This window comes from Kribbella sp. NPDC049227, assembly GCF_043197265.1.
Lineage (GTDB): Bacteria > Actinomycetota > Actinomycetes > Propionibacteriales > Kribbellaceae > Kribbella.
This window is the reverse complement of record NZ_JBICST010000005.1, coordinates 420,863-475,835: the sequence shown is the minus strand read 5'-3', so window position 1 is coordinate 475,835 and position 54,973 is coordinate 420,863. Positions and strand designations below refer to the sequence as shown.

At 69.1% G+C, this 54,973-nt stretch carries 57 protein-coding genes and 1 pseudogene (1 of these 58 only partly in view); 29 read left to right on the top strand and 29 right to left on the bottom strand.

From position 1 onward, the window contains the following. Positions 1-811 carry the 3' portion of a hydroxyacid dehydrogenase gene (locus ACGFH6_RS24545; protein ID WP_393387935.1) on the top strand. The gene continues 194 nt to the left of window position 1, outside the view, so 811 of the gene's 1,005 nt are visible here — the last part of the coding sequence; its start codon lies off the left edge, out of view; it ends in the stop codon at positions 809-811. Here ACGFH6_RS24545 and ACGFH6_RS24540 read toward each other — a convergent pair. Together ACGFH6_RS24540 and aroQ are read right to left on the bottom strand one after the other, a co-directional pair. Continuing rightward, entirely contained in the window at positions 808-1,338 is a 531-nt protein-coding gene (locus ACGFH6_RS24540; protein ID WP_393387932.1) for an AAA family ATPase, read from the bottom strand. The genes ACGFH6_RS24545 and ACGFH6_RS24540 overlap by 4 nt on opposite strands. Then, positions 1,335-1,955, bottom strand: a complete 621-nt coding sequence (gene aroQ, locus ACGFH6_RS24535) for a gamma subclass chorismate mutase AroQ (RefSeq protein WP_393387929.1) — start codon at positions 1,953-1,955, stop codon at positions 1,335-1,337. The genes ACGFH6_RS24540 and aroQ overlap by 4 nt, the downstream gene beginning before the upstream one ends. Before the next feature lie 158 nt (positions 1,956-2,113). Between aroQ and ACGFH6_RS24530 the strand changes: the two genes are divergently transcribed. The 9 genes from ACGFH6_RS24530 (at position 2,114) to ACGFH6_RS24490 (ending at position 9,719) form a co-directional block, all read left to right on the top strand. After that, on the top strand, positions 2,114-3,709 hold the full coding sequence (locus ACGFH6_RS24530; RefSeq protein ID WP_393387926.1) for a molybdopterin-dependent oxidoreductase: 1,596 nt from the start codon (positions 2,114-2,116) through the stop codon (positions 3,707-3,709). Positions 3,710-3,782: 73 nt separating this feature from the next. Then, positions 3,783-4,433: a fasciclin domain-containing protein gene (locus ACGFH6_RS24525; RefSeq protein WP_393387923.1), complete on the top strand. Its 651-nt coding sequence runs from the start codon at positions 3,783-3,785 to the stop codon at positions 4,431-4,433. Between the two features lie 2 nt (positions 4,434-4,435). Next, positions 4,436-5,047: a sigma-70 family RNA polymerase sigma factor gene (locus tag ACGFH6_RS24520; protein WP_360452395.1), complete on the top strand. Its 612-nt coding sequence runs from the start codon at positions 4,436-4,438 to the stop codon at positions 5,045-5,047. Beyond that, positions 5,044-5,763: an anti-sigma factor domain-containing protein gene (locus ACGFH6_RS24515; protein ID WP_393387919.1), complete on the top strand. Its 720-nt coding sequence runs from the start codon at positions 5,044-5,046 to the stop codon at positions 5,761-5,763. The genes ACGFH6_RS24520 and ACGFH6_RS24515 overlap by 4 nt, the downstream gene beginning before the upstream one ends. Before the next feature lie 19 nt (positions 5,764-5,782). Continuing rightward, entirely contained in the window at positions 5,783-6,223 is a 441-nt protein-coding gene (locus ACGFH6_RS24510; protein WP_393387917.1) for a PaaI family thioesterase, read from the top strand. Positions 6,224-6,312: 89 nt separating this feature from the next. Then, complete coding sequence (locus ACGFH6_RS24505; RefSeq protein WP_393387915.1) at positions 6,313-7,707, top strand: DHA2 family efflux MFS transporter permease subunit; 1,395 nt, start codon at positions 6,313-6,315, stop codon at positions 7,705-7,707. Further along, on the top strand, positions 7,704-8,645 hold the full coding sequence (locus tag ACGFH6_RS24500) for a sigma-70 family RNA polymerase sigma factor (RefSeq protein WP_393387913.1): 942 nt from the start codon (positions 7,704-7,706) through the stop codon (positions 8,643-8,645). Before ACGFH6_RS24505 ends, ACGFH6_RS24500 begins: the two co-directional genes overlap by 4 nt. A gap of 13 nt (positions 8,646-8,658) precedes the next feature. Continuing rightward, positions 8,659-9,423, top strand: a complete 765-nt coding sequence (locus tag ACGFH6_RS24495) for an isocitrate lyase/phosphoenolpyruvate mutase family protein (protein WP_393387911.1) — start codon at positions 8,659-8,661, stop codon at positions 9,421-9,423. An 80-nt stretch (positions 9,424-9,503) separates the two neighbouring features. Then, complete coding sequence (locus tag ACGFH6_RS24490; protein ID WP_393387908.1) at positions 9,504-9,719, top strand: antitoxin; 216 nt, start codon at positions 9,504-9,506, stop codon at positions 9,717-9,719. Positions 9,720-9,807: 88 nt separating this feature from the next. Here the strand turns inward: ACGFH6_RS24490 and ACGFH6_RS24485 are convergent, their stop codons facing one another. The 7 genes from ACGFH6_RS24485 to ACGFH6_RS24455 all read right to left on the bottom strand — a co-directional run bounded on the left by ACGFH6_RS24485 (position 9,808) and on the right by ACGFH6_RS24455 (position 13,864). Next, positions 9,808-10,647 (bottom strand): class I SAM-dependent methyltransferase, encoded by an 840-nt coding sequence (locus ACGFH6_RS24485; protein ID WP_393387905.1) that lies wholly within the window; start codon positions 10,645-10,647, stop codon positions 9,808-9,810. A gap of 59 nt (positions 10,648-10,706) precedes the next feature. Continuing rightward, the gene (locus ACGFH6_RS24480; protein WP_393387902.1) at positions 10,707-11,588 is read right to left on the bottom strand and encodes a hypothetical protein; all 882 of its coding nucleotides are present in this window, start codon (positions 11,586-11,588) and stop codon (positions 10,707-10,709) included. A 65-nt stretch (positions 11,589-11,653) separates the two neighbouring features. Next, complete coding sequence (locus ACGFH6_RS24475; protein ID WP_393387899.1) at positions 11,654-12,328, bottom strand: hypothetical protein; 675 nt, start codon at positions 12,326-12,328, stop codon at positions 11,654-11,656. Further along, positions 12,325-12,567 carry a hypothetical protein gene (locus tag ACGFH6_RS24470; RefSeq protein WP_393387896.1) on the bottom strand — a complete coding sequence of 81 codons (243 nt, stop codon included), beginning with the start codon at positions 12,565-12,567 and terminating at the stop codon, positions 12,325-12,327. The genes ACGFH6_RS24475 and ACGFH6_RS24470 overlap by 4 nt, the downstream gene beginning before the upstream one ends. A gap of 5 nt (positions 12,568-12,572) precedes the next feature. Then, positions 12,573-13,232 carry a hypothetical protein gene (locus tag ACGFH6_RS24465; protein ID WP_393387894.1) on the bottom strand — a complete coding sequence of 220 codons (660 nt, stop codon included), beginning with the start codon at positions 13,230-13,232 and terminating at the stop codon, positions 12,573-12,575. 74 nt (positions 13,233-13,306) lie between these two features. After that, positions 13,307-13,504, bottom strand: a complete 198-nt coding sequence (locus ACGFH6_RS24460) for a hypothetical protein (protein WP_393387891.1) — start codon at positions 13,502-13,504, stop codon at positions 13,307-13,309. A 9-nt stretch (positions 13,505-13,513) separates the two neighbouring features. Further along, entirely contained in the window at positions 13,514-13,864 is a 351-nt protein-coding gene (locus tag ACGFH6_RS24455) for a hypothetical protein (protein WP_393387888.1), read from the bottom strand. A 241-nt stretch (positions 13,865-14,105) separates the two neighbouring features. On the opposite strand from ACGFH6_RS24455, the gene ACGFH6_RS24450 reads away from it, so the two are divergent. From ACGFH6_RS24450 to ACGFH6_RS24440, 3 genes are read left to right on the top strand one after another with little or no spacing between them, the layout of a single operon-like run. Beyond that, positions 14,106-15,281: a sensor histidine kinase gene (locus ACGFH6_RS24450; protein ID WP_393387885.1), complete on the top strand. Its 1,176-nt coding sequence runs from the start codon at positions 14,106-14,108 to the stop codon at positions 15,279-15,281. Then, positions 15,265-16,332, top strand: a complete 1,068-nt coding sequence (locus ACGFH6_RS24445; RefSeq protein ID WP_393387882.1) for a hypothetical protein — start codon at positions 15,265-15,267, stop codon at positions 16,330-16,332. The genes ACGFH6_RS24450 and ACGFH6_RS24445 overlap by 17 nt, the downstream gene beginning before the upstream one ends. Next, positions 16,317-16,967 carry a response regulator gene (locus ACGFH6_RS24440; RefSeq protein WP_393387879.1) on the top strand — a complete coding sequence of 217 codons (651 nt, stop codon included), beginning with the start codon at positions 16,317-16,319 and terminating at the stop codon, positions 16,965-16,967. Before ACGFH6_RS24445 ends, ACGFH6_RS24440 begins: the two co-directional genes overlap by 16 nt. Here ACGFH6_RS24440 and ACGFH6_RS24435 read toward each other — a convergent pair. Beyond that, a complete protein-coding gene (locus ACGFH6_RS24435; RefSeq protein ID WP_393387876.1) occupies positions 16,964-17,950 on the bottom strand; it encodes a phosphotransferase in 987 nt (328 codons plus the stop codon). The two genes, ACGFH6_RS24440 and ACGFH6_RS24435, sit on opposite strands and share 4 nt — an antisense overlap. A 197-nt stretch (positions 17,951-18,147) precedes the next feature. Here ACGFH6_RS24435 and ACGFH6_RS24430 point away from each other — a divergent pair, with 197 nt between their 5' ends. Further along, positions 18,148-18,882: an SDR family NAD(P)-dependent oxidoreductase gene (locus tag ACGFH6_RS24430; RefSeq protein WP_393387873.1), complete on the top strand. Its 735-nt coding sequence runs from the start codon at positions 18,148-18,150 to the stop codon at positions 18,880-18,882. On the opposite strand, the gene ACGFH6_RS24425 is transcribed toward ACGFH6_RS24430, so the two are convergent. Then, positions 18,841-20,361, bottom strand: coding sequence for an FGGY-family carbohydrate kinase (locus ACGFH6_RS24425; protein ID WP_393387870.1), 1,521 nt, complete (start codon positions 20,359-20,361; stop codon positions 18,841-18,843). The two genes, ACGFH6_RS24430 and ACGFH6_RS24425, sit on opposite strands and share 42 nt — an antisense overlap. Before the next feature lie 81 nt (positions 20,362-20,442). Here ACGFH6_RS24425 and ACGFH6_RS24420 point away from each other — a divergent pair, with 81 nt between their 5' ends. Next, a complete protein-coding gene (locus ACGFH6_RS24420) occupies positions 20,443-22,899 on the top strand; it encodes a beta-galactosidase (protein ID WP_393387868.1) in 2,457 nt (818 codons plus the stop codon). Positions 22,900-22,943: 44 nt separating this feature from the next. On the opposite strand, the gene ACGFH6_RS24415 is transcribed toward ACGFH6_RS24420, so the two are convergent. Continuing rightward, on the bottom strand, positions 22,944-24,785 hold the full coding sequence (locus tag ACGFH6_RS24415) for an ABC transporter ATP-binding protein (protein ID WP_393387865.1): 1,842 nt from the start codon (positions 24,783-24,785) through the stop codon (positions 22,944-22,946). Between the two features lie 152 nt (positions 24,786-24,937). On the opposite strand from ACGFH6_RS24415, the gene ACGFH6_RS24410 reads away from it, so the two are divergent. The 3 genes from ACGFH6_RS24410 to ACGFH6_RS24400 all read left to right on the top strand — a co-directional run bounded on the left by ACGFH6_RS24410 (position 24,938) and on the right by ACGFH6_RS24400 (position 26,987). Continuing rightward, entirely contained in the window at positions 24,938-25,363 is a 426-nt protein-coding gene (locus ACGFH6_RS24410) for a MarR family winged helix-turn-helix transcriptional regulator (protein WP_393387862.1), read from the top strand. Between the two features lie 77 nt (positions 25,364-25,440). Next, on the top strand, positions 25,441-25,974 hold the full coding sequence (locus ACGFH6_RS24405) for a hypothetical protein (RefSeq protein ID WP_393387859.1): 534 nt from the start codon (positions 25,441-25,443) through the stop codon (positions 25,972-25,974). Next, positions 25,971-26,987: an alpha/beta hydrolase fold domain-containing protein gene (locus ACGFH6_RS24400; RefSeq protein WP_393387857.1), complete on the top strand. Its 1,017-nt coding sequence runs from the start codon at positions 25,971-25,973 to the stop codon at positions 26,985-26,987. Before ACGFH6_RS24405 ends, ACGFH6_RS24400 begins: the two co-directional genes overlap by 4 nt. On the opposite strand, the gene ACGFH6_RS24395 is transcribed toward ACGFH6_RS24400, so the two are convergent. From ACGFH6_RS24395 to ACGFH6_RS24385, 3 genes are read right to left on the bottom strand one after another with little or no spacing between them, the layout of a single operon-like run. Beyond that, entirely contained in the window at positions 26,920-28,377 is a 1,458-nt protein-coding gene (locus ACGFH6_RS24395; RefSeq protein WP_393387854.1) for a peptide MFS transporter, read from the bottom strand. The two genes, ACGFH6_RS24400 and ACGFH6_RS24395, sit on opposite strands and share 68 nt — an antisense overlap. Before the next feature lie 36 nt (positions 28,378-28,413). Further along, a complete protein-coding gene (locus ACGFH6_RS24390; RefSeq protein WP_393387852.1) occupies positions 28,414-29,085 on the bottom strand; it encodes a hypothetical protein in 672 nt (223 codons plus the stop codon). Positions 29,086-29,101: 16 nt separating this feature from the next. Further along, positions 29,102-29,983 (bottom strand): LysR family transcriptional regulator, encoded by an 882-nt coding sequence (locus tag ACGFH6_RS24385; protein WP_393387850.1) that lies wholly within the window; start codon positions 29,981-29,983, stop codon positions 29,102-29,104. 93 nt (positions 29,984-30,076) lie between these two features. On the opposite strand from ACGFH6_RS24385, the gene ACGFH6_RS24380 reads away from it, so the two are divergent. Both ACGFH6_RS24380 and ACGFH6_RS24375 read left to right on the top strand, forming a co-directional pair. After that, the gene (locus ACGFH6_RS24380; protein WP_393387848.1) at positions 30,077-30,595 is read left to right on the top strand and encodes a dihydrofolate reductase family protein; all 519 of its coding nucleotides are present in this window, start codon (positions 30,077-30,079) and stop codon (positions 30,593-30,595) included. 48 nt (positions 30,596-30,643) lie between these two features. Continuing rightward, positions 30,644-31,357 (top strand): 2OG-Fe(II) oxygenase, encoded by a 714-nt coding sequence (locus tag ACGFH6_RS24375; RefSeq protein ID WP_393387845.1) that lies wholly within the window; start codon positions 30,644-30,646, stop codon positions 31,355-31,357. Here the strand turns inward: ACGFH6_RS24375 and ACGFH6_RS24370 are convergent. After that, positions 31,256-32,074 carry a helix-turn-helix domain-containing protein gene (locus ACGFH6_RS24370; protein WP_393387842.1) on the bottom strand — a complete coding sequence of 273 codons (819 nt, stop codon included), beginning with the start codon at positions 32,072-32,074 and terminating at the stop codon, positions 31,256-31,258. The two genes, ACGFH6_RS24375 and ACGFH6_RS24370, sit on opposite strands and share 102 nt — an antisense overlap. A gap of 226 nt (positions 32,075-32,300) precedes the next feature. Here ACGFH6_RS24370 and ACGFH6_RS24365 point away from each other — a divergent pair, with 226 nt between their 5' ends. Beyond that, positions 32,301-32,966: a DUF4097 family beta strand repeat-containing protein gene (locus ACGFH6_RS24365; RefSeq protein ID WP_393387839.1), complete on the top strand. Its 666-nt coding sequence runs from the start codon at positions 32,301-32,303 to the stop codon at positions 32,964-32,966. Between the two features lie 32 nt (positions 32,967-32,998). After that, a complete protein-coding gene (locus ACGFH6_RS24360; RefSeq protein WP_393387836.1) occupies positions 32,999-35,275 on the top strand; it encodes a DPP IV N-terminal domain-containing protein in 2,277 nt (758 codons plus the stop codon). A 336-nt stretch (positions 35,276-35,611) separates the two neighbouring features. Here ACGFH6_RS24360 and ACGFH6_RS24355 read toward each other — a convergent pair whose 3' ends face one another. From ACGFH6_RS24355 to ACGFH6_RS24345, 3 genes are read right to left on the bottom strand one after another with little or no spacing between them, the layout of a single operon-like run. After that, complete coding sequence (locus ACGFH6_RS24355) at positions 35,612-36,604, bottom strand: Gfo/Idh/MocA family protein (protein ID WP_393387834.1); 993 nt, start codon at positions 36,602-36,604, stop codon at positions 35,612-35,614. Beyond that, a complete protein-coding gene (locus tag ACGFH6_RS24350) occupies positions 36,601-37,611 on the bottom strand; it encodes an alcohol dehydrogenase catalytic domain-containing protein (protein WP_393387832.1) in 1,011 nt (336 codons plus the stop codon). Before ACGFH6_RS24350 ends, ACGFH6_RS24355 begins: the two co-directional genes overlap by 4 nt. Before the next feature lie 22 nt (positions 37,612-37,633). Then, entirely contained in the window at positions 37,634-38,266 is a 633-nt protein-coding gene (locus ACGFH6_RS24345) for a hypothetical protein (RefSeq protein WP_393387829.1), read from the bottom strand. 26 nt (positions 38,267-38,292) lie between these two features. Here ACGFH6_RS24345 and ACGFH6_RS24340 point away from each other — a divergent pair, with 26 nt between their 5' ends. The 3 genes from ACGFH6_RS24340 to ACGFH6_RS24330 are packed head-to-tail and all read left to right on the top strand — an operon-like array spanning position 38,293 to position 40,610. Beyond that, a complete protein-coding gene (locus tag ACGFH6_RS24340; protein WP_393387826.1) occupies positions 38,293-38,736 on the top strand; it encodes a GNAT family N-acetyltransferase in 444 nt (147 codons plus the stop codon). Then, entirely contained in the window at positions 38,729-39,616 is an 888-nt protein-coding gene (locus tag ACGFH6_RS24335) for an LLM class flavin-dependent oxidoreductase (protein WP_393387823.1), read from the top strand. The genes ACGFH6_RS24340 and ACGFH6_RS24335 overlap by 8 nt, the downstream gene beginning before the upstream one ends. Before the next feature lie 34 nt (positions 39,617-39,650). After that, positions 39,651-40,610, top strand: coding sequence for a formylglycine-generating enzyme family protein (locus tag ACGFH6_RS24330; protein WP_393387821.1), 960 nt, complete (start codon positions 39,651-39,653; stop codon positions 40,608-40,610). Here the strand turns inward: ACGFH6_RS24330 and ACGFH6_RS24325 are convergent. Genes ACGFH6_RS24325 through ACGFH6_RS24315 form a run of 3 tightly spaced genes read right to left on the bottom strand, consistent with a single transcriptional unit; the run spans position 40,607 to position 43,539 of the window. Further along, positions 40,607-41,836: an MFS transporter gene (locus tag ACGFH6_RS24325; RefSeq protein ID WP_393387818.1), complete on the bottom strand. Its 1,230-nt coding sequence runs from the start codon at positions 41,834-41,836 to the stop codon at positions 40,607-40,609. The two genes, ACGFH6_RS24330 and ACGFH6_RS24325, sit on opposite strands and share 4 nt — an antisense overlap. Beyond that, positions 41,836-42,333: a MarR family winged helix-turn-helix transcriptional regulator gene (locus ACGFH6_RS24320; RefSeq protein ID WP_393387815.1), complete on the bottom strand. Its 498-nt coding sequence runs from the start codon at positions 42,331-42,333 to the stop codon at positions 41,836-41,838. Before ACGFH6_RS24320 ends, ACGFH6_RS24325 begins: the two co-directional genes overlap by 1 nt. A 3-nt stretch (positions 42,334-42,336) precedes the next feature. Continuing rightward, complete coding sequence (locus ACGFH6_RS24315; protein WP_393387812.1) at positions 42,337-43,539, bottom strand: MFS transporter; 1,203 nt, start codon at positions 43,537-43,539, stop codon at positions 42,337-42,339. A 77-nt stretch (positions 43,540-43,616) separates the two neighbouring features. On the opposite strand from ACGFH6_RS24315, the gene ACGFH6_RS24310 reads away from it, so the two are divergent. The 3 genes from ACGFH6_RS24310 to ACGFH6_RS24300 all read left to right on the top strand — a co-directional run bounded on the left by ACGFH6_RS24310 (position 43,617) and on the right by ACGFH6_RS24300 (position 45,755). Beyond that, a complete protein-coding gene (locus ACGFH6_RS24310; protein WP_393387809.1) occupies positions 43,617-44,186 on the top strand; it encodes a TetR/AcrR family transcriptional regulator in 570 nt (189 codons plus the stop codon). Beyond that, positions 44,183-44,701: an SRPBCC family protein gene (locus ACGFH6_RS24305; protein ID WP_393387807.1), complete on the top strand. Its 519-nt coding sequence runs from the start codon at positions 44,183-44,185 to the stop codon at positions 44,699-44,701. Before ACGFH6_RS24310 ends, ACGFH6_RS24305 begins: the two co-directional genes overlap by 4 nt. A 76-nt stretch (positions 44,702-44,777) precedes the next feature. Then, positions 44,778-45,755, top strand: a complete 978-nt coding sequence (locus tag ACGFH6_RS24300) for an aldo/keto reductase (protein WP_393387804.1) — start codon at positions 44,778-44,780, stop codon at positions 45,753-45,755. A gap of 86 nt (positions 45,756-45,841) precedes the next feature. On the opposite strand, the gene ACGFH6_RS24295 is transcribed toward ACGFH6_RS24300, so the two are convergent. Continuing rightward, positions 45,842-46,867, bottom strand: coding sequence for a LacI family DNA-binding transcriptional regulator (locus ACGFH6_RS24295; protein WP_393387801.1), 1,026 nt, complete (start codon positions 46,865-46,867; stop codon positions 45,842-45,844). Between the two features lie 33 nt (positions 46,868-46,900). On the opposite strand from ACGFH6_RS24295, the gene ACGFH6_RS24290 reads away from it, so the two are divergent. Further along, a complete protein-coding gene (locus tag ACGFH6_RS24290) occupies positions 46,901-48,427 on the top strand; it encodes an alpha-N-arabinofuranosidase (RefSeq protein ID WP_393387798.1) in 1,527 nt (508 codons plus the stop codon). On the opposite strand, the gene ACGFH6_RS24285 is transcribed toward ACGFH6_RS24290, so the two are convergent. From ACGFH6_RS24285 to ACGFH6_RS24260, 6 genes and pseudogenes are all read right to left on the bottom strand, one after another. Further along, a complete protein-coding gene (locus tag ACGFH6_RS24285; protein ID WP_393387795.1) occupies positions 48,411-49,229 on the bottom strand; it encodes a MerR family transcriptional regulator in 819 nt (272 codons plus the stop codon). The genes ACGFH6_RS24290 and ACGFH6_RS24285 overlap by 17 nt on opposite strands. A gap of 65 nt (positions 49,230-49,294) precedes the next feature. Further along, a complete protein-coding gene (locus ACGFH6_RS24280) occupies positions 49,295-49,558 on the bottom strand; it encodes a hypothetical protein (RefSeq protein WP_393387793.1) in 264 nt (87 codons plus the stop codon). A gap of 201 nt (positions 49,559-49,759) precedes the next feature. Continuing rightward, positions 49,760-50,776 (bottom strand): zinc-dependent alcohol dehydrogenase family protein, encoded by a 1,017-nt coding sequence (locus ACGFH6_RS24275; protein ID WP_393387790.1) that lies wholly within the window; start codon positions 50,774-50,776, stop codon positions 49,760-49,762. Between the two features lie 23 nt (positions 50,777-50,799). Beyond that, positions 50,800-51,843 carry a DUF6177 family protein gene (locus ACGFH6_RS24270; RefSeq protein ID WP_393387788.1) on the bottom strand — a complete coding sequence of 348 codons (1,044 nt, stop codon included), beginning with the start codon at positions 51,841-51,843 and terminating at the stop codon, positions 50,800-50,802. Further along, positions 51,840-52,106: a hypothetical protein gene (locus ACGFH6_RS24265; protein ID WP_393387785.1), complete on the bottom strand. Its 267-nt coding sequence runs from the start codon at positions 52,104-52,106 to the stop codon at positions 51,840-51,842. Before ACGFH6_RS24265 ends, ACGFH6_RS24270 begins: the two co-directional genes overlap by 4 nt. Positions 52,107-52,134: 28 nt before the next feature. After that, a pseudogene (locus ACGFH6_RS24260) lies at positions 52,135-54,973 on the bottom strand (hypothetical protein); the annotation flags it as partial.

The window sequence follows — 54,973 nt, the reverse complement described above, 5'->3', positions numbered from 1 at the left end:
GACTGCCGAGGTGCTCGCGCACGCGCCGCGATTGCGGTTGATCGCGTACAGCGCGTCGTCGGTGAAGCACTTCGTCACGGACGAGGTGTTCCGGCGCGGCATCCGGCTCACGCAAGCCGGGCAGGCGATGGCGCGGCCGGTTGCCGAGGTCTCGCTGGCGTTCACCCTCACGATGCTGCACCGGATCCATCGGTTCGACCGCGCGATGCACGGTGGCGCGGCGTGGGTGGGCGCGATCGACACGCCTCCGCAGCACGGCATCACCGGCTCCCGGGTCGGGGTCGTCGGCGCCTCCCGGACCGGCGTCGAGTACATCTCGATGGTCGTTGCCCTCGGCGCCGATGTCGTTGTCTACGACCCGTATCTGACCGACGAGCGCGCGACAGAGCTCGGCGTACGGCGGATGGACCTGGACGAACTGCTGCGGACCAGCCGGGTGGTCGCTCTGCACGCGCCGACGCTGCCCGAGACGCGCCAGATGATCGGGACACGCGAACTGGCGCTGATGCCCGACGGCTCGGCGCTGGTCAACACCGCGCGCTCCTGGCTGGTCGACTCGGATGCTTTGCTCGCCGAGCTGCGGAGCGGCCGGATCGACGCGGCCCTGGACGTGTTCGACGAGGAACCGTTACCGCTGGACAGCCCGCTCAGAGGACTCCCGAACGTCGTACTCACCCCGCACCGGGCCGCGGGCACGGTCGAGTGTTACCTCGAGATGGGCACGATCGTGGCGTCCGAGATCGAGCGGTACGTCGCCGGATCCCCGCTGCGGTACGAACTCACCGAAGCTGCCCTCGCCCGGATGGCCTAGGTCGTGTGCTTGTCCCAGCGCGCGAGCACCTCGTCGGCCACCTCGTCGATCGTGCGCCCCGCTGTTCCGACCGAGTAGTCGCTGACGTCGTGAGCGGCGAGCTGGGCGGACAGCTCGACTGCACGGGCAACCAGCGTGGCGACGCCGTCGCCATCCTCTCGACCGCGGCCGAGAATCCGCCGCGCCAGTTCATCGTCCGGCGCCTCCAGCCGGCAGATGACCACCGCTCCGCCCGTGGCCACCTCCAACAGCTTCCGCTCGCCTTCGTCCTCCACGACCCCCGCGATGATCAGCCGGCGGCTGCCGGCGGCGCGGTAGTTCGACCACACCGCCGCCAGGTTCGTCGCCTTGAGCCGCGCTTGATGCGGGTCGTCCTCCGGAGCCGGCCAGGCCGCACCCATCAGATCGAGATCCACGAACGCCGGATCCTGGCCGAGGTCGGTGCACCGATCGAAGACCCGCCAGCCCACCATCGTCTTCCCGACCCCGGGCGGACCCGAGAGCACCAGAGCAGACACCAGGGTCATCCGCAGACCGTCGCGGTGCCGACCGCCAGAGCCTGGCGGTGGAGGTGGTCGAAGTGGTGCTCGATCGAGCCGGTCGTCGTTGCTACCAGCAAGGAGATGTCGCAGGCCAGGCCGGCGTGCCGGACGTGGTCGACGCGGACCAGCTCGGTCAGCAGCCCCGTGGTCAGCTCGTCGAGCTCCTGACGTACGGCGTCCAGATCCGGCCCGGACGTCGGAGCGGACGACGGATCGGCGGCCCACTTGGCGAGCAGTCCGCGCTGCACGACCTTGCTGGCCTCGATCTGCGCCTGGAAGAAGTCGGCGGTCGAGTCCGGGTCGATCCCCAGCTGTACGGCGGACTGCCGGACCGAATCGATGATCTGCTGCTCCCTGACCGGGTCTTCGACCGGCTTCCCACTGAAGTACTTCGACGCGGCCACCTCGTCGCCCACCTCGATCCGGCGGATGACCAACTCGGTCAGGCTGTCGAAGCGCACCGGCGTCTTGTGAAGCCCGGCCGTCTGCGTCGATCCCTGAGCGGGCACCGTGGCAGCCGGCGCCGCGAAGGCCGGCGCTCCGGCCTGCGTCACTCCGACCACCCCGGCCACGATCACACCGCTGATCACCCTGCGAAGCACGTCTCCACACCCTTTCCCCGAGCACGCCGACCCGATCGCCGGCGCGCCTCCTCGATGTCGGTCGCTGACGTTACCCGTGGTGCGGTCCAGGGCATCCCGATGGCCAGTTGTCGCCAACAACGGCCCATCCGAGCGGTGGGCGTCGCCGAACCACGGGCATGGATACCTCGCGAGGTCGGCAGGCAGCAGGCGCGGTTGGCGGAGTGGTCGCGGCCGGCGCCGCCTTGTCGTTCGGGTACCTGGTGGCCGCCGTCACCGGCGGTCCGTGGCCGGTCGACGCCGTCGGTGTGCAGATCATCGACTGGTCCCCCGGCCCGGTCAAAGACTTCGCCGTCCGGGAACTCGGCACCGCCGACCGCCCCCTCCTCCGAGCCAGCATCTGCGTAGTCCTCGCGTTGGTAGCCGCCGCGGCCGGTGCCATCGGCGCCGGCGGATGGGGTGGGGGCGCCCGGCGACTACCGCCTCCGGACCGCTCGGAGGGTCGGGACCGACGGCGACAGGCGGTGGCGGTCGGGATCGCCGCGGGGCTTGGGGTCGTCGGGGTCGTGTTCGCGGCATTCGGGCGTTCGGCTGCGGCCGGCGTCGTGGATCGGTTGCTGCCGGCAATTGTCACGTTGGTGGTGGCGGTGCTGGCCATGGCGCTGGTTGTTCGGGCGCCACGACCGAAGACCGAGGCGGAGCAGCCTGAGGGATTCGATCGACGGCGGTTCCTGGTGACCGTGGCTGGGTTGGCTGTGGCCGGGGCCGCGGCGTGGTCCACGACGAGGGTCGCGTCGTTCGGGCCTGGTGATGCGGTGCGCGCCAAGTTCCGCGTGCCGACGCCGGCCGATGCGGCGGGTCCACTCCCGGTCGGCGTCCAGGCCGACGTGCCAGGGGTATCGCGGTTCGTGACGCCGAACTCGAAGTTCTACCGGGTCGACACCCTGCTACAGGTCCCGCGGATCGACCCGGACGACTGGGAGCTGCGGATCCACGGCATGGTGAACAAGGAACTCCGGCTCTCGCTCGGCGACCTGGTGGAACGCCGGCTGATCGAGCGCGACATCACGCTGACCTGCGTGTCCAACGAGGTCGGCGGCCCGTACGTCAGCACCGCGCGCTGGATCGGCGTACCGATCGCCGACATCCTCGCCGAGGCCGGTGTCCGGAACGGCGCCGACGCGGTGAAGTCCACCAGCATCGACGGCTTGACGATCGGTACGCCGCTCAGCGCGCTCACCGACGGACGGGACGCGATCTTCGCGGTCGCGATGAACGGCGAACCGCTCCCGTTCGAGCACGGGTTCCCGGTGCGGATGGTGGTGCCGGGGCTGTACGGCTACGTGTCGGCGACCAAGTGGATCGTGGACTTCGAGGTCACCCGGTTCCAGGACTTCAGTGCCTACTGGACCGACCGCGGCTGGTCCGTGGAGGCACCGGTCAAGACCGCCTCGCGGATCGACGTACCCAAAGGGTTCGCCACGATCAAGGCGGGACCGGCGGTCGCGGCCGGCGTCGCGTGGGCGCAGCAGCGCGGCATCCGCAAGGTCGAGGTGCAGGTCGACAACGGCCCGTGGCAGGAGGCGACGCTCGCGGCCGAGGACACCATCGACACCTGGCGGCAGTGGACCTTCCGCTGGGACGCGACGCCCGGCAACCACAAGCTCACCGTCCGGGCGACCGACGGCGACGGCACCGTGCAGACAGCGCAGCGGGCCGCACCGCGTCCGAACGGTTCCAGCGGCCTGCACAACACGGTCGTGATGGTCGAGTAACTCCCACCCATCCGAGGCCGCGGCGGCACCGAAGTACCCGTGTCAGTGTCCACCTCGAGAAAGCGAACCCGTCATGCCCAAGTACCTCGTCCGCGCCGGTCTCGCCGCGTCCGCACTGGCTCTCGTCCTCGCGACGTCAGCGTGTGGCAGCGGCGACGACAACAGCAACAGTTCCGCCGCCTCCTCGGCCAGCACCCCGTCGGCCACCCAGTCGATGGACAGCAGCTCGGCCGGCCTGGTCGGCCCCGGCTGTGCCGACTACGCGAAGGCGAACCCGAGCGGTGCCGGCTCGATCGACGGCATGGCCGCCGCCCCGGTCGCGACCGCCGCGTCCGGGAACCCGCTGCTGACCACCCTGGTCTCGGCAGTGTCCGGGAAGCTCAACGCGAAGGTCGATCTGGTCTCGACGCTCAACGGCGGCGAGTTCACGGTGTTCGCGCCGGTCGACGACGCGTTCAAGAAGATCCCGGCGGCCACCATCACCACGCTGAAGACGAACGACGCGCTGCTCACCAAGATCCTCACCTACCACGTGGTGCCCGGGCAGCTCGACCCGTCCGCGGTGGTGGGCACGCACGCCACCGTCGAGAAGCAGGACGTCACCGTCACCGGCTCCGGTGACAGCCTCAAGGTCAACAACGCGTCCGTCATCTGTGGTGGGGTGAAGACGGCCAACGCTACGGTGTACCTGATCGACTCTGTCCTGATGCCACCGGCGAACTGACCGTGACCGAACCGACTGCACTGCCCTGGCCGGCCGGGCCGCACACGCGGCCCGGCGAGGTCAGTGACGGCGATCTCCTGGCCCGTGCCGCCGGCGGCGACACGGCAGCCTTCAGCGCGCTGTACGACCGGGTCACGCCCTGGGTGTTCGGCCTGGTACGGCGGATCCTTCGCAACCCGGCCCAGTCGGAGGAGGTCACCCAGGAAGTGATGATCGACGTCTGGCGGACGGCCACCCGGTTCGACCCGCACCGCGGCTCCGCGCACGCGTGGATCCTGACCATCGCGCACCGCCGGGCCGTCGACCGGGTCCGGTCCGAGCAGGCGGCCGCCGACCGCACCGAACTGATCGGCGCGCGGTCCGCCGAGGTCGACTTCGACCAGGTCGCCGACACCGTCACCACCCGGCTCGAGTCCGAGCAGGTACGGCGCTGCCTGGACACCTTGACCGACCTGCAACGCGAGTCGATCACCCTGGCCTACTACAACGGCTACACCTATCCCGAAGTCGCGCAGCGCCTCGATGCCAAGCTGCCGACCATCAAGGCGAGAATGCGCGACGGCCTGATCCGTCTCCGCGACTGCCTCGGAACCACAAAGGGGCGTACGTCATGACCGAATCCGACGTGCACACTCTGACCGGCCCGTACGTCCTCGACGCGCTGCCCGAGGACGAGCGGACCTTGTTCGAGGCGCATCTGGCCGGCTGCACCTTCTGCGCCACCGAGGTCGCCGAGCTCCGCGAGGCCGCGGTCAAGCTCGCCACCCAGGTCGCGGCCCCGCCGCCGCCCTCGCTCAAGCCGAACGTCCTGGCCGCGATCGACCATGTCCGCCAGGTACCTCCGCTGGTCACCGGACACCGCGCCGTACCCGCCCGTAAGCGGTTCACCCGTCGTTCCGTCCTCACACTCGCCGCGGCCGCGCTCGCCGTCGCCGGTGTCGGCGGAGTCGCAGTCGACCAGTACCGCGAGAAGACCGACGCGGTCCAGGCCAAGGACCAGATCGCCGCCGTACTCTCCCAGCCAGATGCGCGGACCGTTCGAGGGCCGGTCGCTGGTGGCGGTCACGCCACCATCGTCATGTCTCCCAGCGCGGACGAGGCGGTCGTCGTACTGAACGACCTGCCCAGGCTGCGCGCGGGCCGGACCTGGCAGCTGTGGATGATCGACCCGTCGAGGACGGCGCACTCGGTCGGCCTCGCCGCCGGCGACGTCACCCGGGTGCTGGACGGCTCGGTCACCGGCATGATCGCCTTCGGCCTCACCAACGAGCCCGCTGGCGGCTCCGCCACTCCGTCCCAGCCGGCCGCGGCGACGATCCCGATGACCTGACGGCGGGTACTGTCGCCGCATGGACGAGGCTTCGGCTGAGGTGCAGAGTCGGGTCAGGGACAGTTTCGAGCGGCAAGGGCTGATGCATCATCTCGGCGCGCGCCTCGCACTGATCGCTCCGGGGCGGGTGCACATCGTGCTGCCGAGCCGGCCCGAGGTCACGCAGCAGCACGGCTACTTCCACGCCGGCGCCACCAGTTCGATCGCGGACAGTGCCGGTGGGTACGCCGCCTTCACGCTGTTCCCGGAGGACAGCTCGGTGCTCACGGTCGAGTACAAGATCAATCTGCTCGCCCCGGCCGAAGGCGACCACCTCGAAGCCGTCGGCACCGTGCTGAAGTCCGGGCGTACGCTCACCGTCTGCCAACTCGAGGTGTTCTCGGTCCAGGACAGCCGGCGGACGCTGGTGGCCACCGGTCAGCAGACGCTCATCCAGGTCGCGGCCCGCCCCCAACGCTGAGCGACGCTCGGAAATTCCTTCTCATCGCACCGATGAGTCCGGCGGTCGCGCGCGGTCTACCCAGGTGACAGCAATTCCCTGGAGGACTTGTGCGGACGACGACTCAACAACGATGGGTGCTGGGGCTGGCCTCGATCGGCTCGGTCATGGTGGCCCTTGATGTCCTGGTGGTGGCGGCCGCGCTGACCACCATCCGGGCGGATCTCGGTGCCACGGCCGAGCAGCTCGAGTGGACGGTGAACGCGTACGGCCTGAGTTTCGCGATGCTTCTGATGACCGCCGCGGCGATCGGTGACCGCTGGGGCCGTCGGCGTACCTATGCCGGCGGCCTGGTGTTGTTCACGGTGGCATCGGTGGCCTGTGCGTTGGCCACCTCGCTGCCGTGGCTGATCGCGGCCCGCGCCGTCCAAGGCGTCGGCGCGGCCGTGGTGATGCCGCTGGCGATGGGGCTGCTCGGTGCGGCGTTCCCGCCCGAACGGCGCGGCTGGGCGACCGGCGTGTTCAGCGGAGTGACCGGCCTCGCGGTGCTCGGCGGCCCGATGATCGGCGGTGCGGTGACCGAGGGCCTGGCCTGGCAGTGGATCTTCTGGATCAACGTCCCGGTCGGCCTGATCGCGATCCCGCTGGTCCTGCGGAACATCCCGGAGAGCAAGGGCCCGATCCGGCGACTCGACCTGACCGGCGCCGTGCTGGTCAGCCTCGCGGTCCTCGGTCTGGTCTGGGGCGTGGTCCACGGTCAGGGCTCGGGCTGGTCGAGTGCCGAGGTGCTCGGGTCGTTCGCGGGCGGCGTCGTACTGCTCGCCGCCTTTGCCGTCCGGGAGAACCGGACGGAGCATCCGATGGTGCCGCTGACGTTCTTCCGCAACCGAACCTTCAGCGCGGCGAACTCGGCCGGATTCTTCCTCAGCGCCGCCCTGTTCAGCGCGGTGTTCTTCCTCTCGCAGTACATGCAGGTCGTGCTCGGCTCCGGGCCGTTCATGGCCGGGCTGAAGCTGCTGCCCTGGACCGCCACGCTCTTCATCGTCGGCCCGATCGCGGGTCGGCTGGTGGACCGCGTCGGTGAGCGGCCTCTGGTCGTCATCGGCCTTGGCCTGCAGGCCCTCGGAATGCTCTGGGTCAGCCAGATCAGCAAGGGTTCGGTGCAGTACCACGAACTGGTCGTACCGCTCGTGATCACCGGCTGCGGCGTCTCGCTGGCGATGCCGGCCACGCAGAACGCCAGCGTCGGATCGCTGCCGCGCGAGTCGGTCGGAATCGCGGCAGGCATCTACAGCATGACCCGCCAGCTCGGTGGCGCCGCGGGTGTCGCCGTCCTCGGATCCGTGTTCGCATCAGCCGGTGGGTACGCCGGTCACGGCTTCACCCGTGCCCTCGCGGGCTGCGGCGTACTGTCGTTGCTCGGAGCACTCTCGGGCCTCGGCATCACCGCCCGCCGGCGGACTGCCGGACCGGTCGTGCCCAAGGCCATGGAGGAGGTGGGATGAACCTGGAGGAGGAGTTCGCGCAGCACCGGGCCGAACTGGTCGCGCACTGCTACCGGATGCTCGGCTCGCTGCACGATGCCGAGGACGCGGTGCAGGAGACGTACCTGCGGGCCTGGCGCGGACACGCGGACTTCGAGGGCCGTTCGACGGTCCGGACCTGGCTCTACCGGATCGCGACCAACGTGTGCCTCAACCTCCTCCAGCACAGCAGCCGCCGGGTGGTGCCGTCCGCGCTCGGTGCCCCCGGCAACGACCCGGAGGAGCTGCATCCGTACGCGCTCGAGGTGACCTGGCTCGAGCCGTTCCCGGACCTGCTGCTCGGGGCCGACCCGGCCACCGTGGTCGGCAACCGGGAGAGCCTGCGGCTGGCGATGGTCGCCGCGATGCAGCACCTCCCGCCGCGGCAGCGCGCCGTACTGATCCTGCGCGAGGTGCTGACCTGGCCGGCGGCCGAGGTCGCGACACTCCTCGACACGACCACGGCCGCGGTGAACAGCTCGCTCCAGCGCGCCCGGGCCGAACTGGCGCGGCTCCGGCCGATCGAGGAAGACCTCAGCGAGCCGGACGAGCCGCTCCGGCGCGCGCTGCTCGATCAGTTCGCCGCGGCCATGGAGAACAAGGATCTGGTCGCGCTGGAGGCGCTCTTCACCGCGGACGCCCGGTGGGAGATGCCGCCGATCCCGACCTGGTTCAGCGGACGGAACGACGTACTGCGGCTGTTGGACTCGAAGCTGCGGCCCGGTCCGGAGCGCCGGATCCTGGTCGAGACGTCGGCGAACGGGCAGCCCGCGTTCGCGCTCTACATCCGCGGTCGCGACGGGCTCTATCACGCGCATTCGATCAAGGTCCTGACCCTCACCAAGGCCGGTATCGCGGCCGTTCTCGCCTTCCACCAGCCCGCGCTGTTCGGCGCGTTCGGGCTGTCCATCATCCGCTGACACGGAGATAACGATGACTTTGGCAACCACTCTCCGGGCGCTGCACGTGCCCGGCACACCCGTCGTCCTGCCCAACGCCTGGGACGCGGCCTCGGCCCGGATGGTCGAGGCCGCAGGGTTCCCGGCCGTCGCGACCAGCAGCTTCGCCACCGCGACGATCCTCGGGTACGACGACGGCGAACACGTCCCGGTCGAGGAGGTCCTGGCCGCGACGACCCGGATCGCGCGGTCGATCGCGGTGCCGTTGACGGTCGACTTCGAGCGCGGCTACCGGCTCGCCCCGGCCGAACTCGTCGAACGGTTCGCCGCGACCGGTGCCGTCGGCCTCAACCTCGAGGACTCCGATCCCGCCACCGGCGCGATGATCGATCCGGCCGAACAGGCGGACTTCCTGGCCGCGATCCGGGCCGAAGCCGGCACCGAACTGGTGATCAACGCCCGGATCGACGCGTTCGTGCGCCGCGCCGGTTCACCCGAGGAGCAGTTGCGCACCGCCCTCGACCGCGCCGCCCGCTACCTCACCGCCGGTGCCGACTGCGTCTACCCGATCGGGGTCGGCGACCTCGACCTGATCGCCACGCTGACCAAACAGATCCCCGGACCGGTGAACGTCGGCTACGGCCAGGGCGCCAACTCCCTGGCCGACTACACCGCGGCCGGTGTCGCCCGCATCAGTTTCGGCCCCATGCTCCAACGCCACCTGTACGGCAAGCTGTCCGACTCGATGCTCCCCGCGCTCGTCGCCGACCGGAATCCGTTTTCCGACGACACTCCGTGATCAGGTGTGTGGAATCCGGGCGATCGGGTACGGCGGAATTTAGGTAGTGCCAGCAACCATCGACAGAACGGGGAAAGACGATGGGCATGTTCGACAACCTGAAGGACAAGGCGACCGAGGCCGTCGACGAGCACGGCGACAAGGTGAGCGAGGGCCTGGACAAGGCCGGCGAGTTCGCCGACGAGAAGACCGGTGGCGAGTACGGCGAGAAGATCGACCAGGGCACCGACTTCGCCAAGGACCGGCTGGACGGGCTGGACGGTCAGAACGACGACATGCCGGACAACGAGTCCTGAGCTGAGACAACCGTCCTGAACTGAGCAGAAGCCGAGCGGCCGCGGACCCGACGTCCGCGGCCGCTCGCGGCTGCTCCGTGGCCTGTTGTCAGTGCCAGATGACGGCTTCGATCTCGCGGCGGCGTTCGGAGAAGAGATCGTGGTCGGCGGCCTCGCGGAGCAGGGCGCGGAGATCGGTCTCGAAAGCCGGCCGCTCGGCGCCGAACAGAGCAGGTGTCGATCCGGAGAGGGAGAACACGGCCGCGACGAGGTCGTCGACGGTGCGCTCCTCCACCTCGTCACCACCGACGATGATGCGGGTCGGACCGTCGTACCCGGCGCTGCGCATGATGTCCTCCTCGCCGCCGCGGGTGCCGGTCGGCAGCAGGCTCCGCCCGGCGCGGCGGACAGGACCCAGGTAGCGGGTGACCAGCGCGTCGATGCCGTCCCACGGCGGGCGCGGGTGCGGGAGTTCGTCGTCGCCTTCGACGCCGCGATGCGTGGTGGCCCCGACATGGACCCAGGCTCCACCGGGCTCCAGCACGTCGCGCATCCGCTCGGCGACGAGTGCCTGGTTCATCCAGTGGAACGACTGCGCGAACGTGACCACCCGGAAGCTGCCCAGCTCCGGCGAGATCTCCTCGGCCAGGAGCTTCCGCCACCAGATGTTGGTGATCCCGGCTCGCTCGGCGCGACCGGCCGCCACCGCGACCATGTCGCCGTCCGCGTCGACACCGACCGCCTCTTCGAACAGTGGCGCGAACAACAGGGTCAGCGGTCCCGGCCCGCACCCCACGTCGAGCAACCGGCCGCTGCCGTCGAGCCCGAGCTCGTCGCGCACCGCGTCCGCAAGCCCAACGGGGTAAGCCATCCGGCCGACCGCGTAGTGCTCGGCACTACCGGCGTACAGGCTCTCGTCCCAGGTCCAGTTCCACTCGCCGGTATCCACCGCCCGAGACTAATCGAGGAGTGGTGACCACGCGACTGTGATTCGGTGGAGCGATGGGCTCAGGTCGTGTGAATCGGTACCGGGCGAACGCCCAGGGAGCGGACCGAGTCGTCGAGCAGCTGGTTGCCTCGGGCATCGATGGTGCAGCGGGCCGGGTCCGGGTTTCCGGACGGCACGTCCTTGACGCCGACGACGAGGTCGTCGACGAGATTGGCCGGGAGCTGGTTCAGGTAGGTGGCCGCGGCCGCCACGCATTCGTCCGGTGTCGGCCGGCGGGTGCTTCCGGTGGCGACGTACTCTCGCGAATGCAGTTGTGAGCAGCTCACGGCAGTCTGGGTCCGGCGGTCGAAGCAGCGGCGCCAGCCGGCCGCTGTTCCCTGCTGCAGGACGTTGTGAGCCGATCCCATCTGGTCGTCAGCCGTCTGCACGGCGCAGACTCCACCCGGCGCCGTGGCAGCTCGCGCCGTGACGACGTCGATCGCCGGCGAACCACCGAGGAACCGTACGACGGTCGCCTGATCGCAGTTCGTTGCCCCCAGCAACTCCTCGAACCGATGCTTCTCCCGGCAGTCGACTGGTTGCTGCGAACCAGACCAACACCGAGGCCCAGCGGGAGCCGTCGGCACCGGACTCTTCGGCTGTTCAGTGGTCGTCACGGACGACGATGGAGCGACACTCGGCCCGGCCGCCGGCCCCGCTCCGGGCCCTGACGGGTGGACGTTGCCGAGGATCATCACGACCACCGATAAGAAGTAGCAGACGGCCGCAGCAGTCGCCGGGACCTTCCGCAACCGCGGATGAGTGGACCAGATCCAGTAGGCCAGCACGACGGCCGCCGCTCCCAGCAGGATCAAGGCGGCTGCTGTGATCTGGGCCCAGATCGCGTCGGTCGCGTCGATCACCGAAGGCACCGCGAACGCCAGCGGAACCCCCAGCGCCACGGGCAGGCCGGCTGACGCGACGAAGGGCCAGAGCTTCGTCGCGCCGCCGGAGGTGGACTGCGTGTTCAGGACAGCACCATGTTCATCAGCACGGCCTCCACCCGGCCGCTCTGGCAGCCGTCGGACTGCGCCAGCGACACGATGACCTTGAGCGCGTTGACGTTGCTGACCGACACGTCCAGGGTGGCGATCTTGTTCAGTGGCACCGTCTTCTGGTCGGCGTACTTCCCGTTGGTGTCGATCCGGACCTGCAGGACCTGGTCCGAGCTCTCCGAGGAGTTGCTCTGGCCGAACTCGAGCTTGAGCTTGTTGAAGTTGTTCGCCAGCCTCAACTCCAGTACCTGGGCCCAGTTGTCTCCGCACGAGTCGAGCTCGCCGCCGATGCCGGTCGCCTGCTTGCGGTCGGCAACGTCGTAGCGGCCGTCGCGCCAGCCGTCCGGGTACTTGAAGATGCTGCTCAGGGTCAGCGGCCGGTTCTTCGCATCGGGAGGCAGCACCGCCGGCGTCTCGCTATCCGTCGGTTCGGTCGGTGCGTCCGTCGGCGGATCGATGGACGGCGTGTCCGTCGGGATTGTTTCGGTTGGGGTGGTCTCGGTTGCCGTCGGACTCTCGGTTGGTGTCGGTGCGGTGGCTTGGGTTGAGGTCTGAGCTGCGACCGCGCCGGTGTTCGGGGAGTCGTCGCCGCAGCCGGTCGCGGCCAGTCCCAGGACCAGCACGGTGGCCAGGATGCGCAGCTTCATGGCCGCCTCCGGAACGCGTCGGATCCGGTGGATTCGGTCATCCTGGGCAGGACGCCGACCGCGTACGCGATCGCCAGCAGGATCCCGACCGGCAGGAACAGCAGACCGAAGACGAGACCGCTGACCCAGTAGGCGCGGTTCCGGTCGGCTTCGACCCAGGCGTACGACGGGCGTCGTACGGCATCGATCACCGCGGCGATGGTGATCAGGTAGCAGACAACGACGAGTGCTGTCAGCATCGGTGTCACACCGTCCGCGGGTAGGCGGTCGCGGGCTTGGCCTGCCAGGACGTCGGCATCGCGTAGACCGCGAACTTCTTCGGTTGCGGCCGGGCGAGCTCGGGTGACTCGGCGAGTTGCCGGAAGCCGGCGAGTTCGTCGTCGGTCAGCGTCTCGTGCGTCGTGCGGTACTGCACCGCACGCAGCATGATCGCCCGGGCGACGGCGCCCGAGTCGGTCTCCTTGGGCAGGTTCAGGTCGACCACGAGCAGCCGGGACGGATCCGCCGTACCGTCGCGAACGACCAGCCGTAGTACCTCCTCGTCGAGCCAGCCCTGCTTCGGACTGAACCCGACCGAGATCAGCCACGGGTAGCGGATGTGCCCGACGAGCGCGGTGCCGCGGCTGCGGCGCGCCGCTCTGAGCTTGCTGACCGCGTTGAGCATCAGCGCCGTACCGGGACTGCCGACCCAGCCGCCGCCCTTGTCGTACTTCGAACACAGCAGGATCACTCGTGCGTCGGTGATGAACACGTCGGCCCGGATCTCCCGCACCTCGACGACGGTCCGGGCCTTCCCACCACCCACGTCCCGCACCGCGATCGCCCGCGCCACCAACTGCTGCGCCGAATCCCCGTCCAGCAACTCCTGGTTGACCTTCCCACCCCCATCCAACCCAGGAAACATCGTCTCGTCCCCCGCCTCCCCCACACCCCGCACACAAAGCACATCAAACGTCATGCATCCCCCTCGTAAGTGGTTCACCAGAACCAGATGACGACGCGGCCGCCTCGGAACAGGTACGCCGAGTAGATCCCGCACCCGAGCGCGGCGAGCAGCGCGTGCCACCACCCCAGCGCCGGCATCGCGATCAGCGCCCCCACGCTCAGGACCGCGTAGTAGACCCACGCCTTCGACCGCCGTACGACCGGCCGCGGCGCACTGTTGTTCGTCTCCATCCGTCCCCCTCAGAAGTTGAGGCCGAGTGGGTGGCCGCAGGTGTCTGCGATGGCGATGGTCGCGTTGCGGAGCTCGTTCAGGGTCGTGGACTTGCTCTTCGAGATCTTCTTGATCCCGTCCGCCGACGCCTGCACCGCGGGCGATCCGTCGTACCGCGCCGCCGTGCCGGCCAACTCACCCGCTGCCCGGAACACGCCGTTGTCGCTGAGCACCCCCCGGTACAACTCGTTGCTTACGGCATCGAAGTCTGTGCAGAGGTCGTCCTTGGTCGCCGGGCCCTGGGCGGCACATCCGCTCAGGACCGACAGCACCGCCGTCGCCCCCACCATCCATCGACTGCTGATCTTGTGCCGATTCATCTCTCCCCCTCGCAGCTGTGACTCGGCTGCCGTTCCCCCGCTCTGACGGTACGAGCCGGCGGGTACGGCGAGGGACCTCCGAACGGAGGTCATTCCCGGTTGAGGTTCGGTCGCTCTGTGTTGTTGACGGTCGCGATTCCGGCGGGCAAGGTATTGCTGCGGCAGGGAACCGCATGGGGGGATGTTGATCGACACGAACAGGCTTCTCGCTGATGCGAGGGCCTCGGTTTCACGCGCGCCAGTGCCTGAGGATCTGGCCTTGGAGCGCGGCGCTCCTGATCGCGCACTGGACCGCTTCGCGGCCGTCTACGGCCTCGCGCTGCGACTCGGAACCGTCGGTCTCGGCGCCATCGCGGCTGTCCTGAGTCTCGCGCCACCGGTCGCACCGCGCTGGCTTGTGCCGGTCCTCGGTGGACTCGCCGTGTGGTGCTTACTCTTCCTGTCAGTCGTGGTCCAGCACGGACTGACTCACCGCCTGGTCATTGCCGACAGCCTCATCGTCTGCACGATCCTCCTACTACAAGGGCATCTGGTGTCATCCGCCGAGCTTCCGAACAGCTCGGCCTGGCTGCTGCCGATCGCCACCGCGGCGGTCCTGCTGGCTCAACTACGGCTCCGCCCGGCCGTCGGCGTGCCGATCGGCGTACTCATCAGCGCCGCCGACGCCCTGGGGCAAACACTTGCGACAGACTTCCAGCCGTCGATGCTCATCGGCGCCGGAATCCTCGTGATCCAGACCGGCCTGGCGGCCGCCACAGTCCAGCTCGTACGTCGTGCCGGACGCGCCGCTGAGCTCGAGTGTGAGCGCCAAGCCCTGCAGGATCGGGAGGCGCAAGTGGCGGCGGCCCGACGCGCCGACGAGCGCGAACACTTCCGCCAGCTGCACGACACCGCGCTCGCGACGTTGACGATGGTCGGCTCCGGCTCGGTCCGATCGGGCTCCGCGATCCTGCACGCCCGCGCCGCATCAGACGCCGCCGCACTGCGCGCACTGTCCACCGGGCCGTCCCGGACCGATCGGCAGGAGCGGCTCGACGACAGGCTGCGCTCCGTCATCGAGACCGAAGCCGCTGACTTGGACATTGCCGCCGCGCTGCCCGCGGTGTCGGTCCGCGCCGACGTCGCCGCCGCCATCTCGGCCTGCGTCGGCGAGGCGCTGCGGAACGTCGTACGGCATTCCGGAGTCGACGCCGCCAGCGTCGGAGTCTCGGTCGACCGAGCGGGACGGCTGCGTGTCGACATCCGCGATCGCGGCCGTGGCTTCGACGTACGGGCGATCGGCGCGCACAGCCGTGGTGTGCGGGAGTCGATCCTGGGGCGGATGGCAGACGTCGGCGGAGTGGCCGAGGTCTTGTCGATGCCGGCCGGCGGCACCCAGGTCGTCCTGCGGTGGGGTGACGGTGACCGGCGAGGGTGACCAAGCGGCGAGGATCCGGTCCGGCCTCGCCCGCGCCCTGGACATCAGCGTCGTGGTCATCGTCGGCGTCTGGCATGTCGTCTACGTCCTGCCGTCACTCGTCCTCAGCGCCGGGCTCTATCGCGCGACCGGCGCGGAGCTCGTCGCCTGGGCGCTGCTCGCGGCTCTGCTGGTGCACGGCTCGATCAGGCTGCTGACCGGCCGACCTGCCTTCGCTCACTGGTGGCGGTCGGCGGCGGCGGTGATCGCCGCGGGCGCGCTCGCGGTCTCGATGGTTCCCGGCGACCAGATCACCGGCGCAGCGAACTGGGCCTTCGGTGACGTCGTGCTGATCGGTGTGCTGCTGATGCTGCGCGAACGGCTGATCGCGTTCGGCGTGGTCTTCCTCGCGAACATCCTGCTGAACCTGTCGGTCCTGCTGCTCACCGACCACCACATCGATCTGACTGTCATCGCGCGCTTCCTGGTGATCGCCTGCGCGGGCGGCGTACTGGTCCCGTCGGCGGTGCTGCTCGCGGCGCGCGCGCTCGACGACGCGGCCGCGGTGGCGGGATTCGCGACGGCGCAGCGAGCCGAGTCGAGCGCCGACCGCGAGGTCGCCGACGCACTCCACGAGGCGCGCAGGAACCGCTACGAGTCGCTCCGCGGCCAGGTCGCGCCGCTGCTCGACGGCCTCGCGGACGGGTCGCTCGACCCGGACTCACCCGACGTACAGCGCCGCTGCGCGATCGAGGCCGCCAGGCTCCGGCGGCTGTTCGCCGAGTCCGACGACGTACCGGATCCGTTGCTGCACGAGGTGCGCGCCTGCGTGAACGTCGCCGAGCGCCGCGGCGTACTGGTCGAGCTCGCGACGGCCGGCCCGTTGCCGGAGCTCCCACTCGAGGCCCGCCGCATCCTCACCGAGCCGGCGATCGAAGCACTCGTCGCGTCGAGCACCTGGGCCCGCGTCACGGTGTACGGCGGCCGGGACGAAGTGATCGTGTCAGCGGTCGGCGACCAGGCCGGACGATCGGAACCCGTGTGGCTGGAGGCCAGATGGCAACATCAGTGACGGTGGCCGTGGTCGACGATCACCCGGTGGTGATCGAAGGCGTCCGGACCTGGATCGGCCAGGACGCGGCCGCTCGGGTCCGGATCGTGTCGGCCGGACCGGACCTCGACGCGGCGGTCCACGGCGCCGGTCGGCACGCGGACGTGATCCTGCTCGATCTCGAGCTCGAGGGACGGCTGATGATCGACGCGATCGCCGGACTCGCCGACGGCGGACGCCGCGTCATCGTGTTCTCCCAGCACTCCGGCGAGGAGATGGTGCGCGCCGCCCTCGACGCCGGAGCCATTGCCTACGTCACCAAGCAGGAGGGACCGCGCCACCTGGTCGACGCGATCGTTGCGACGGCTCACGATCGGCCCGCCGTACCTCCGGCAATGGCCGGTGTGATGGTCGCCGATCAGCGCCCCCGGCTCGCGCCGCAGGAACGGACGGCGTTGCTGCTCTGGTTCCAGAGCCGGTCGAAGGCCGCGGTGGCCGAGCGGATGGGAATCCGCGAGACGACGGTGAAGCAGTACATCGACCGAGCACGGATCAAGTACGGGCAGGTCGGCCGGCACGCAGCAGGCAAGGCGGCCCTGCTCGCCCGCGCCATCGAAGACGGCCTGGTCCGCCCGGACGAGATCGACGACCTCTAGCCCACAAGGCTCCGCAGGCCGGCGAGCTTGCCGGGGAACTCGGTGAGCAGCTTCGTGACAGCCTGCTCGGTGTCGGTCATCCAGCGGGCGGCCGGGATGTCGCCGAGGCAGACCAGGACATGCTCGAACAAGATGTGGAGGTCGTGGCGGGACTCGCTCAGGAAGAGGTCTTGACCGGGCCAGCTGACGTCGCCACCGGCGGCCGTGTACGCCGTCAGAATGCTGGTGATCCGCTCTTGCTCACCGGCCGCGAAGATGTAGGCGACGCGGGCGGCCTCCAGGGCAGCACTGTCGACGCGGACACTGTCCCAGTCGACCAGGATCGGACCATCCGGAGCGATCAAAAGGTTGTGGGTCTTGAAGTCGCCATGGGTCATGACACAGTCCGGCGCGAACTCGCAGACGTTCTGGATGCGGTCGGTCAGGTCGAGGATCAGAGGCAGCCGGTCCCACGCCAGATCTGCCCACCCCTTGCCGCGCTCCCGCGCCGCGGTGAACCACTTCTCCCAGTCGGCGCGCGGGCGGAGCGCCGTACGCCACCAGTCCGGTAGGCCGGACGCGCCGAGCGGTTGCAACTGGTGGACCTGGGCCATGGTGCGGCCGAGCCACTCGGTGATGTTGTCGTCCGGGGCCAGCGGGCGGCTCTCGATCCAGCGGTAGACGCGGAAGAGGCGCCCGCTGATGCGGGTGATCCAGCCGAGCAGGGGATCGACCGGGGCGATCGGCTCGGCCTGGTCGATCCCCGCGGCCAGCGCCCGGTTCTCGAACGCCATCGCCACTGCGAGCTGATCGGTCAGACCGCCGGGTGTGAACTGAGCGGTCGAGGACCAGTACCCCTTCACGAAGTAGCTGCCGGTCACCGTCTCGAGCCGCCACGTGTCGGTGTCGCCGCGTCGTACCAGGACCAGCTCGGCGAGTGCCTCACCGAGCGCGAAGGCTTCCGCAATCGCGGCGGCGGTCGGCGTGTACAGGTCCTCGTTCACGGTTGACCCATCGTTCCTGGTCGGGGGGCCGTCGGCAACCCCGATCGAACGACGGGTTGCTCGGGACAGAAAACCTGCTGAGAGGGCTACGATCCGGAGGCCTTCGCGTCGTAGGCTGCGTGGCAGCGCACCGTCCGGGCGCCGCAGGGGGGAACTGCTATGAGTGAGTTTTGCCTGCCTTCGGGCGTGGGAAAGCCATGAGTCCGCTGGGGCGGATGCTGGTGTGGATCTCCGGCGCGTCGGCCGGACTCGGGGCGGCGCTGGCGGCGACGATTCCGTTCGAGGCGGATCTGATCGACATCTCCCGGCGCGGCGGGACGCCGGGTGCGTTTCACGTGGCGGTGGATCTGGCCGATCCGGCGTCCTGGCCGGTGGTGGCCGACGACTTCGATCGGCGGCTGTCCAGGTTCGACGGGGACACGGTGGTGTTCATCCACAACGCCGGCACGCTGGCCCCGCTGGGGTCGGCCGGTCGGGTCGACACCGAGGAGTACACGCGCAACGTGCTGCTCAACTCGGCCTCGGCGCAGGTCCTCGGCCAGGCGTTCCTGCAGGCGGTCGCCGGGAAGCCGTACAACCAGCACCTGATCATGGTGTCCTCGGGCGCGGCCAAGCACCCGCACGAAGGCGAGTCGAGCTACTGCGCCGGCAAGGCCGCGATCGATCAATGGGTGCGAACGGTCGGGCTGGAGCAGGACCGCCGAAGTCCGGGCTGCCGGGTGATCTCGGTGTCACCCGGCGCCGTCGACACCGATATGCAGGCCGAGCTGCGAGCCAGCACCGAAGAGCAGGTGCCGGACGCCCAGCGCTTCCGCGAACTGGACGCACAGGGCCTGCTCGCGAAACCGGAGGACGTCGCCCGGTCGATCTGGTCGCTGCTCGACCGCGATCTACCCAACGGCACCGTGCTCCACATCAGCGACGTCACCTGACGACTGCACCGAGCGGGCCAGCCGGTGCACCTGGGGACGGGTCGCCGGGTACAGCTCGCCGTACGTCTGGAAGAGGGTGGCGTAGACGGACGTGGTCGATGGATCCGGCTGGATCGTGTGATCCAGCCGGGCCCAGTCCGTCTGCGGTGGCACGAGACCGACCCCGATCGCCGCGAGCAGTGCATCGCCGTACGACGCTCCGATCGTCTCCGCGGGCACTTGCTGGACCAGACCACTCACATCACTCACGATCTGCGTCCACAGTCCGCCCTGCGTGCCGCCACCGACCGCGACGATGCGGGTCGGCCGCCCAGCCGCCTCCTCGAAGGACTCCACGATCTGCCGCACACCACAAGCGATTCCCTCGTACGCCGCCCGCAGCAGATGGCCACGCCCGTGGCGCAGAGTCAGTCCGGCGATCACGCCACGCGCGAGCGGGTCGTAGATCGGCGTCCGCTCCCCGCTGAAGTACGGCAGCATCACCAGCCCCTCGCTCCCCGCGGGAACCGCGGCGGCCTCGGCGACCAGCGTCTCGAACGCGACGCCACCGGTCAGGTCCTGCAGCCAGGTGGTGATCGTGCCGGACGTCGCCATCCCCGCAGCCAGTGTGTGGGTTGACCGCTCGACCCCAGAGGTCGTCCAGAGCCCGCGCACACTCGTCGGCTCAGTCAACACCTGCACGAAGAACATGGTGGAGCCGTACATCAGCATCAGGTCGCCAGAACGTCGTACGCCGACGCTGAAGGCCTCTGCCCACGCGTCGACTGTGCCTGCGACGACCGGAGTCCCTTCAGCGAGTCCAGTCGCTGCAGCCGCGGCCGCATGGACCACTCCGACCTGCTCCGAGGGCCACACCAAGCGTGGCAGTGCCAGACCTGGCAGCACCTGCTCAACCCAGTCGGTCGCCCAGTCCTGCGTGTGGATGTCGTAGAAGGGGTCGCACTGACTGGCGGTGTGGTGGTCGAGCACCGACTCACCGGTCAGCCGCGCCACGACGTACGTGTGCGCGCTGAACCACCGGTCCTGTGGTCGCCACGCCTCGCCGGCCTCCCGGCGCAACCACGCCAGCTTCGGACCGATCGCCTGGCTGGACAGGTCCTTGCCACAGCGTTGCAGGATCGCGTCCGCGCCGAGCTGTGCGGTGATCTCGTCGATCTCCACCGTCGCGCGGGTGTCGACGCCGTACAGGATGGCCGGCCTTCGCGGGTGGAGTTGTTCATCGGTCTGGACGACGCATGGTCCGAGGCCGGAGATGCAGACGGCCTCGATCCGGTCGTCCGGATGCGTCGAGGTCAGCTCGCTCAGCACCTCCGCGACGTCACCCCACCAGTCGCGTTCGGCGTCCATCTCCGCCCAGCCCGGCCGCGGCAGACTCGGGGCGTGGTCTCGTCGCGCGACGGCTCGTACCGTCCCGTCGATGGTGGTCAGGACGGCCTTGGTACTGCCGGTGCCGATGTCGACTCCGATGACGAGGTTCACGCCTCCACCCTCCGTCGCGCCGGCGCCACGGTGCAAGACGGTACCTGGCGACCACCGACAGACTCTGATCTTGTTGGCTCCATGAGATCAGTGGAACTGGATGCCCGGGGCATCCGCATCGACGGCGAACCGCGGGTCGTGCTGTGCGCGTCCCTGTTCTACTTCCGGCTGCCCCGGGAGCAGTGGCGGGCGCGACTCGACCAGGTTCGCGCCTCGGGGTACACCTGCATCGACGTGTACCTGCCGTGGAACTTCCACGAGCTCGCGCCCGGCCGGTGGTCGTTCGAGGGCCGGCGCGATGTCGCCACCTTCCTGGATCTCGCCCACGAGGCCGGGCTGCACGTGATCGCCCGGCCCGGGCCGTACATCTGCTCGGAGTGGGACGGCGGCGCGCTCCCGGCCTGGCTCGGGCTTGACCCGTCGCTGCGGATCCGCGACAACCAGCCGGGCTTCCTGGCGGCCGTGACGGCCTGGTTCGACCAGGTGCTGCCGATCCTCGCCGCTCGCCAGCACGGCGCTGGTGGTTCCGTGATCATGGTTCAGCTGGAGAACGAGTTGGACTTCTTCGACTGCGAGGACCGGCCCGGGTACATCACCGCACTGCGGGACCAGGCGGTTGCCCACGGCATCACCGTGCCGCTGATCGCCTGCGCCGGCCAGGGTGATCTGTTCGGTGCCACCGGCAACGTCGCGGACGTCGTACCGGCGTGCAACTTCTACCCGAACGACGACTCACCGGACATCGAGGCCGAGGTACGCCGGTACGCGGACCTGCTCTCGGATCGCTCGCTGCCGTTGCTGATCACGGAGACGAACCGGCGGCATCGGACCCTGCGGCGGCTGCTGGCCAGTGGTGCGTCGCTGCTCGCGCCGTACCTGCAGGCGTCCGGCTGGGACTTCGGCTACACCCCGTCGAGCGGGAACTGGGGTAAGCCGGGCAACTTCATGAGCCATGGCTACGACTTCGGCGGGTACGTGTCGTCGACCGGGGTGGAGCGGCCTGAGTACGCCGAGGCGCAGTTGCTCGGGCGGGTGATCGATGCACTGGGATCGCGGCTGGCGCTGGCGACACCGGGACCGCCTGTTGAGGTGACGACCGACTTCGCGACCAGCTCGGCACCGGCGGCGTTGGACCTGGACGGCGGTGGACAGGTGGTCGCCGTACCGAATCTCGGCCGCACCGATGGGCGAGCGCTGGTCAACGGGGTGTCGGTGGCGGTCGCGGCAGACTCTTGTCCGTTGATGCTGATCGACGTCCCGCTGGGAGACAGGGTGTTGACCTTGGCGTCGGCGGATGTGGTGGAGCTGGCGGACGACGGCTTGGTGTTCTGCTCGGCGGTGCCGGTGACTGTTGTTCTTGGCAACAGCCCGGTGGAGATCGCGGTCGGGTCGACCGAGCTCGTCGACGGAGTCAGCGTCACCGTGCAGCCGCGAGCCGAGGTCGTGTCTCCTGAGAGTCCTTTGTCACAAGAGGTTTCCGAGGTACGACGACGGGCCACGGCAGCACCGGAGACACCAGCGGGCACGCACGAGCTGGCGCCGACGCTGGAGTCGCTCGGTGTCTATCGCGGGCGAGGGATCTACTCCACCACCGCGGAGCTGACCAACGAACTGCTGCTCGTGGGTGCGGCCGACATTGTCGACCTGTCGATCGGCGGCCGGCTCCACACGTTCGCAGGATTCGGCGCGACCCGGCGGATCGACGTTCGCGGGCTCAGGGGCGAGATCCGTGCCACCGTGGAGATCTGGGGTCACGCCAACTTCGACGACGCCCGGTTGCCGGCACTCCGGCTCGGCGCGCTGCGTGGTCCGGGCAGTCTCTGGACGGTCACCGGAACCGAGGACATCTCGGCGTTGTGGACGGTCGAGGGCCACTGGGCGGGTGACCCTGCGCCGACGCGAGTTCTCACTGGCTGGAGCAGCACTCGTGTGGGTACGCCGGTCACCTACACGCGACGCATCTCGGCCGAGACCACGACCGCTCTGCACCTGCACGGCGCCCACGTGCCGGTCGCCGTGTCGGTGGACGACGGTGAGCCGGTCACAGTCCACGCCGAGAATCCTTGGACGCTGCTGCCGGCCGGGACCAAGCAGATCTCGCTCACCGTGCCGCATGACCCGAGTGGTGGGCGTCTTCGCGCCGAGCTGCTCAGTCTGGAGCCGGTGACGGGCTGGACGTGTGCGGTGCAGGACGACGAGTTGCTGACTGCCTTTGCCGGTCGCGGTGGGCCGGGGCAGGACGTCGTACTGCCGCTGGCTGTGCGGCCGGGTGAGGAGGCGTGGCTCGACGTGGATCTGCCGGCTTCCGAGACCGGGTATCTGCTCCGGCCGGAAGGTGTGCAGGTGCGGGTGACCGCGTGGTCGTCCGGCGAGTGCATCGGGCGGGTGTGGACAGGCGAACGCCCGGCCTTCGCCGGCGGAGATCCTGACGTGTTGTGGATCCCGCCGGGTTGGGCCGGGCTCACGCTGCTCGTGACCGGACTGGGCGGTCCGGCTGATCCGGAACTGCGCCGGCTCAGGCTCGAATCGGCAACCTAGTCACCTGGACACCGCAAGCGCCAAGGGATCTCCGACGCAGGGCACTAGGCAGCCTTGGTGAATTGGGTGGTGTAGAGCTCGGAGTAGAGACCGCCCGCCGCCAGGAGTTGGTCGTGGGTGCCGCGTTCGCGGATCCGGCCCTCGTCCAGGACGAGGATGACGTCGGCGTTGCGGATCGTCGACAGCCGGTGCGCGATGACCAGCGACGTACGCCCGACCAGCGCGTTGGCGAGCGCGGCCTGGACCGCGGCTTCGGATTCGGAGTCGAGGTGGGCCGTCGCCTCGTCGAGGATGACGATCGACGGCGACTTGAGCAGCAGCCGGGCGATCGCGAGACGCTGGCGTTCACCACCGGACAACCGGTAGCCACGGTCGCCGACCACGGTGTCGAGGCCGTCGGGCAGGCTGTTCACCAGAGTCGCGATCTGCGCGGCCTCGAGTGCCGTCCGCAGCTCCGCCTCGGTGGCTTCCGGGCGGGCGAGCAAAAGGTTGGCGCGGATGGTGTCGTGGTACATGTGCGAGTCCTGGGTCACCACGCCGATGACGGATCGCAGTGAGCTCTGGGTCACCTCGCGGACGTCCCGCCCACCGACGAGGATGGCGCCGTCGGTCACGTCGTACATCCGGGACACCAAGGACGAGAGCGTGGTCTTGCCGGCGCCGGACGGACCGACGACGGCGACCAGCTGGCCGGGTTCGACCGTGAAGCTGACCTCCTTCAGGACCTCTTCGCCGGTCTCGGCGGACAGCGTCGCGACCGACTCCAGCGAGGCGAGCGAGACGTCCGCGGCTGACGGGTAGTGGAACGAGACGTGGTCGAACTCGATCGACGGCTCGACGGTCGCCGGCAGTTCTCCGGCATCTTTGCGGTCGGCAACCATCGGCGGCAGGTCCAGCACCTCGAGCACGCGCTCGAAGCTGACCAGCGTGGTCATCACGTCGACCTGGAGATTGGAGAGTGCGGTCAGCGGGCCGTACAGCCGGGTGAGGTAGGCGGTCAGGGCGACGACTGTGCCGATCCCAAGCGCCCCTTCGACCGCGAAGACCCCGCCGACGCCGTACACCAGGGCGACCGCGAGGGCCGCGACCAGGGTGAGCGAGACGCGGAAGATTCCGGCGTACATCGAGGTGGTGACGCCGATGTCGCGCACCCTCGCGGCCTTGCCGGCGAAGTCGCGGGACGAGTCCTGCGTCCGGCCGAACACCTTGGCCAGTACGGCGCCCGCGACGTTGAAGCGCTCGGTCATCGTCTGGGCCATGGTCGCGTTCAGCCGGTAGGTCTCGGCGGTCGCCTCGCGCAACCGGCCGGCGATCAGCCGTGCGGGCAGCACGAACAGCGGCAGCAGGATCAGGGCGAGCAGAGTGATCTGCCACGACATGACGAACATGGCGCCGAGCACGAGAACGACGCTCAGCACGTTGCTGACCACGTTCGACAGAGTTGAGGTGAACGCCTGCTGGGCGCCGAGGACGTCGCCGTTCAGGCGCTGGATCAGCGCACCGGTCTGGGTGCGGCTGAAGAAGGCGACCGGCATCTGCTGGACGTGATCGAACACGGCGGTGCGCAGGTCGTAGACGAGTCCTTCGCCGATCCGGGACGAGAACCAGCGCTCCGCCAGCGTGATCGCGCTGTTGGCGACGGCGAGCAGCGCAACCACGAGGGACAGCCACACCACCACCTGGGCGTGGCCCGGGACGATGCCGCGGTCGATGATCGCGCGGAAGAGCAAGGGGGTGACGGCGCCGGTGCCGGCGTCGAAGGCGACGAGGACGAGGAACACGGCCAGATAGCCGCGGTAGGGACGGGCGAACGTCATGATGCGGCGCAGGGTGCCCGCAGTGAGCTTGTGGTGGCGGACGGAGGAGTCCTTCAGCAGCGATCGCATGGCGCGACCGCCGCCGGCTCCCGCGCCCGGAAGTCCGGAGATCTGTGACATCGGAGCCTTTCGGTCGGGGACGACGACATATACTGAGGTTAACTCACTATGAGCTAAGCTCACAAGTCCCGCACCTCCCCGCTCACCACTAGGCTCAGTTCGTGCACGCACCGGAAGACACCGCTGAACAGATCGCGGCCCTGCTCGAGGGCATCGTTCGCCGTCAGCGCCGCGCGACCAAGGACGGCGTGGGCGCCAGCGTCACCCACGGCCAGTTCCGGCTGCTGCGCACCCTCGACCAGGCCGACCGTGCCCTCCGCCTGAGCGAGGTCGCCACCCAGCTCGGCATCGTCCCGCGCTCCGCGACCTCGGTCGTCGACGACCTCGAATCCGCCGGCCTGGTCGCCCGCCAGCCCGACCCGGGCGACCGCCGCGCCACCCTGGTCACCCTCACCCCCGCCGGCACTGAGGTCCTCACCACCATCCGCCGCACCCGCCGCGACGCCATGGTCACCCTCGTCGCCCGCCTCACCCCCGAAGAACAATCCACCCTCCACCAACTCCTCACCCGCCTTGCCCAGGACTGAGCAGTGGACCCTCGCGTGGATTGAGGACTTTGCTCAATCGACGCGAGGTACGGCGTACGTCCTGCTTGGCTGAGCGCATGCGTACACCGACAACATCGCCGGCTGAGGCCGCGCGGTTGATTCGTGCGGACCAGCGGTTGTTGCTGGATCGGATCGACGGACTGAGCGAGGCCGAACTGCGGGCGCCGTACCGGGTGACGGCCGGGCCGCTCGGGCACTTCTGCGACTCGCTGCACGACCTGACCGCGCACATTCTGATGTGGGACGAGATCAACCTCGCCGTGCTCTGCGACGCCAAGGCCGGGCGACTGCACTGGAGCCTCGACCCGCGCTGGGAGACGGCGGAGATCGGCAGCGCCCTCAACGTCGGCGGCGTCGAGGCGGGCCGGCACATCCCCTCCGACCTGCTCCTGCACCGCTTCCACAGCGTCGGCGCGGCGCTCCTCGCCGAGATCGAGCAGTACGACCAGACATCGTGGGCGGATCCTTCGACGGGCGGTGGGTTCGGCGGCGGTATCGGTGCTTTGGCCGAGTATGTCTGCACCACCCCGGACGGTTTCCTCTTCGCGCATGCGGCTCGTCACCTCACCCCCGCGGCGGTGCCGGCGTGAGCACCATTGCCGAGGGCATCGAAATCGTCGACCTGCCGGCGTTCCGCGCCGAGACCGACGCACTGCTCGAACGCTTCGCCGCCGAGCCGGCCGGTCCCGAGCTCGATCCGTACCAAGCACTCCTGCTCGACCGGCAGGAGTTCCCCGACCCAGAGCTGGCCGGCGAGCGAGACCAACGCACCAGTGCCGAGGACGTCACCATCGACCTTCCCGGGCGCACACTGCAAGCACGGATCTATCGGTTCGCAGCGGGGCCGAGGCCGGTGCTGTTGTGGCTGCACGGCGGCGGGTTCATCGGCGGCGACCTGCGCGACATCGAGTACGCGACCTCCGGGATCGCTGCCGCAGGCAACGTCATCGTTGTCTCGCTCAACTATCGCCTCGCGCCCGAAGACCCTTTCCCCGCAGGGCTCCACGACGTCCGCGACACCTTGCGCTGGTTGCGCGAGCACACCGCCGACCTCAACGGTGACGGCCGGATCGCGGTCGGCGGTCAGAGCGCGGGCGCCGCGCTTGCCGCTGGTGCTTGCCTGCTTGCACGGGACGAAGGTCAGCCACTCCCCAACCGGCAGATCCTGTGCTACCCCAGCCTCGACCACGACCAGGACACCGAGTCGGTGCGCCTCTTCGACGGCACGTTCCTCAGCATCGCCGCCGACCGGTGGTCCGCACAGCAGTACTTCCCGGACGGCGAGTTGCCGGCGACCGCCGTACCGCTCCGTGCCGAAACGCTTGCGGGCCTACCGCCCGCACTCCTGCTCGGGGCAGGTCGTGATCCGCTCCGGGACGACGCCCGCAACTATGCGAGTCGTCTCGCCCGGGACGGCGTACCCAACCGGTTGGTCGAGTACGCCGACACAATGCACGCGTTCCTGAACTTCCCTGCCGTACTGTCCGCCGGCAGGCACGCGGTGGAGCTCATCGGAGCCGACCTGCGTACGGCGTTCAGTGCACGCCGCTCATCAGCCGCCGGATCGGCTTCACCGCGATCATCAGGGCGACACCGAGCATGATCGCCACGGCGCCGATGACACCGAAGTACACCGACTCGTGGTCGGTGGTGTAGAACTTCGCCAGCACACCGGACAACGCCGTGCCGAGGGCCACGGACAGGAAGAACAACGCCACCATCTGGGTCCGGAACGCCTGCGGCGCGAGCTTGGTCGACAAGGACAGGCCGACCGGCGAGATCAGTAGCTCGGCGATGGTGAAGACCAGCAGGATGCCTACGAGTCCGATCAGCGGCGCGCTGTTCGGACCGCCGCCGGCCATCGTCAGGAACAGCAGGAACGCGATCCCCATCACCGCCAGACCGAGGCTGAACTTGACCGGCGTCGACGGCTGCCGCGAACCGAGCTTCGTCCACAGCGCCGCGAACGCGCCGGACAGCACGATGATCATCACCGGGTTGATGGACTGCACCCACGACACCGGCATCTCCCAGCCGAAGATGTCGCGGTCCAGCCGCTGGTCGGAGTAGATCGTGACGACGGTGAACTGCTGCTGGTACAGCGACCAGAACGCGGCGCTCGCCACGAACAAGGGGATGAAGGCAACAACCCGGCTCCGCTCGACATCGGTCACCTGCCCGCTGCTGAGGATGACGGCGAAGTAGATGACCGCCGCGACCGCACTGATGATCGCGACGGCGGTCGCGAACCGCGACGCCGGCAGGATTCCGGTCAGGAGGATCACCACGACGACCACCAGCACGATCCCGGCGCCGACGACGACGCGCCGCGCCACGTCGGGCGTCAACGGATTCGGCACCATTCGCGCGGCACCGCTCAGCCGTCCGCGGCCCGCGCCGTACTGGACGAGGCCGAGGAACATCCCGACGGCGGCCAGCCCGAAGCCGTAATGGAAGCCGGCGTTCTCCTGCAGGAGGCCGGTGAGCAGCGGCCCGGCGAGCGCACCGAGGTTGATGCCGAGGTAGAAGATCGAGAAGCCGGCGTCACGGCGCTCGTCGTCCGGGGCGTACAGCGTGCCGACCAGGGAGGTGGCGTTGGCCTTCACCCCGCCACTGCCGAGGGCGATCAGCACCAGGCCGACCGCGACGCCCACCAGGCCGGGGAGCAACGACAGGGCGATATGGCCGACCATCACCACGATCGCGGCGTAGAACAGGGTCCGTTCCGGACCGAAGATCCGGTCCGCGAGCCAGGCCCCGAGGATCGTGGACAGATAGACGAGACCGCCGTACGCGCCGACGATGCTGGTGGCGGTCGCCTCGCTGATGCCGAGTCCGCCCTGGTCGGCGGGGTAGTACAGGTAGATGAGCAGGATGCCCTGCATGCCGTAGAACGAGAACCGCTCCCACAGTTCGACCCCGAAGAGGTTCGCGAGCACTGGCGGCTGCCCGAAGAACGTGCGTGTACTCCGGCCCTCTTCGGTGCTGGCCACTCAGCTCTCCCGTCTGTTGCTCCCCCAGGTGTGCGGTCAGTGCTCGGCGCGATGCGTGAAGAACCTGGCCGGATCGCCGGCCGCGCGCGGACCGGAGGCGAGCCAGGCGGCGAACGCCTCGGGCTGCCGTCGCTCGAGCTCGTCCAGATACGCCCGGCGGACGTCGGCCACTCCGAGTCGCAGCTCGCGCCCGGTCGAACTCTGCAGTTGCTTGAAGCTCCGCCGCCATGCCAGGCAGAGCTCTTCGTCGGTCAGGTCGCGCAGCGTGGGCTGTACGGCCTCCAGCTGCACGATCGTTGTCTCGTCGATCGACTCTACTTCGGGATGCCGCCCCGTTTCCCGTTCCCGCGCCGGTTTCGGCATCGGCCAGATGCGTATGACGATCGGCGGCGACGTCGCGACCAGGAGTGCGAGCAGGACCAGCGTCTCGACTCCCACTGCCGCGGCATACCCGCAGATGGCCAGCACCAACAGCCCACCGAGCCCGGCCCAGCGGGGCGCCGCGCGGATCAGCTCCGCGGCCGGCAGCTCGCGCGCCAGCCCGAGGCTGACATAGACCGCGCCGACCGTGAGGGTCGAGATCAGGAAGGCAACCAGATTGGTCGCCGGTGACACGAAGACAAGTGACGCGATGACGCCGATGGCGGCCAACAGCCCTGCGGCTGTCCGCCAGATCTGGCTGTACCGCAGCCCGACACGCTCCAGCATGTGCTCCTAGTGCCCATCACGCCGTGCTTCCAACCGGCCCCGGCGGCGTGACGTTGCGCAGCGCTTCGATGAACGCCGTGGTGGCCGGCGGGTCCGGCGGATCGCCGTACGTCGCGAGGTAGATCCGGCGTACGACGGGCAGCTCGGTGGCGTGCACGCCCTCGGCCAGATGGGACCGCAACGCCATGCCCGGCATGGTCGTGACGCCGAGCCCGGCGGCGACGAACGCCTGCTCCACGACGATGTCGTCGCTGGTGTAGGCGATCCGTGGCGTGAACCCCGCGTCGGCGCAGTGGCCGAGAAGCTCCCGCCGGCAGTTCACGCAGCCCGCGATCCAGGCCGAGTCGCGGTGGTCGGTGAGCGTCTCCCCGCTCCGGTTGCTGAGCAGGTAGACCGGGTCGTCGAGGAGGTAGGTGTAGCGGATGCCGTCGTCCGGCGTGGCGTCGTCGTACCGGAAGACGATCGCGAGATCGATCACCCCCTCGCGCAGCTGCTGGTGCGCGACGACGGGATGGGCGTCGGCGAGCTCGAGCTCGATGTTCGGGTACCGACGGCCGATCTCGGCCGCGGCCGGTGGGACGAGCACGCTGAGCGCCGAACTGAACGAGCCCACCCGAACCCGGCCGGTCTGCAGTCCGATCCGTTCGGCCAGTTCGGCGTCGGCGGCGTCGACTCGGCCGATGATCTCCGCGGCGCGACGGGCGAGCAGCTCGCCTTCGGGAGTGAGGCGGATGCCCCGGCCGGCTTTCTGGACCAGCTTTGCGCCGGTCGCGGCCTCCAGCCGGGAGAGGTGATGGCTGACGGTGGGCTGGGTGTAGTGCAGTGCCTCGGCCGCCGCGGTGACCGAACCGTGCGCGGCGACCGCGGCCAGCACGCGCAGCCGGACGAGATCGAGCATAGATCGATCGTATCTATGATTCCGGGCTCGGATTGGCATTGGACGCATACTTCTCGACCCGGCAGGGTGGTGCGTAGTCGAAAGGAGATCACCATGACCGGCACAGTCGTCTGGCACATGACCATGTCCCTCGACGGTTTCATCGGAGACCGCGACGACAACCTCGACTGGAGCTTCGGCGAGACCGAGCCGTCCGAACTGGCAGCCGAGGTGATCGCCACGACCGGTGCGTTCCTGTGCGGCGGGCGCCTCATCGACCGCGTCGGCGAGAACCGGCCGTACGGCGGTGTGTGGAGCGGAGCGGTCCTGGTCTACACGCGCAAGGACCCGGCGACCAATCCGATCCCGGAGTTCACCTACGTGTCCGGCGACATCCGCGATGTGGTCGCCGACGGCCTGAAGGCGGCGAACGGCAAGAACCTGGTCGTCACCGGCGGAACCGTGCCCCGCTTGAGCCTGGACGCCGGCCTCGTCGACGAGATCGTCCTCCACATCGTCCCCGTCCTCCTCGGCGAAGGCGTGCGCTTCTACGACAGCCCCGGTGTCGAACCCACCAAGCTCGAGGTCATCACCGAGGAACACACGAACTTCCGCTTCAAGGTCCTCAAGTAGTGGCCTTGCTGTGGCTCACACGTCGGTGGGCTGATCCGTTCCATGCCTATGACCGACAAATATGCACAGCGAGTGGCCAAGGCGGACTGGGATGCGGTGACCGCCGGGGTGAACGATCTCGGGTGTGCGTTGCTGCCGCGGCTGCTGACGCCCGCGGAGGCGACCGGGATCGCGCGACTGTACGACGACGTACAGCGGTTCCGGGCCACGATCGACATGGCGCGGCATCGGTTCGGCGAAGGGCAGTACCGGTACTTCGACCGGCCGTTCCCAGAAGCAGTGGAGGCGCTGCGGCAGGCGCTGTATCCGCGGTTGTTGCCGATAGCAAGGGATTGGTACGGCAAGCTCGGCCGCGACGCGGAGTGGCCGGACACGTTGGACGAGTGGCTGGAGATGTGCCACCAGGCCGGGCAGACGCGGCCGACGCCGATCCTGCTGCGCTACGGCCCGGGCGACTGGAACGCTCTGCACCGCGACCTGTACGGCGACAAGGTGTTCCCACTGCAGGTCGTGATCAACCTCAACGACCCAGGTATCGACCACACCGGCGGCGAGTTCCTCCTGGTGGAGCAACGCCCGCGCGCCCAGTCCCGCGGTACGGCGACCCTCATCCCCCAAGGCCACGGCCTCGTCTTCACGACGCGAGACCGCCCGGTCGCCTCAGCTCGAGGCTGGTCCGCCTCCCCCGTCCGCCACGGCGTCTCCCCCATCCACACCGGCCACCGCCACACCCTCGGCCTCGTCTTCCACGACGCGACCTGAGCGCACTTCTGGGGCTGAGTAGAGGATCTCGCGAGCTTGTTCCGCGGCTCGGGCGATGCTTTCGCCGACAAAGTCGACGAAGCGGGCGATGTTCTCGAGGCGGCCGGCGGCGGGGGTGCCTGGGCCTAGGACGCTGACGCCCTGCCGTGCGGTCTCGGCGAGCCGGGCGTGAGAGCGGGCGCTGGCGATCATCGACTGGTACCAGACGTCGGCGTCGACGACGTACCGCTCGCGGCGGCGTTCGTCGCGTTCCCGGCGGATCAGGCCCTGGCTCTCGAGGAACGCACTCGCCTTGGAAACGGATGCCGGGCTGACCTGGAGACGCTGCGCGAGCTCGGACGCGGTGAGGCTGCCCTCGTCCGCGATGGTGAGGGCCGTGAGCACCCGCGACATCATCTTCGGCAGGCCGGATTGCATGACGAGAGTGGTGAACGCCTCCTCGTACTCACGCACGGCCTCGGCATCACGTCCGTGGCCCTGCGGAAGCGCCTGCTGCCCGCGTGGAGCGGCCTGCCTGCGCTGGTGGGCGCGGCGTTCGGTCGCGCGGTGGGCCAGATCGGCACGGTAGGCGGTCGGGCCGCCGTTCCGCATCACCTCACGCGTGATCGTCGAGGTCGGGCGGTCGAGACGCCTGGCGATCTCCGCGTAGGCGAGCCCGTCGGCCAGCCCCAGCGCGATCTGCTGGCGGTGTTGCTGGGTGAGCCTGCCTCCCGGCATCGCGATCTCCCTCCAGGTTTCGCTGACGCCGAAACAATAGCGTTCACTCTCCTTCCAATGCAACGATCTGGGCGCTTGGCGTTGCATTAAAACCAGAACTATTGCAACGATATTCGTGCCGTGACCTGCGCAAATGCCAGTTCTGCGCAACGTTTGCGTTGCCAGATTCTCAAACGCAACGTAGCGTTTCCGGTGTCAGAAACCACCGGTCCAGGAGGACAGTACGATGCAGAAGTTCGACACCCCCACCACGATCTCCGCCGTCCTCGACATCCCGGCAGGACGCGTCCAGTTCATCGCCGCCGACCGTTCCGACACCACGGTCGACGTCCGGCCGGCGAACGCCTCGAAGAGCCGCGACGTGAAGCTCGCGGAGCAGACCACGGTCGAGTACGCCGACGGCGTACTGCGGATCGAGGCCCCGACGACCACCCAGATCCTCGGCAGCTCCGGGTCCATCGAGGTGACCGTCCAGCTCCCCGCGGGCTCCGGCATCGAGGCCAAGGCGGCCAGCGCCGAGTTCCGCGGCGTCGGGCGCCTCGGCGACGTCGCCTACGACAGCTCGCACGGCGCGATCAAGATCGACGAGGCCGCGAGCCTCCGCCTGGCCACCCAAGCCGGTGACGTTTCCGTCGGCCGTCTCAACGGCTCCGCCGAGATCACCACCGCGAAGGGCGACATCACGATCGCCGAGGCAGTGCGCGGCGACGTCGTACTGCGCACCCAGGTCGGCAACGTGTCGGTCGGTACCGCCGCCGGAGTCTCCGCCTCTCTGGACGCCGGCACCACCGTCGGCCGGATCCAGAACTCGCTCAAGAACACCGGCGACGCGACCGACCTGACCATCCACGCCACCACCACCCAGGGCGACATCACCGCCCACAGCCTCTGAAGCGCACCGATCACCGAGAAGGAACCCAGAGAATGACCACCACGCAGGACTACCAAGCCGCCGAGCAGCTCCTCCGCCGGCCCGCCCGCCCCGGCGAGCTCGTCGTCGGCGACAAGGTCAGGCCGCAGTGGATCGACGGAGGCACCCGGTTCTGGTACGCCGTGAGCAACGGCGCCGGCAAGCGGTTCGTCCTGGTCGACCCGGCCGCGGGCACCCGCGAACCCGCCTTCGACCACGCCCGCCTCGCCGCCTCGCTGACCGCCGCCTCCGGGCAAGAGGTCGACCCTGAGTCCCTTCCGTTCATGGGCATCGCCCTCGCAGGAAACGCCGTCGAGTTCGACGCGTTCGGCGAGTACTGGCGCTGCAGCCTGGACACCTACACCTGCGAGCGGGCGGAGTTCACGCCGCCGGGCAACCCGCTGGAGGTGCCGTCGCCCGACAACAAGGTCGCGGTGTCCCGGCGGGGGCACGACCTGTGGGCGCGCTCTCTGTCCGACGGACGCGAGTGGGCGCTGACCACTGACGGCGAGCCCGACTACCAGTACGGCGCCGGTCCGGCCAGCACCGGCAACAGCACCCTGCTGCGCAAGATCGGTCTGCCGTACATGCCGCCAGCGGTCGCCTGGTCGCCGGACTCGACGAAGGTGCTGGCGCACCGGACCGATGAGCGCAACGTGCGGCAGACCCACCTCGTGGAGGCCAGGCCTGCCGACGGCAGCGCACCGGTCCTGCACACCCAGCGATACGCGTACCCCGGCGACGAGCACATGCCGCAGGCCGAGCTGGTCGTACTGAATGTTGCCGAGGGCACCGTGGTCCGCGCACAGACCGCGCCGCTCCTGATGCCGCAGGTGTCGCCGATCATGGCCAAGTGGGCGTGGTGGGCTCCGGACGGCTCAGCGGTGTACTACCTCGACCGGCCCCGCGACCTGCGCACGCTCACTCTGTACCGGCTGGACCCGACCACCGGCGAGGTCACCACTGTGCTCAGCGAGACCGGGGACACCAGGGTCGAACCCAACCAGTGGTCGTTCGAGCCGCCGATCGTGCAGGTGCTGGCCGACGAGGTGCTGTGGTACTCGCAGCGAGACGGCTGGGGCCATCTGTACCGCTACGACTTGCACACGGGCGAGCTGCTGGGGCAGGTCACCTCCGGGCACTGGGCGGTGCGGCAGATCCTGCGCGTCGACGAGGCCGAGCGAGTGGTGTACTTCGTTGCGTCCGGGCTGGTCGACGACGATCCGTACCGGCGTACGGTGTGCCGCGCCGGTCTGGACGGCACCGGCTTCGCCAAGGTCACCGACGACGAGCTGGACCACGTCGTCACGCCGGCGGCCAACCCGGCGTACTTCATCGACTCCGCGTCCACCGTCGACGTCGCACCAGTGTCGCGCGTCGTTGACTGGACCGGGCGGGTGGTGGTCGAACTGGAGCGCGCCGACATCACCAAGCTCACCGCCACCGGCTGGACGGCGCCCGAGCGGTTCCGCGTGAAGGCGGCCGACGGGGTGACGGACGTCTACGGTGTGCTGTACCGGCCGCGGGGCTTCGACCAGGCGCAGCGGTATCCGGTGGTTGACACCCTCTATCCAGGCCCGCAGGTCAACCGGGTCGCGCCGAGCTTCGACCCCGGTGGGATGGGCCTCGACGCGGAACCCCTCGCGGCACTCGGCTTCGTGGTGATCGCGCTGGACGGCCGTGGCACTCCTGGGCGGAGCAAGTCTTTCCACGATGCCTCGTACGGTCACCTAGCCGACGCGGGCTCGCTGGCCGACCATGTCGCGGCGCTGCAGCAGTTGGCCGAGACCCGGCCGTGGATGGATCTGGACCGGGTGGGCGCGTTCGGTCACTCTGGGGGCGGGTTCGCGGCTGCGCGGGCGATGCTGGACTTCCCCGAGGTGTACAAGGCCGGCGTCGCCATGTCCGGCTCGCACGACCTCCCCTACTTCAACCTGGGCTTCGCGGAGACGTACGACGGTGCCGACAACCCCGAGGCCTGGGCCGCTGCCTCGAACGTGGACCTCGCGGACCGGTTGGCGGGCAAGCTGCTGCTCATCCACGGCGAGCTGGACGACCAGGTCCACCCGCACCACACGCTCCGGCTGGCCGACCGACTCGTTGCCGCAGACAAGGACTTCGAACTGCTCGTCGTCCCCGGCGCCGAGCACACCCTGATCGACTGCCTCGCCTACGTCCGCAAGCACTCCTGGGACTTCCTGGTCCGCGAACTGACCGGCACCCAACCCCCCACCTACCGCCCCGCCCCCATCACCCTCAGCCCAGAACTACTAGCCGACCTCTTCGCCTGAGCGACGAACAACCAGAAAAGACACCGCCTTCGGCGGCGACTGTTCCGTCTGGCCGCCCCGGCGGCAGTCGCCGCCCGCCCGTGAGAAGCACCGCACTCGGCGAGCGACCCAATGGCGGGTGCGGGTCTGTCCGGTCGAATCGCGCCCGACCACGGCGGTATCCGATCGCCCGGCATCCGGGTGTTCCGCCGAGCACGGCAGCCCCCGATGCATCCGCGGCTCGCGCCGCAGGCGCCAACAGATCAGGCGCCGCCGAAGGCGGTGTCCGACGGGCGGTGTCCGGGGCACGGTGTTCAACGGACGGTGTCCGACGGGTGTTGTCTGCTGGGGTGGTGTTCAGGCCGGGGCGAATTCTTCGACGTCTGCTCGGGTTCCGCGTTCGTAGGAGGCTATGGCGGTTTGGGCCAGTTGGAGGGCTCGGCGGCCGGCGGTGGCGGGGACGGGGGGTGGGGCTCCGGTCTGGAGGGCGGTGATGATGTGGTCGACGTGACGGTCGAAGGTGGAGTGGAACGAGCGGGCCTCGTCGTTGAAGTAGCCCGCCTCCCACACACTGCTCGTCTCGTCCCCGGCCCGGGACAGCGTGAGACGCCGCACCGTGTCGTGGATCGTGACACGGCCCGCGGTGCCGTTGACCTCGATCAGCTGGCTGTCCGGATAGGCGTACGACGAGTCGTAGCTGCCGAGAATGGTGCCGACGGCATCATTCTCGAACCCGAGCGCCAACGCCATCGTGCTGTACGCCCCGTACGTCTTCCGAGTCATCTGCGCCGCGATCGACCGGATCGGCCCACCGAGATGTTCGAGCATGTCGAACCCGTGACACTGGGTCTCGATCAGGTTCGCGTGCGGCGACTCCCCGTAGTTCGCCTCGCCACCGAACCGCCAGGTGAGGAAGAGCAGTTCGCCGAGTACGCCGTCCTGGATCGCCTGCTGCGCGCGGACGACGGGCTCGGCGTACCGGTGGTTGAAGTTGATCCCGAAGAAGATGCCGCGGTCCTCGGCCCGGCGCAGGAGCTCGTCGGCCTCGGCCAGGTCGAACACCAGCGGTTTCTCGACCAGCAGGTTCGCGCCCGCGTCGATCAGCGCGAGCGTCGGCTCGAAATGCCCCTCGTTGGGCAGGCAGACCGTGACCAGGTCCGGCCGCGTCTCCTTGAGCATCGCGCCGAGATCCGTGTACGGCGCCGTCCGGTACTCCGCCGCCCGTTCGGCCGCACTCGCCGGGGTCCGCGCCGCGATCGCGACCAGCTCACAGTCGCTCCGGCCGGAGAAGATCCGGGCGTGCTGCCGTCCCCAGCCCCCGGCACCGACCACCGCGACGCGCACCGTCATGCGATCTCCTGGGTGATGACGACCTTGCCGGTCTGACCGGAGAAGAACAGCTCGAACGCGTTGCTCAACTCGCTCACCGGCAGACGATGGGTGATGATCTTGCCGATGTAGTCCGCGTGCGCCCGGAGGAGTTCGAGGTTCTCGGGCAGTTCGTCGTACCGGAAGTACTCGCTCCCCATGACCGCCCGCTCGGGCGCGATCAGATCGCGCGACACGTCGAGCAACAACCCCTCGCCGTGACCGACACAGATCAGTCCGCCCCGCCGGCTGCTCGCGGCGAGTGCGAGCTCGCGCGCCGCCTGCCGACCGGAGGAGTCGAAGCTCATGTCGGCGCCCGCGGCGATGATGCCGTCCCGGTCGTCCGCCGCGAAGCTGACCGCACCGAGGCTCTCGGCGAACGTGCGCCGCCAGTTGCTGACGTCGGAGACGAACACCGGGAAGTCGCTGCCGAACCGGACCTTCGCCATCACCAGCAGCCCGAGACCGATCGGGCCGGCTCCCGCGACGAAGATGCTCTCGATGTCGGGTCGGATCAGCTGTGCCCGGCCGAGCGCGTGCGAACTGGTCCCCATCACGTCCAGCAGCATCGTCGCGGTCGCCAGGTCGAGCTCGTCGCCGATCGGGAAGAAGTTGCTCTCGTGGACGACGGCGTACGGGCCGTAGCCGCCGTCGGTGTTCTGGCCGACGTCGCCGCGCTTGGCGAAGCACTGGTTGGTCGCGCCGATCCGGCAACTGCGGCACTCGCCGCAGAAGTCCATCAGGTAGACGACACCGCGGGTGCCCGGCGCGGTCGTCGTACCAGGGCCGGCGTCGGCGACGATGCCGGCGGCCTCGTGGCCGGGGACGATCGGGCTGCCGTCGTAGTACTCGTGCCGGTCGGTGCCGCAGATGGCGTTCGCGGCGATCCGCAGCCGCAACTCGCCGGCACCCGGTTCGCGGTACTCGTGGTCGGTCCACTCGATCTTCGCGTCACCCCGGAACCGGGGGACGACGGCGGGGAGGGGCATGCCGGACTCCATTCCTCAGTAGTCAGCCGGCAAGGGACTCGCAGATGTCCCAGGCGGATTGGCGAAGAAGCGCGGCGGTGTCCGCGTCGAGACCCTTCACCGGTACGTCGATGCCCACCGGGTCCTCGTTCAGCAGGGCGATGAGAAACACGCAGGCCGCGAGGTAGCTGCCGGCGAGCGCGGGGTGACTGTTGTCCGCGTCGTGCAGGGCGGGCTCGTCGTGGGTGCTGAGGAAGCGTTCCCACACCATGCCGACCGGGACGAGGGTCGCGCCGAGCTCCACCGCACTTCCGGCGTACGCCGAAGTCAGCGCCTCCTGCGCTTCGGGGGCGTTCCGCCGAGCCCACGTCAGGTAGAGCGCGGTCCGCGCACCGGCTTCCTTGATCGCCGCGTCGAAGTCCCGCACGCTGTCCCGCATCCGCGCCGGACTCTTGACCGGCAACGTGCTCTGCTCCTGCAGTACGACGGTGTCGAACGAACCACCGGCGATCGCCTCGAGCGCCTTCCCGGTGTTCAGATGCTGCCGTAACGACGCACCACCGGCGGAGATCAGTTTGTGCTGGACATCGATCCCTCGCGCCCCGGCCAGGCCCTTCAGCAGCCCGGGCAGGTTGTTCCGCGACGTGAAGCTGTTGCCCACGAACAAGATGCGCACGAGAGGGACGCTACTACGCTGGGGCGATGGCTGAGCTGCGGATCGTGTCGGTGACTGACGATGACACGCTGCTGGACTGGCAGCGGGTGCACAACGAGATCATCCCCACGGCGCCGCTGTCGGTCGACGACGTGCGGGACCGGGTGACACGGCACGTGCTCGAGGTCGCGTACGACGGCGATCTGCTGGTGGGCAACTCGACGGTGCGACCACCGTCGGAGGAGACGGCCGCGGCGACTGTGATCGCCCGAGTACTCCCGGAGTACCGGCGGCGTGGGTTCGGCGCGGCGATCTACCAGCGCTGTCTCGAGCGCGCCCGTGAGCTGAGTGGCGACGGCATCGAGACGCACATCCTGGCGAGTAACGAGGACGGGCTGCGGTTCGCCAAGGCGCACGGATTCGTCGAAGTGGAGACGTACCTCCTGCCCGGCGACACCATTCCGTTCGTCGAACTACGTCTCGATGAGTGAGGATGCGATAGTGCGCTTCTCGATCAACATTCCGAACTTCGGCGACTTCGCCGACGCCCACACGGTCGCGCGGGTGGCCGCCGCGGCCGAGGAGGCCGGCTGGGACGGGCTCTTCGTCTGGGACCACGTCGTCCACAGCAAGGAACGGCGGAAAGGCCAGCCCTTCGGGGACCCGTGGATGCTGCTGACCGCGGCCGCGCTGGCGACGTCGCGGATCAAGCTCGGTCCGCTGGTGACGCCGATCGCGCGGCGACGGCCCGAACAGCTGGCGCGGCAGGTCGCGACGCTCGACGGGATGAGCGGCGGCCGGGTGATCTTCGGCGCCGGCCTCGGCGGGCCGATCGAGGACGAGTTCGGCAGCTTCGGCGACGAGACCGATCCGAAGGTGCTGGCCGCGCGACTGGACGAGGGCCTCGACGTACTCGCCCGGTACTGGTCCGGCGAGGCCGTGAACCACCAGGGTGAGCACTACCGGGTCGACGACGTCACGTTGCTCCCGGCAACGGTTCAGACGCCGCGGCCGCCGGTCTGGCTCGCCGGGTACTGGCCGCGCAAGGCCCCGATGCGCCGAGCCGCCCGCTGGGACGGCGCCGTACCGCTGTTCCGCAGCGCCAACCACGGTGAGGCTCCCCCGGTCGAGGAGGTGCGCGAGCTCATGGCGTTTCTCCGCGACCAGGGCGCCGGCGCGACCACGCCGTACGACGTCGTCGTCGGCGGGATCAGCCCGGCGGACCCGGCGCGGTCCCGCGCGCTGATCGAGCCGCTGGCCGAGGCCGGTGCGACCTGGTGGGACGAGCGCCAGCTCCTCGGTGGCACCGACTTCTACCGCCTGGAGCCGGTCCTTCGCCGCATCGAGCAGGGCCCGCCCAGCCTCGGCTGACCGCGGAAAGCGCTGCAAACCTATCCTTGCTCGTATGAGTGAGGAGCACCCGTCGTGTTGCGCGCCGTCCCGCCCGGTGGTGGGGACCTCGGCGCCGCCTCCCGTACCGGCCGCCGAGCCCGGGCGGCATGAGGTCGAGCAGGTGGCGCTGGCGGGTGGCGAGTTCGCGATGGGTGACGGGACCGGCGACGGCAACACCGGTGATGGCGAGGTGCCTGTCCACCAGGTGCACCTCCAGCCGTTCAGTATCGATGCCACGAGCGTGACCAACCGTGACTTCGAGCGCTTCGTCGAGGCGACCGGGTACCGGACGGAAGCCGAGACGTTCGGCTTCTCAGCGGTGTTCCACCTGGCCTTGCAGGCCGAGCCGGCGGAGTTCATGGGTCCGGCCTCGGGTACGCCGTGGTGGGCTGGGGTGCGCGGTGCCGACTGGCGTCATCCGGGCGGGTCGTTGTCGGATCTGGACGGGCTCGACGACCACCCGGTGGTCCATGTGAGCTGGAACGACGCGGTCGCTTACTGCTCGTGGGCCGGGCGGCGGCTGCCCTCGGAGGCCGAGTGGGAGTACGCGTCCCGTGGCGGGCTCGAGGGCGCCCGGTACCCGTGGGGCGACGAGCTGATCGGGCCCGACGGAGAGTGGCGTTGCAACATCTGGCAGGGCGTGTTCCCGGAGCGCAACGACCTCGAGGACGGCTACCTGACCACCGCGCCGGTGCGCACCTTCACGCCGAACGGCTACGGCTTGTGGCAGACGGTCGGGAACGTGTGGGAGTGGTGCGCGGACTGGTTCGGCCCGCGGTACTACAAGTTCACCCCCGGCGAGGACCCGCGAGGCCCATCCCTCGGCGCTGCCCGGGTGATGCGCGGCGGCTCGTACCTGTGCCATGACTCGTACTGCAACCGCTACCGCAACTCGGCCCGCTCGTCGAACACCCCGGAGTCGTCGATGGGCAATGCCGGTTTCCGCACCGTCGCGCTCACCCCGCCGGCCTAGTCGGCCAGTTGCTCCTCGGGCGCCGGTTGCCGGAGGCCTGGAGTACTGACGGCCACCGCCGCGACCGCGACGAGACAGAGGATTGCGCCGGACGCGAGCGAGGCGACCGGCGAGGTCAGCTGGGCGACCACACCGCCACGGAGGTTGCCCAGGTCCGGCCCGGCCTGACCGACGATCTGTTCCGCGGCGGTGACGCGACCGAGCAGTTCGTTCGGCGTGTGTAACTGGATGATCGTGCTGCGCGAGACGACAGACACCGTGTCGGCTGCACCGGCCAAGGCGAGGAAGACCAATGCGAGCCAGGCCGTCGGCGCGAACGCGAACAGCAGAAGGGCGATGCCCCAGGCGGCGGATCCGGTCAGCATCACCACGCCGTGCCGTGGCAGCCGGGTGAACACACCGGACAGCACCGATGCCGCCACGCCGCCGACCGCGATCGCGGTCAGGAACAATCCGAGCGTCCGCGGATCGTTGCCGAACCGCTCCGCGTTGATCACCGGGAACAGGCTGACCGGCATCGCGAGAACCGTGGCCGCGAGGTCAGTGATCAACGCTCCACGGATCACCGGCGTCGACACCAGGAACGCCAGGCCGTCCCGCACACCTCGCAACCCGGCCCGAGCCACCGCCTCGACCCGCAGTCTCGGCAAACCGAGTACGCCGTACAACGCGGCGACGAAGCTCAGACAGTCGATCAGGTAGCAGACCCCGGTCCCCCAGGCACTCACCACGAGGCCGCCCACCGCGGGCCCGATCAGCATCGGCCCCTGGAAGGCGATCCGGTTCAGCGCGATGCCACTGGCGAGCAACTCGCGCGGCAGCAACTGTGGCAGCACGGTCCGCGCTACCGGCCCGCTCGCGGCCCCGAACGACGCCTGCGCGGCAACCAGCGCGAGCAGTACGCCGACCGGCACCGCACCGATGATCAACTGACTCGCCATCAGGCCCGCCGTGACCAGCTGCCCGGTCGTGGTGATCAGGTAGAACCGCCGCCGCTCGAACCGGTCTACCGCCGCGCCGGCGAACAGCCCGAGCAGGATCAACGGCAGGGCCTTCGACAACCCGACCGCACCGGTCCACGCCGCACTCGAGGTCTCGTCCCACACCTGGAACATCACCGCGACGAACGCCAACTGCCCGCCGAAAGTGGACAGCATCTGCCCGGCCCAGAGCCGCCGGAACGCCGGCGAGACCCGTAGCGGGCGCAGGTCGATGAACGCCCGCATCATTGCTTCGGCGCGGGATCGCCCCCGAAGCCCTGCAGCTTCTCAGCGATCCGGTCGTGGAAGCTCTTCCGCGCCAGCGCCTCCTCGACGTCACGGACCACCTGGGTCATCGGATACGGGATCTCCGCCTCCAGCTCGGTGATCGCCTCCTCCGTCGCCCGCCACTCGGCCGCGAGCAGCTCGACGATGGCCTTCGACTTGGCGGTCAGCGTGACCTTCTTGCTGCGAGCGTCGGTCCCCGGCACGGTGCGCACCAGACCCGCGGCGCGCATCGCGGACACCTTCTGGCTGAGGGCCGAATGCGTACGGCCGACCGACTCGGCCAGCTCGGTGATCGTCATCGGCCCCTTGGCCTGCAGCCGCAGCAGCTCCATCACGTACGTCGGCTTCAGGCCCTTGATCTGCCGCTCGGTGTAGATGCGCGCGATCTCGGCATCCATCCGGGCCTGCAACCGGTGCAGGCCACGCCACTGACTCTGTTCGGTCGGGTCGTCCATGCGCTACATCGTAACAGCACTTATATAAGTTCTGTCAGATTCGGCCCGGCGGCTCGCCCTGCGGATCCAGACGACGGCGAGCACCGCGGTGGCGAGGCTGATGCCCGCGAGCGCGGCGAAGCCGTAGTGCGTGCTGGTGCGGTCCGTGATCGCGGACGTGACCAGCATGACGACGACCGTCGTGGCCAGACCGTAGCCGTTGGCGACACCGAACGCGCGCCCGACCTGGGACTCGTCCACCGACGTCATCAGCAGCAGACGCGTCGCGATCCTGGCCTGGCCGAACACGAACGCGCCGACGAGCACGAGTCCCATCAGCGCACCGACACCGAACAGCGACTGCAGCACCAGCAACGCATTGCACCCGACGAACCCGATCAGCGCGACCCGCAGATCACCCAGCCGTACGGCGGAACGCCGGTAGGCCATCGCGGCCAGCAGGAACCCGGCACCCCCGAGGGCGTCCACGACACCGACCACAGCCGCACCGCGATGCCACTCACCGACAATCAGGACGGGCAGCAGCGCGTTGAACACCGTCACCACCACCAGCCCCTGGCCGTAGAGCAAGGCCAGCGCTCCGACCGGCAACCTGACCACCACTCGCTTGGTCACCGGCGGCGTCCCGACCACCGTCCCGGACTGCCGGCGACGGGCGCCGACGGCAACAACAAGCAGCGCCGAGGCAACGAACGTGATCCCGTTGAACAGGAACAGCGGCGTGGAACCGAAGTACTGCAAGGCGAATCCGCCGACCGATGCCGACAGCAACATCCCGCTCTGCAACGCGATCTCGTAGTGCCCGTTGAAGCGGCGCAACTCCGGCGCCGGCACTCGCTCCCGCACCAGCGCGGCGCTCACCGGCATGAACAGCGCGGCCACCACGGCCAGCGCGAAGTTGCTCGCGTAGACGACGGCCTGCTGCGGCGCGCCGACGGCCAGCCCGATCGGCAGACCCAAGGCCGCGACCGCGCTGACGACGTCGCAACCGATCCACAGCAACCGCCGGTCGAGCCGGTCGGCCAGGCGACCGAAGTACGGCGACAACACCGCCTGCGGCACGGCGACGGCGATGAACAGCCAGCCGACGTCGAGCATCGACCCCTGCGCCTGGACGAGCAGCAGCGCGGCGCCGATCAGTTGGATGTTGTTCCCCAGGGACGTGATGAAGGCTGCGGGCAGCAGCAGTCTGTGCGATCTGATCACCCGCCCGACGCTGCCACCAATCACTGACAATCGATGTCAGTCTTGTTTTTCGATACTGTAGTAGCGAAAATAGAGACATGGTGAGAGGACGACCGAGGGACGCCGGCGTTGAGGCACGCGTGCTCGAGGCCGCCATGGCCGAGATGCGAGCCCGCGGGTACGACGGCCTGTCGGTCGACCGGGTCGCGGACCGGGCCGGCGTGGCGAAGACGACGCTCTACCGCCGCTGGCCGTCCAAGGCCGAGCTCGTGATCGCGATGATCACCGGCCTACGCGCCGCCGTGCCGTTCGAGCCGAGCGGCGACCCGCGCCGCGACCTCACCGAGCTGGTGACGGGCGTCGCCACGACGCTGAGCGCCGTACCGACGACCCTGATCGCCGATCTGGCCGCGGCTGCGGCTCGGGAACCACGGGTCGGTGAGAGTGTCCGTGCTCTGTGGGGTGAGCGGCACGCGGCTGTCACCGCGGTCATCGGGCAGGCCCAGGCCGACGGTCTCGTCCCCGGGCACGCCTCTCCCGCCGTACTGGTCGACCAGTTGGTCGGGCCGCTGTACTACCGGCTCCTCGTCACCGGTGAGCCGATCGATTCCGCCTATGTGAGGGAGCTGGTGCACAGCACCCTCGGACCTGATCCGGAGAAGTCATGAAGAAGCGCCGCAAGATCCTGGTTGCCCTCGGCACCCTTGTCGTCCTGCTCGCCGGGTACACCGTCTACACGATCGTCCGGCCGTTCGTGCTGCACACCGAGCTCGACATCGCCGCGCCACCGGAGCAGGTCTGGAAGGTGCTCGCGGACCGGCAGGCGTACCCGGAGTGGAACCCGTTCATCGTGTCCTCGACCGGTGAGCTGACGGCCGGCGGGACCATCACCAACGTCCTGCGCGACACCGACGGCAAGGAGCTCACCTTCTCGCCCAAGCTGCTCGTGGTCGAGCCGGGCAAGGAACTGCGCTGGATCGGCAAGGTCGGTTTCGGCGGCATCTTCGACGGTGAGCACTCGTTCCGCCTCGAGGCGCTGCCCGACGGCCACACCCGGCTGATCCAGCAGGAGACGTTCCGCGGCGCGGCCGTCCCCTTCGCCCGCTCCATGCTCACCGGAACCATCGAGCCCCAGTTCGTCGCGATGAACCACGCGCTGGCCGCCCGCGCGACCGGCTACTGATCCATGCGCAATCCGTATCAACAGTGTGGAAAAGATTCATTGGACGGATGAAGCGATCCTTGGTTGGGTCGGTGTCATGGATATGCGCACGTTGGGACGAGTAGGGATCGAGGTCAGCCCGGTCGGGTTCGGGTGCTGGGCGATCGGCGGTCCGTTCAGCAATCCGGCCGGCGAACCGCTGGGCTGGGGCGAGGTGGACGACGAGGAGTCGGTGCGCGCGATCCGGCGGGCGATCGACCTCGGCGTGACGTTCTTCGACACCGCCGACGTGTACGGCGCGGGTCACAGCGAGCGGGTGCTCGGCAGGGCTCTCGAGGGTCGGCGCGGCGAGGTCGTGATCGCGACCAAGTGGGGCAACACCTTCGACGAGTCGACGCGAGTCATGCACCATCAGGACGGCTCGGTCGAGTACGTGCACAAGGCTGTCCGGGCGTCGCTCGACCGGCTCGGCACCGATCACATCGACCTGTACCAGTTGCACTTCGACACCACCGACGAGATCGCGCTGCCGTTGCGGGAGGCGTGCGAGGACCTGGTCCGCGAAGGACTGATCCGCAGCTACGCCTGGAGCACGGACACGCTGCACAGCGCGGAGCTCTTCGCCGAGGGCGAGCACTGCTCGGCGGTCCAGCACGAGGCGAGCGTCCTGCACGACGCGTCGGACTTCTTCGCGCTCTGCGAACGGGCCGATCTCGCCAGCATCAACCGGACGCCGTTGGGCATGGGCATCCTCGGCCGCCGTGCCGCGGACCGGCCGGCCACCGGCGCGGACATCCGCACGTTGCCGCCGTCGTGGCTGCGCTTCTTCGACAAGGGCGGCGTACCGGCTCCGGAGTGGTGGGACAAGGTGTCGGCGATCCGGGACGTACTGGAGAGCGACGGCCGGACGCTGGCGCAGGGTGCGCTCGCGTGGCTGTGGGCGCGGAGCCCGCGGACCGTCCCGATCCCCGGCTTCCGCACCGTCGCGCAGGCCGAGGAGAACGCGGCCGCGATGTCGTTCGGTCCGCTCCGCGACGAGCAACTGGCGGAGATCCAGAAGTTGCTGACGGAGTGAGCTGATCCGCTGGGCAGGACGACAAGTCTTGCCCAGCGCGCCGTTTATCGATATACCTCCTGTAGCGACAGGAGGTCCACGTGCTGCTAGTCGACGGGTTTGGTGGTGCCGCGCCGGATCAGGTGCGCCGGCACGATCAGTTCCTGCGGGTCGCGGGTCGGGCCGCCGTTGAGCTGGGCGAGCAGCAGCGCGGTAATCGCGTCGGCCATCTCCTCGTGCCCCGGGTTGACGGTGGACAACGACGGGACCAGGTACGGCGCCTCGTCGATGTCGTCGAAGCCGACCACCTGGACATCGTCCGGCACCCGCAGTCCGGCGTCGGCCAGCGCGCGCAAGGCGCCGATCGCGACGAGATCGGTGAGTGCGAACACGGCATCGAAGCCGATCCCCCGCTCGAGCAGTCGCCGGACCTCGTCGTACCCGTCCTGGAGGCGGAATCTGCACCGAACGGCCAGGTCCGGATCCATCGGTACGCCGGCCTGGGTGTGCGCGAGCGCGTAGCCCTCGGCACGCAGGGACGGCATGTTCGCCGAACCGGCCGGATCACCACCGAGCATCGCGACGCGGCGGGCACCGGTGGCGAGCAGGTGCGCGGTCGCCTGCCGGGCACCGTCGACGTTGTCCATCATCACGTGGTCGAACCCCGACGGCAGCGCCCGCTCACCGATCATCACCACGGGCGCGTCGGTGCGGATCTGGGCCAGTTCGGCCGGGTCGATGTCGACCACACTGAGGATCAGGCCGTCGTACATCCGGAGCCGGGAGAAAGCGACCGCGTCCATCTCGCCCTCGCGGCTGGCGCCGGTCCGCTCCATCACGATCCGCAGGCCCTGCGCCTCGAAGCGGTCCGCGAGCCGGCCCGCCAGTTGACCGAAGTACGGGCGCTCGAGTTCCGGAACCGCGAGGCCGACCACGCCGGTGCGGCCGGCGCGCAGGTGCCGGGCGGCCAGATTGACCTGGTAGCCGAGCTCGTTGATCGAGGCCAGGACCCGCTCCCGGGTCGCGGCACCGACCCGCGGCCGGCCGTTGATCACGTTCGAGACCGTCATCGTGGACACCCCCGCGGACCGCGCCACGTCGGCCATCGTCACCACGGTGGATGCCTTCTTCATGGCGACAACTGTAAGAGACCAAGGAGCTGAGTCATGTCGACTGCATCAGCGGCGCGCGTCGTGATCGACCTCGACGTACCCGGTCCGGCCATCAGCCGGCATCTGTACGGGCACTTCGCGGAGCATCTCGGCCGCTGCATCTACGGTGGTTTCTACGTCGGCGAGGACTCGGACCTGCCGAACGAGGGCGGCATCCGGCTGGACGTGGTCGAGGCGCTGCGAGCGCTGGACATCCCCAATCTGCGCTGGCCGGGCGGCTGTTTCGCGGACGAGTACCACTGGAAGGACGGCATCGGGCCGAAGGCCGACCGCCCGTCGATGATCAACACCCACTGGGGAAATGTTGAGGAGAGCAACCACTTCGGCACCCACGAGTTCATGGCGCTGTGCGAGCTGCTCGGTGCCGACGCGTACGTGAACGGCAACGTCGGGAGCGGGACCGTCCAGGAGATGAGTGAGTGGGTCGAGTACCTCACCCGCGACGGTGACAGCCCGATGGTCAGGCAGCGCAAGGCCAACGGCCGCGACGAGCCGTGGAAGGTTCCGTTCTGGGGTATCGGCAACGAGGCCTGGGGATGCGGCGGCAACCAGCGCGCCGAGGCGTACGCCGATCTCGCCCGCCGCTACGCCACGTTCTGCCGCGACCATGGCGACAACAAGCTCTACCGGATCGCGGCGGGTGCCTCCAACGACGACCTGGCCTGGACCGAGGCGTTGATGAAGGCGGTGAGCTGCCTCGGCTGTGGTCGCACGCCGCGCAACATCTTCCAGGCCGTCTCGATCCACTACTACACGGTGGCCGGGACCTGGGACAGCAAGGGCAGCGCGACGGACTTCGATACCGAGGACTACTACCGCACGATCATCAAGGCCCAGGACATCGAGCGGGTCATCCGCGGCCACAAGGCGGTGATGGACGCCTACGACCCGGACCGGGCGATCGGCCTGGTGTTGGACGAGTGGGGCACCTGGTGGGACGTCGAGCCGGGCACGAATCCCGGATTCCTGTACCAGCAGAACGCGATGCGCGACGCGCTGGTCGCGAGCCTGCACTTCGACGTGTTCCACCGGCACGCCGATCGGTTGACGATGGCAAACATCGCGCAGACCGTGAACGTGTTGCAGGCGATGCTGCTCACGGACGACGACGGTGCTCTGGTCCGCACCCCGACGTACCACGTGTTCGAGATGAACAAGGGTCACCAGGATGCGTTGTCCGTCCCGGTCCATGTGGTCGAGCGGCCGGCGCCGTACGAGCTGGACGGCAAGACGATGGAGCTGTTGTCGGTGTCGGCGAGTGTCAAGGACGGGCAAGCACTGATCTCGGTCAGCAACCTGGATCCCGTTGCGCCGCTGGACGTCGTACTGGATCTGCGGGGTGGCGAGCTCCGGAACCCGGCGGGACGGTTGCTCACGGCATCGAAACCGCAGGACCACAACACGCCGAGTGACCCGCAGGCGGTCACGCCGGTCACGTTGACCGGCTTGGAGCCCGACCCCCGCGGCCTGCGGGTCACCCTGCCGCCGCACTCGTTCGCGACGGTCAGTTCTGCTTTGTGACCGGGATCTGGAACTCGTGCACCCAGTTCGCCGGGTTGCCGGGATCGAACTCCAGCGTCACCTCGCGGGCGTAGCCCAGGCTCCGGTAGCCGTTGTCCTCGATCCAGCGGGCCAGCGTCTGCATGCTCCGGTCCGCCTCCATCATGTCGCCCTTGTGCACGATGGTGGCGGCCTGCGGCAGCTCGGGCAGTTCGAGGAACTCGACATCGGTGCTGGTGCCGGTCTCGACGGGTACGGCGGCGTGGGCCCGGATCCGCTCCTCCTCGGCGTCTTCGTAGTACGCGACGGCTGAACCGCTCGGCGTCACACCGGCGGCACAGAGGCGTTCGAAGAGCTGGACGAACAGCGGCTGGAGGACCGGGCCGATGTCCTCACCGTCGTAGCTCGCGCAGATCGCGGACAACTCCGCGACCCTGGTGGGGGCGATGCGTTTCAGGACAACGTCGTCGGTAGGCATGTGACCTTCCTTCTCGATCAGGCGGAGCCTCGCCTCGACTCTGACGAGTTGCGACGTACCGCGCGCCAGTTCGGCCTCCAGTTGCGCCTGGCGCAGCCGCAGCATGCCGCGGAGTTCCTCGGCGCTCAGCTTGGCGTCGACGATCTCCTGGACCTGCTGCAGGCTGAACCCGAGATCCTTCAGCGCGATGATCCGGTTCAGCCGGCTGAACTGGTCGGCCGAGTAGTAGCGATACCCGCTGACCGCGTCGACCACGGCCGGCCGGAGCAGCCCGATCGCGTCGTAGTGCCGAAGCATCCGGGGCGATACCTGCCCGAATGCCGCGAAGTCTCCGATGGTGAACATGCCCCCACCTTCCGGCTTGACACAGTGTCAAGGTCAACCCTGCCCTGCGACCTCGCCGAAAGGGGTCAGGAGATGACGCGGGCGCGGCGGTCGCGGACGGCGGCGACCGCGAAGCCGGCCAGCAGGACGGCGATGCCGCCGGAGCCGAGGCCGATGACCAGGTCGCTGCGGGACTTGAGCCGCGCGTCGCACTGCATCGGCGTGACGCCACTGCCTGGCTGGAAGACCGAACCGCAGTTGAAGTCGTCCACGTGGACCGGACGGACGGCGAACACGACCCCGGCGATCAGCAGGACCACACCTACCGCGCCGAGTACCTTGCTCAGCACTGCCCGTCTCGCGGTGTGCAGGGAACAGCCGTACGGTCCGACCACGCCTGCCTGGTCAGATCCCGCATACGGCGCTCACACTCCCTGGACGTTCGGTAAGATTTGATCAAATCTAACGCAGCTAGCCGTCCACCCTGAAGTCCGGACCCCGCCCCCGGATCAATCTTCACTTAGTTCTAACGCTCAACTGGCCGGTCCGGTTCAACCAGGCAGGACTGTCACCAGCGACCCCACGGCGCGGCCGTGCGCGACGTCGGACAGCGCCCGGTCGACCGCGTCGAAGGGGACCTCGGTGGTGTGTGCACGGACCGGCAGCCGCGAGACCAGACGGAACAGTTCCTCACCATCGCGACGGGTGTTGGACGTGACGCTGCGTAGATCGCGCTCGTGGAAGAGATGCCGCTCGTAGTTGAGGACGGGTACGTCGCTCAGATGGATCCCCGCGACCGCGACAGTGCCTCCTGGTTTGAGCGCTTCGAGGGCGTACGGCACCACGTCACCGGCCGGGGCGAAGACAATGACCGAGTCCAGCGGGACAGGCGGTCGGTCAGTGGTGTCGCCGGCGAACACGGCACCCAGCGACCGGGCGAGCTCCTTGTTCTGCGATCCACGAGTCATCACGTACAGCTCTGCTCCCTGCGCGATCGCGAGCTGCGCGGTGAGGTGGGCGCTGGACCCGAACCCGAAGATCCCGAGGCGGCCACCGGGTGGCAGGTTCGCCCGCAGCAACGAGCGGTAGCCGATGATCCCCGCGCAGAGGAACGGCGCCAGCTCAACCGCCGGGCGATCCGCCGGTAGCGCGTAGGCGTAGTCCTGCGGTACGACGGCGTACTCGGCGAATCCGCCGTCCGCGTCCCAGCCCGTGTACGACGACCGTGGGCACAGGTTCTCCGAACCCGACCGGCAGAACTCGCACGATCCGCACGTACGCCGCAGCCAGGCGATCCCGGCACGGTCGCCGACGGCGAACCGGTCGGCTCCGGTGCCGCGATCGACCACGGCGCCGACGACCTGGTGGCCCGGCACGACTCCCGGTCTGCGCGGCTCGAGGTCGCCTTCACACAGATGCAGGTCGGTCCGGCAGATGCCGCACACCTCGACCCGGATCAGTACTTCTCCCGGTCCAGGTCCGGGGACGGTACGACGTACTCGCTGCAACGGACCCTGGTCGATCGGCCCAGGCCGGTCGACTGCCCACACGTCCATGAGATCGCCCATACTCCGACGATCTCAGACGCCCTTCAGTTGGGCATCGTGAACTCGACCTTCTGCGTGGACGGCTCGCCGGAGTGGTGCGCGGTCGCGATCGTGATCCGGCGCATGATCGTGGAGAACGTCTCCCAGTCGGGCGCACAGTAACCGGTGCCGATCGGGAACCACAGCGCCGTGTCGTGACCGATCGACGTCGCCACCCCGGCCTCGACGGCCTTCGCCGCCTCCGGACCCATCGCGGCCCGGCCGTCCTGACCGATCACCAGCGCGACCGGATCGGCGACACCGGTGAATCGTGGCAGCAGGCAAGCATCTGCGGAACCCCCGACCCCCAGCATGAACATCGAGACCACCTCGAACTGCTCCGCCAGCTCGCGAACCGCCGGCAAGAGGGCCTCCGGCAACGGCGCCTCCATGCCCTGATAGCCGATCGCGATCGTTGCCGTCTCCTCCAATCCGGCCGGACGGACGTCGATGTCGATCACTCCGCTGGCCGGCCCTTCACCCGCCACCGTCAACAGCGTGCTGCGCGGCGCCCAGCGGCGGCAGAAGCGGGTGACCTCCCGGGTGTCCCAGGGCTGACTGACCGGTTCCTCGGTCCCCCAACCCGCCGGTGGTCCGCCGGCCAGTTCCCGGAACAGGAACTCTGTGGCGCCACCAACGATCGCCGACTCGACCGCGGCATGCCGTACTCGCGCGACGATCTGCAGGTTCGCATGGATCTGGTCCGGCGGAGCCAGCCAGTGCTGACTCGGCCGGGGCTTGCCCACCTCTCCGGTCGGCACGAACAGTTCGCCGTCCCAGGTCAGCGGTACGCCGGTCAGGCCGTCGTACGGACTGTCCGCCTGAACCACCCATCGCGAGCCGCTGACCAGGAGTTGGGTCCGGACCGCGTGCGTCACACGCGAGGTGGGAGGGGTGACGAACTGCAGTTCGCGGTTGCCCTTCTCGGCTGCCAACGCAGCGTCGAGGAGCCAGGTCGACAGGCCGACGACCGCCCGGTCCTGCATGAGCACGACGGCTTTCTCGGTGACCAGGTCGGCGCCGGCGATGTAGTCGAGGAATCCGCTCATCGGTCGTCCTCCCGTCGGTCGCCGCGGGCCGCGACAACCGCGTTGGCCAGCGAGAGCTCGCTCGGAGCGAACGAGAACACGTTGCTGTTGGCAACCAGGAAGAGGCGGTTCACGTACCCGGGTGGCGTGAACACGATCCACTCCTCGGCGCGTGACGTGTGCCAGCCCTGGATGGCCTCAGGTGTCCAGGTGTCCGGCGCAGCCGAGTGCTGCGCCAGCCAGGCCGCCAGTACGGTCCTCGCTTCTGCCACTGCGTTCGACATCAGAGGTCTCCTGTTCTGCCGGTCCCGGTCACCACTTGGACACCGGATCCGCGGACGAGCCGCCTTCCCAGTCGCCGTTCGGCCCGCGGATGGTGAACTCCAGCCGGTTCAGTTCGGTCTCGTACACATGCGGCCACGGTTCGTCGATCGCGTCCGGCGCCGGTTGAGTGTCGATCGCGCGGATGTCTCCGTTGTGGTCGACGTACGCCACGAACCAGTGACCGCCGCCCTTGGCCCACCCGATGCAGATCGCCGCGACCGTGCCGGCCGGGCGGCCGCGGAGTCCGTCCTCGACCGACTGGTACGCCCTGCGGGTGAAGTCGGTCAGGTCCGCGGCCGAGTTCGGATGCCCGGGCAGCGGCTGGAATTCCATCCGGTGCCCCGGACCGCGGACGCCCATCCACTCGTAGCTGTCGTCGTAGTCGCCGGGGATCGGCGCACCCGGCGTGCCCTGATGCGGCGCGTAGGCCCTCAGGAAGTCACCGTCGGCCAGCCGGACCGCTCGGCCCTGGATCAGGTCGACGGTGGCCCGCATCACGGCCGAGCAGTTGAACCTGAACTCGATCCACTTCGTCGCGTAGTTCGGATTGACCAAGTTCTTCCACCGCTGCACGGTGTGCAACGGGACCGGGCCGGCCGCGTTCGTCAGAGCCTGCTGGTGGAGTTGGCCGGAGTCACACGGATTGTAGCGGGCGCGGTTGCGATCACCTCGGTGTACGCCGGGTTCGCCGTACGCCGGTGGTGGCTTGAAGTCCAGTTCCTGCTCCCACTGGTGTTCCTTCGGACCGAACTTGTCGAAGATCGGGTCGCCCGGTCGGATCCGCGGCCGCGGCGGACGCCCACGCTCCTGCGGGACATCGTACGAGATCCGCTGCGGGTCGACCATGTCCTTCCACTGCGGACTGTAGGTGCCGGTATTGCCCGGATCAGGCGCCTGGCTGGTGCGACCCGAAGGCTGGCTCGGCACCGGATCGCTGCCATCAACCTCCGGCTGATTCCGGTAAAGCTCAGCCTCCCGCCGCCGCCAAGCATCCTCCCCGCCCTGATCCTCCCGCCCCACCCCACCCCGCCGTCCCGGCTGACCCTGGGCGGACTGCTGCCCGTGGCCAGCCTGTTGCCCATGCCCGGCCTGCTGCCCATGACCGGAGTGCTGCCCGCGACTCGGTTGCGCCGGCTGCCCCTGCCTGGAGCGCCCAGGCGCTTGCCCCGGCGCGCCGGAATCGTCAGAACCACTGCCCCGCCCCGGCTGGTCAGGCGCACCCGTACGACGCCCCCACGGATTCGGACCACTAGCCCGCGAAACCCGACGCGTCGCGTCCGAATCCGAAGCCCCCTCATGCTCCCGCGAAACCCGCTGCGTCGCCTCCGGATCCGAAGCCCCGTCCTGCTCCCCCACCCGCTCCCGCGAAACCCGCTGCGTCACGTCCGGTTCCGGCTGCCCGTCCTGCTCCCCCACCCGCTCCCGCGAAACCCGCTGCGTCACGTCCGGTTCCGGCTGCCCGTCCTGCTCCCCCACCCGCTCCCGCGGAATCCGCTGAGTCGCCTCCGGGTCCGACGCACCCCCGCGCTCCGGCAACTGCTCACGTTCACCACGGTCCGAACCTGGTCCACCACCATGCTCACCCAGCTCCTGCAGGCCCCGATCCGGGTCCGGCCCATCACCAGGCTCACCCGAAACGCGATCCGGGCCCGGCGCACCGTCGTACTCCTGCAATTGCTCCCGCGAAACCCGCTGAGTCGCCTCCGGATCCGACGCACCCCCGCGCTCCGGCAACTGCTCACGTGCACCGCGTTCCGGGTCTGGTGCCTTGCCGTGCTCGCCCAACTGCTCGCCCGTGACTCGGTCCGGGGTCGGGGAGCCGTCGTACTGCCGCAGCTGTTCGCGCGGGATGCGCTGGGTCGCATCTGGGTCCGGGGCATTCCCGGGCTCTCCCAGCTGGTTGCGCGGGATGCGTTGGGTTGCGTCCGGGTCGGGAGCGTCGCTGTGCTCTCCCAGCTGGTTGCGTGGGATGGGTTGGGTGGTGTCCGGGTCGGGGTTTTCGATTCGGTGGGTGGGGTTGGGGGGCGGGAGGTGGTCGAGGTGCGGTGCGGCGGGGAAGTCGTCGACGTCGACCATGTGGATGACGATCTCGCGACGTTCGCGCGGCTTACCGTCGGCAGTCAGGAACCGCTGGTCGAAGGAGACGTTCTCGCTGATCCCGACGGTCCGGTAGCGAACGTTGCGCGGCTGGATGTACTCGGACTCCGAGTTCCGCAGCCTGCTCAACTTCCCGCTCGGGGCACCCTTGCGCGTCTGCACCTCGAGGACGACCCCGGTCCGGTTGTTCTCGTGCGCGAAGTCCGACGCGACCGCCGGGTCCGTCGACGTGAACTGGAACCCCTCGAAGTCGGTGTTCTCGCCGACCTTGAACGTCTTCCGCACCCAGTTCATCAGCTCGCTGTGCGGCAGGTTCCGCGGCAGCCGCATGCCCCGCCACACCGTCCGCGGATCCACGGCGTCGGGTGCTCTCTTCACCACCGTGTCGACGTCCTCCGCCACCCGGATCGCTTCCTCGGTCAGACCGCTGTTCCCGTCGGTGTTCATCACCCGGCGCAGATCCTTCAGGTCGTGCCCTGAGTACAACGCCCGGTTCACCGCCCCGAACGTGCTCTGCGTCATCAACTTCACCGACTCGTGGAACCTCTCCGGAACGGTCCGCCCGAACTCCTCCGCCTCGCGCGCAGTCCGCGACAGAACGCCGGGATCCGCCGCCCGCCGCACATCCCCCGGCGCAAACCCGTAATCCCCCGGAGTACGCCGCACATCCGAAGCACCGACGTGAGGACCGTCCGAAACGACCCCACCCAAGTCCTCCGGCGTACGACGC

What these genes read in the sequence shown, in the direction of transcription:
- ACGFH6_RS24525 (WP_393387923.1), top strand. Translation starts at nt 3,783, where the DNA reads ATGCCCAAGTACCTCGTCCGCGCCGGTCTCGCCGCGTCCGCACTGGCT.
- ACGFH6_RS24385 (WP_393387850.1), bottom strand. Translation starts at nt 29,983, where the DNA reads ATGCTCGATCTCGTCCGGCTGCGCGTGCTGGCCGCGGTCGCCGCGCAC.
- ACGFH6_RS24455 (WP_393387888.1), bottom strand. Translation starts at nt 13,864, where the DNA reads ATGAATCGGCACAAGATCAGCAGTCGATGGATGGTGGGGGCGACGGCG.
- ACGFH6_RS24405 (WP_393387859.1), top strand. Translation starts at nt 25,441, where the DNA reads ATGCGTACACCGACAACATCGCCGGCTGAGGCCGCGCGGTTGATTCGT.
- ACGFH6_RS24350 (WP_393387832.1), bottom strand. Translation starts at nt 37,611, where the DNA reads ATGCCCCTCCCCGCCGTCGTCCCCCGGTTCCGGGGTGACGCGAAGATC.
- ACGFH6_RS24495 (WP_393387911.1), top strand. Translation starts at nt 8,659, where the DNA reads ATGACTTTGGCAACCACTCTCCGGGCGCTGCACGTGCCCGGCACACCC.
- ACGFH6_RS24340 (WP_393387826.1), top strand. Translation starts at nt 38,293, where the DNA reads ATGGCTGAGCTGCGGATCGTGTCGGTGACTGACGATGACACGCTGCTG.
- ACGFH6_RS24460 (WP_393387891.1), bottom strand. Translation starts at nt 13,504, where the DNA reads ATGGAGACGAACAACAGTGCGCCGCGGCCGGTCGTACGGCGGTCGAAG.
- ACGFH6_RS24305 (WP_393387807.1), top strand. Translation starts at nt 44,183, where the DNA reads ATGAAGAAGCGCCGCAAGATCCTGGTTGCCCTCGGCACCCTTGTCGTC.
- ACGFH6_RS24285 (WP_393387795.1), bottom strand. Translation starts at nt 49,229, where the DNA reads ATGTTCACCATCGGAGACTTCGCGGCATTCGGGCAGGTATCGCCCCGG.
- ACGFH6_RS24290 (WP_393387798.1), top strand. Translation starts at nt 46,901, where the DNA reads ATGTCGACTGCATCAGCGGCGCGCGTCGTGATCGACCTCGACGTACCC.
- ACGFH6_RS24300 (WP_393387804.1), top strand. Translation starts at nt 44,778, where the DNA reads ATGGATATGCGCACGTTGGGACGAGTAGGGATCGAGGTCAGCCCGGTC.
- ACGFH6_RS24475 (WP_393387899.1), bottom strand. Translation starts at nt 12,328, where the DNA reads ATGAAGCTGCGCATCCTGGCCACCGTGCTGGTCCTGGGACTGGCCGCG.
- ACGFH6_RS24375 (WP_393387845.1), top strand. Translation starts at nt 30,644, where the DNA reads ATGACCGACAAATATGCACAGCGAGTGGCCAAGGCGGACTGGGATGCG.
- ACGFH6_RS24275 (WP_393387790.1), bottom strand. Translation starts at nt 50,776, where the DNA reads ATGGGCGATCTCATGGACGTGTGGGCAGTCGACCGGCCTGGGCCGATC.
- ACGFH6_RS24330 (WP_393387821.1), top strand. Translation starts at nt 39,651, where the DNA reads ATGAGTGAGGAGCACCCGTCGTGTTGCGCGCCGTCCCGCCCGGTGGTG.
- ACGFH6_RS24500 (WP_393387913.1), top strand. Translation starts at nt 7,704, where the DNA reads ATGAACCTGGAGGAGGAGTTCGCGCAGCACCGGGCCGAACTGGTCGCG.
- ACGFH6_RS24515 (WP_393387919.1), top strand. Translation starts at nt 5,044, where the DNA reads ATGACCGAATCCGACGTGCACACTCTGACCGGCCCGTACGTCCTCGAC.
- ACGFH6_RS24370 (WP_393387842.1), bottom strand. Translation starts at nt 32,074, where the DNA reads ATGCCGGGAGGCAGGCTCACCCAGCAACACCGCCAGCAGATCGCGCTG.
- ACGFH6_RS24335 (WP_393387823.1), top strand. Translation starts at nt 38,729, where the DNA reads ATGAGTGAGGATGCGATAGTGCGCTTCTCGATCAACATTCCGAACTTC.
- ACGFH6_RS24490 (WP_393387908.1), top strand. Translation starts at nt 9,504, where the DNA reads ATGGGCATGTTCGACAACCTGAAGGACAAGGCGACCGAGGCCGTCGAC.
- ACGFH6_RS24355 (WP_393387834.1), bottom strand. Translation starts at nt 36,604, where the DNA reads ATGACGGTGCGCGTCGCGGTGGTCGGTGCCGGGGGCTGGGGACGGCAG.
- ACGFH6_RS24270 (WP_393387788.1), bottom strand. Translation starts at nt 51,843, where the DNA reads ATGAGCGGATTCCTCGACTACATCGCCGGCGCCGACCTGGTCACCGAG.
- ACGFH6_RS24415 (WP_393387865.1), bottom strand. Translation starts at nt 24,785, where the DNA reads ATGCGATCGCTGCTGAAGGACTCCTCCGTCCGCCACCACAAGCTCACT.
- ACGFH6_RS24465 (WP_393387894.1), bottom strand. Translation starts at nt 13,232, where the DNA reads ATGTTTCCTGGGTTGGATGGGGGTGGGAAGGTCAACCAGGAGTTGCTG.
- ACGFH6_RS24320 (WP_393387815.1), bottom strand. Translation starts at nt 42,333, where the DNA reads ATGGACGACCCGACCGAACAGAGTCAGTGGCGTGGCCTGCACCGGTTG.
- ACGFH6_RS24420 (WP_393387868.1), top strand. Translation starts at nt 20,443, where the DNA reads ATGAGATCAGTGGAACTGGATGCCCGGGGCATCCGCATCGACGGCGAA.
- ACGFH6_RS24360 (WP_393387836.1), top strand. Translation starts at nt 32,999, where the DNA reads ATGACCACCACGCAGGACTACCAAGCCGCCGAGCAGCTCCTCCGCCGG.
- ACGFH6_RS24530 (WP_393387926.1), top strand. Translation starts at nt 2,114, where the DNA reads ATGGATACCTCGCGAGGTCGGCAGGCAGCAGGCGCGGTTGGCGGAGTG.
- ACGFH6_RS24540 (WP_393387932.1), bottom strand. Translation starts at nt 1,338, where the DNA reads ATGACCCTGGTGTCTGCTCTGGTGCTCTCGGGTCCGCCCGGGGTCGGG.
- ACGFH6_RS24295 (WP_393387801.1), bottom strand. Translation starts at nt 46,867, where the DNA reads ATGAAGAAGGCATCCACCGTGGTGACGATGGCCGACGTGGCGCGGTCC.
- ACGFH6_RS24325 (WP_393387818.1), bottom strand. Translation starts at nt 41,836, where the DNA reads ATGCGGGCGTTCATCGACCTGCGCCCGCTACGGGTCTCGCCGGCGTTC.
- ACGFH6_RS24380 (WP_393387848.1), top strand. Translation starts at nt 30,077, where the DNA reads ATGACCGGCACAGTCGTCTGGCACATGACCATGTCCCTCGACGGTTTC.
- ACGFH6_RS24440 (WP_393387879.1), top strand. Translation starts at nt 16,317, where the DNA reads ATGGCAACATCAGTGACGGTGGCCGTGGTCGACGATCACCCGGTGGTG.
- ACGFH6_RS24510 (WP_393387917.1), top strand. Translation starts at nt 5,783, where the DNA reads ATGGACGAGGCTTCGGCTGAGGTGCAGAGTCGGGTCAGGGACAGTTTC.
- ACGFH6_RS24365 (WP_393387839.1), top strand. Translation starts at nt 32,301, where the DNA reads ATGCAGAAGTTCGACACCCCCACCACGATCTCCGCCGTCCTCGACATC.
- ACGFH6_RS24310 (WP_393387809.1), top strand. Translation starts at nt 43,617, where the DNA reads ATGGTGAGAGGACGACCGAGGGACGCCGGCGTTGAGGCACGCGTGCTC.
- ACGFH6_RS24265 (WP_393387785.1), bottom strand. Translation starts at nt 52,106, where the DNA reads ATGTCGAACGCAGTGGCAGAAGCGAGGACCGTACTGGCGGCCTGGCTG.
- ACGFH6_RS24430 (WP_393387873.1), top strand. Translation starts at nt 18,148, where the DNA reads ATGAGTCCGCTGGGGCGGATGCTGGTGTGGATCTCCGGCGCGTCGGCC.
- ACGFH6_RS24390 (WP_393387852.1), bottom strand. Translation starts at nt 29,085, where the DNA reads ATGCTGGAGCGTGTCGGGCTGCGGTACAGCCAGATCTGGCGGACAGCC.
- ACGFH6_RS24470 (WP_393387896.1), bottom strand. Translation starts at nt 12,567, where the DNA reads ATGCTGACAGCACTCGTCGTTGTCTGCTACCTGATCACCATCGCCGCG.